At 31.8% G+C, this 57,671-nt stretch carries 44 protein-coding genes and 3 tRNA genes (2 of these 47 cut by a window edge); 11 read left to right on the top strand and 36 right to left on the bottom strand.

What is annotated here, in order from left to right; all coding sequences use genetic code 11:
- The 8 genes from ribB to pheT all read right to left on the bottom strand — a co-directional run.
- Nucleotides 1-568 carry the beginning of a 3,4-dihydroxy-2-butanone-4-phosphate synthase gene (ribB, locus tag K8Z87_RS06520; RefSeq protein ID WP_227476677.1) on the bottom strand. 581 nt of this gene lie to the left of the window's left edge, so only the first 568 of its 1,149 coding nucleotides appear in the window; the start codon lies at nucleotides 566-568; its stop codon lies beyond the left edge, outside the window.
- 30 nt (nucleotides 569-598) lie between these two features.
- On the bottom strand, nucleotides 599-2,578 hold the full coding sequence (locus K8Z87_RS06515; RefSeq protein WP_227476676.1) for an LptF/LptG family permease: 1,980 nt from the start codon (nucleotides 2,576-2,578) through the stop codon (nucleotides 599-601).
- A gap of 2 nt (nucleotides 2,579-2,580) precedes the next feature.
- On the bottom strand, nucleotides 2,581-3,216 hold the full coding sequence (locus K8Z87_RS06510) for a LolA family protein (RefSeq protein WP_227476675.1): 636 nt from the start codon (nucleotides 3,214-3,216) through the stop codon (nucleotides 2,581-2,583).
- Between the two features lie 17 nt (nucleotides 3,217-3,233).
- Nucleotides 3,234-5,648 (bottom strand): DNA translocase FtsK, encoded by a 2,415-nt coding sequence (locus tag K8Z87_RS06505; protein ID WP_227476674.1) that lies wholly within the window; start codon nucleotides 5,646-5,648, stop codon nucleotides 3,234-3,236.
- Between the two features lie 135 nt (nucleotides 5,649-5,783).
- Complete coding sequence (locus K8Z87_RS06500; RefSeq protein ID WP_227476673.1) at nucleotides 5,784-6,149, bottom strand: diacylglycerol kinase family protein; 366 nt, start codon at nucleotides 6,147-6,149, stop codon at nucleotides 5,784-5,786.
- Complete coding sequence (tpx, locus tag K8Z87_RS06495; RefSeq protein WP_227476672.1) at nucleotides 6,150-6,650, bottom strand: thiol peroxidase; 501 nt, start codon at nucleotides 6,648-6,650, stop codon at nucleotides 6,150-6,152.
- A 174-nt stretch (nucleotides 6,651-6,824) separates the two neighbouring features.
- Nucleotides 6,825-7,700 carry a phosphatase PAP2 family protein gene (locus K8Z87_RS06490; protein ID WP_227476671.1) on the bottom strand — a complete coding sequence of 292 codons (876 nt, stop codon included), beginning with the start codon at nucleotides 7,698-7,700 and terminating at the stop codon, nucleotides 6,825-6,827.
- A 10-nt stretch (nucleotides 7,701-7,710) separates the two neighbouring features.
- The gene (gene pheT / locus K8Z87_RS06485; RefSeq protein ID WP_227476670.1) at nucleotides 7,711-10,137 is read right to left on the bottom strand and encodes a phenylalanine--tRNA ligase subunit beta; all 2,427 of its coding nucleotides are present in this window, start codon (nucleotides 10,135-10,137) and stop codon (nucleotides 7,711-7,713) included.
- A gap of 120 nt (nucleotides 10,138-10,257) precedes the next feature.
- On the opposite strand from pheT, the gene K8Z87_RS06480 reads away from it, so the two are divergent.
- The 4 genes from K8Z87_RS06480 to K8Z87_RS06465 all read left to right on the top strand — a co-directional run bounded on the left by K8Z87_RS06480 (nucleotide 10,258) and on the right by K8Z87_RS06465 (nucleotide 17,427).
- Nucleotides 10,258-11,493 (top strand): peroxiredoxin family protein, encoded by a 1,236-nt coding sequence (locus K8Z87_RS06480; RefSeq protein WP_227476669.1) that lies wholly within the window; start codon nucleotides 10,258-10,260, stop codon nucleotides 11,491-11,493.
- Nucleotides 11,494-11,665: 172 nt separating this feature from the next.
- Nucleotides 11,666-12,775: a DUF2911 domain-containing protein gene (locus K8Z87_RS06475; protein WP_227476668.1), complete on the top strand. Its 1,110-nt coding sequence runs from the start codon at nucleotides 11,666-11,668 to the stop codon at nucleotides 12,773-12,775.
- A gap of 105 nt (nucleotides 12,776-12,880) precedes the next feature.
- Nucleotides 12,881-13,768, top strand: a complete 888-nt coding sequence (locus tag K8Z87_RS06470; RefSeq protein ID WP_227476667.1) for an ABC transporter ATP-binding protein — start codon at nucleotides 12,881-12,883, stop codon at nucleotides 13,766-13,768.
- A gap of 17 nt (nucleotides 13,769-13,785) precedes the next feature.
- Entirely contained in the window at nucleotides 13,786-17,427 is a 3,642-nt protein-coding gene (locus K8Z87_RS06465) for an ABC transporter permease/M1 family aminopeptidase (RefSeq protein ID WP_227476666.1), read from the top strand.
- 66 nt (nucleotides 17,428-17,493) lie between these two features.
- Here K8Z87_RS06465 and K8Z87_RS06460 read toward each other — a convergent pair whose 3' ends face one another.
- Entirely contained in the window at nucleotides 17,494-20,028 is a 2,535-nt protein-coding gene (locus K8Z87_RS06460) for a DUF559 domain-containing protein (RefSeq protein ID WP_227476665.1), read from the bottom strand.
- 103 nt (nucleotides 20,029-20,131) lie between these two features.
- On the opposite strand from K8Z87_RS06460, the gene K8Z87_RS06455 reads away from it, so the two are divergent.
- Nucleotides 20,132-22,150 (top strand): M1 family metallopeptidase, encoded by a 2,019-nt coding sequence (locus K8Z87_RS06455; protein WP_227476664.1) that lies wholly within the window; start codon nucleotides 20,132-20,134, stop codon nucleotides 22,148-22,150.
- Nucleotides 22,150-23,058, top strand: coding sequence for a patatin-like phospholipase family protein (locus K8Z87_RS06450; RefSeq protein ID WP_227476736.1), 909 nt, complete (start codon nucleotides 22,150-22,152; stop codon nucleotides 23,056-23,058). The genes K8Z87_RS06455 and K8Z87_RS06450 overlap by 1 nt, the downstream gene beginning before the upstream one ends.
- 75 nt (nucleotides 23,059-23,133) lie before the next feature.
- On the opposite strand, the gene K8Z87_RS06445 is transcribed toward K8Z87_RS06450, so the two are convergent.
- The 11 genes from K8Z87_RS06445 to uvrA all read right to left on the bottom strand — a co-directional run bounded on the left by K8Z87_RS06445 (nucleotide 23,134) and on the right by uvrA (nucleotide 38,754).
- Nucleotides 23,134-23,628 carry a DinB family protein gene (locus K8Z87_RS06445; RefSeq protein WP_227476735.1) on the bottom strand — a complete coding sequence of 165 codons (495 nt, stop codon included), beginning with the start codon at nucleotides 23,626-23,628 and terminating at the stop codon, nucleotides 23,134-23,136.
- A gap of 99 nt (nucleotides 23,629-23,727) precedes the next feature.
- The gene (locus K8Z87_RS06440; protein ID WP_227476663.1) at nucleotides 23,728-24,219 is read right to left on the bottom strand and encodes a hypothetical protein; all 492 of its coding nucleotides are present in this window, start codon (nucleotides 24,217-24,219) and stop codon (nucleotides 23,728-23,730) included.
- A 1-nt stretch (nucleotide 24,220) separates the two neighbouring features.
- Nucleotides 24,221-24,913: a LytR/AlgR family response regulator transcription factor gene (locus K8Z87_RS06435; protein ID WP_227476662.1), complete on the bottom strand. Its 693-nt coding sequence runs from the start codon at nucleotides 24,911-24,913 to the stop codon at nucleotides 24,221-24,223.
- Nucleotides 24,900-25,958: a sensor histidine kinase gene (locus tag K8Z87_RS06430; protein ID WP_227476661.1), complete on the bottom strand. Its 1,059-nt coding sequence runs from the start codon at nucleotides 25,956-25,958 to the stop codon at nucleotides 24,900-24,902. The genes K8Z87_RS06435 and K8Z87_RS06430 overlap by 14 nt, the downstream gene beginning before the upstream one ends.
- 15 nt (nucleotides 25,959-25,973) lie before the next feature.
- The gene (locus K8Z87_RS06425) at nucleotides 25,974-26,681 is read right to left on the bottom strand and encodes a hypothetical protein (RefSeq protein ID WP_227476660.1); all 708 of its coding nucleotides are present in this window, start codon (nucleotides 26,679-26,681) and stop codon (nucleotides 25,974-25,976) included.
- Nucleotides 26,682-26,798: 117 nt separating this feature from the next.
- The gene (locus tag K8Z87_RS06420) at nucleotides 26,799-28,409 is read right to left on the bottom strand and encodes a class I SAM-dependent methyltransferase (RefSeq protein WP_227476659.1); all 1,611 of its coding nucleotides are present in this window, start codon (nucleotides 28,407-28,409) and stop codon (nucleotides 26,799-26,801) included.
- 77 nt (nucleotides 28,410-28,486) lie between these two features.
- Complete coding sequence (locus K8Z87_RS06415; protein ID WP_227476658.1) at nucleotides 28,487-30,898, bottom strand: alpha-ketoacid dehydrogenase subunit alpha/beta; 2,412 nt, start codon at nucleotides 30,896-30,898, stop codon at nucleotides 28,487-28,489.
- 153 nt (nucleotides 30,899-31,051) lie between these two features.
- Nucleotides 31,052-33,892 carry a gluzincin family metallopeptidase gene (locus K8Z87_RS06410; RefSeq protein WP_251059567.1) on the bottom strand — a complete coding sequence of 947 codons (2,841 nt, stop codon included), beginning with the start codon at nucleotides 33,890-33,892 and terminating at the stop codon, nucleotides 31,052-31,054.
- Nucleotides 33,889-35,190, bottom strand: a complete 1,302-nt coding sequence (locus K8Z87_RS06405; RefSeq protein ID WP_227476657.1) for a T9SS type A sorting domain-containing protein — start codon at nucleotides 35,188-35,190, stop codon at nucleotides 33,889-33,891. The genes K8Z87_RS06410 and K8Z87_RS06405 overlap by 4 nt, the downstream gene beginning before the upstream one ends.
- 16 nt (nucleotides 35,191-35,206) lie before the next feature.
- The gene (locus K8Z87_RS06400; protein WP_227476656.1) at nucleotides 35,207-35,893 is read right to left on the bottom strand and encodes an LOG family protein; all 687 of its coding nucleotides are present in this window, start codon (nucleotides 35,891-35,893) and stop codon (nucleotides 35,207-35,209) included.
- Between the two features lie 32 nt (nucleotides 35,894-35,925).
- Entirely contained in the window at nucleotides 35,926-38,754 is a 2,829-nt protein-coding gene (gene uvrA / locus K8Z87_RS06395) for an excinuclease ABC subunit UvrA (protein ID WP_227476655.1), read from the bottom strand.
- 227 nt (nucleotides 38,755-38,981) lie between these two features.
- Between uvrA and K8Z87_RS06390 the strand changes: the two genes are divergently transcribed.
- On the top strand, nucleotides 38,982-39,509 hold the full coding sequence (locus tag K8Z87_RS06390; RefSeq protein WP_227476654.1) for a hypothetical protein: 528 nt from the start codon (nucleotides 38,982-38,984) through the stop codon (nucleotides 39,507-39,509).
- Nucleotides 39,510-39,547: 38 nt separating this feature from the next.
- Here the strand turns inward: K8Z87_RS06390 and K8Z87_RS06385 are convergent, their stop codons facing one another.
- The 4 genes from K8Z87_RS06385 to K8Z87_RS06370 all read right to left on the bottom strand — a co-directional run bounded on the left by K8Z87_RS06385 (nucleotide 39,548) and on the right by K8Z87_RS06370 (nucleotide 45,983).
- Nucleotides 39,548-40,297, bottom strand: coding sequence for a hypothetical protein (locus K8Z87_RS06385; protein ID WP_227476653.1), 750 nt, complete (start codon nucleotides 40,295-40,297; stop codon nucleotides 39,548-39,550).
- 53 nt (nucleotides 40,298-40,350) lie between these two features.
- Entirely contained in the window at nucleotides 40,351-43,578 is a 3,228-nt protein-coding gene (locus K8Z87_RS06380) for a S41 family peptidase (RefSeq protein ID WP_227476652.1), read from the bottom strand.
- Nucleotides 43,579-43,674: 96 nt separating this feature from the next.
- A complete protein-coding gene (gene ggt, locus K8Z87_RS06375; RefSeq protein ID WP_227476651.1) occupies nucleotides 43,675-45,384 on the bottom strand; it encodes a gamma-glutamyltransferase in 1,710 nt (569 codons plus the stop codon).
- Nucleotides 45,381-45,983, bottom strand: a complete 603-nt coding sequence (locus K8Z87_RS06370) for an acyl carrier protein phosphodiesterase (RefSeq protein WP_227476650.1) — start codon at nucleotides 45,981-45,983, stop codon at nucleotides 45,381-45,383. Before K8Z87_RS06370 ends, ggt begins: the two co-directional genes overlap by 4 nt.
- Nucleotides 45,984-46,051: 68 nt before the next feature.
- On the opposite strand from K8Z87_RS06370, the gene glmM reads away from it, so the two are divergent.
- Together glmM and K8Z87_RS06360 are read left to right on the top strand one after the other, a co-directional pair.
- Complete coding sequence (gene glmM, locus K8Z87_RS06365; RefSeq protein WP_227476649.1) at nucleotides 46,052-47,440, top strand: phosphoglucosamine mutase; 1,389 nt, start codon at nucleotides 46,052-46,054, stop codon at nucleotides 47,438-47,440.
- 30 nt (nucleotides 47,441-47,470) lie between these two features.
- On the top strand, nucleotides 47,471-48,970 hold the full coding sequence (locus K8Z87_RS06360; protein ID WP_227476648.1) for an aminotransferase class V-fold PLP-dependent enzyme: 1,500 nt from the start codon (nucleotides 47,471-47,473) through the stop codon (nucleotides 48,968-48,970).
- A 4-nt stretch (nucleotides 48,971-48,974) separates the two neighbouring features.
- Here the strand turns inward: K8Z87_RS06360 and K8Z87_RS06355 are convergent, their stop codons facing one another.
- Nucleotides 48,975-49,865, bottom strand: a complete 891-nt coding sequence (locus tag K8Z87_RS06355; protein WP_227476647.1) for a lysophospholipid acyltransferase family protein — start codon at nucleotides 49,863-49,865, stop codon at nucleotides 48,975-48,977.
- Nucleotides 49,866-49,926: 61 nt separating this feature from the next.
- On the opposite strand from K8Z87_RS06355, the gene K8Z87_RS06350 reads away from it, so the two are divergent.
- Nucleotides 49,927-50,580 carry a rhomboid family intramembrane serine protease gene (locus K8Z87_RS06350; protein ID WP_227476646.1) on the top strand — a complete coding sequence of 218 codons (654 nt, stop codon included), beginning with the start codon at nucleotides 49,927-49,929 and terminating at the stop codon, nucleotides 50,578-50,580.
- A 102-nt stretch (nucleotides 50,581-50,682) separates the two neighbouring features.
- On the opposite strand, the gene K8Z87_RS06345 is transcribed toward K8Z87_RS06350, so the two are convergent.
- From K8Z87_RS06345 to K8Z87_RS06305, 9 genes are all read right to left on the bottom strand, one after another.
- The gene (locus K8Z87_RS06345; RefSeq protein WP_227476645.1) at nucleotides 50,683-51,432 is read right to left on the bottom strand and encodes a hypothetical protein; all 750 of its coding nucleotides are present in this window, start codon (nucleotides 51,430-51,432) and stop codon (nucleotides 50,683-50,685) included.
- 163 nt (nucleotides 51,433-51,595) lie between these two features.
- Nucleotides 51,596-51,669, bottom strand: a tRNA-Arg gene (locus K8Z87_RS06340).
- Nucleotides 51,670-51,708: 39 nt separating this feature from the next.
- A tRNA-Pro gene (locus tag K8Z87_RS06335) sits at nucleotides 51,709-51,783 on the bottom strand.
- A gap of 79 nt (nucleotides 51,784-51,862) precedes the next feature.
- A tRNA-Ser gene (locus K8Z87_RS06330) sits at nucleotides 51,863-51,949 on the bottom strand.
- A 177-nt stretch (nucleotides 51,950-52,126) separates the two neighbouring features.
- Nucleotides 52,127-53,305 carry a class I SAM-dependent methyltransferase gene (locus K8Z87_RS06325; protein ID WP_227476644.1) on the bottom strand — a complete coding sequence of 393 codons (1,179 nt, stop codon included), beginning with the start codon at nucleotides 53,303-53,305 and terminating at the stop codon, nucleotides 52,127-52,129.
- A 7-nt stretch (nucleotides 53,306-53,312) separates the two neighbouring features.
- Nucleotides 53,313-54,401: an AI-2E family transporter gene (locus K8Z87_RS06320; RefSeq protein ID WP_227476643.1), complete on the bottom strand. Its 1,089-nt coding sequence runs from the start codon at nucleotides 54,399-54,401 to the stop codon at nucleotides 53,313-53,315.
- Nucleotides 54,402-54,441: 40 nt separating this feature from the next.
- Entirely contained in the window at nucleotides 54,442-54,948 is a 507-nt protein-coding gene (locus K8Z87_RS06315; RefSeq protein ID WP_227476642.1) for a TrmH family RNA methyltransferase, read from the bottom strand.
- 46 nt (nucleotides 54,949-54,994) lie between these two features.
- Nucleotides 54,995-55,327 carry a hypothetical protein gene (locus K8Z87_RS06310; RefSeq protein WP_227476641.1) on the bottom strand — a complete coding sequence of 111 codons (333 nt, stop codon included), beginning with the start codon at nucleotides 55,325-55,327 and terminating at the stop codon, nucleotides 54,995-54,997.
- 5 nt (nucleotides 55,328-55,332) lie between these two features.
- The gene (locus tag K8Z87_RS06305) at nucleotides 55,333-55,953 is read right to left on the bottom strand and encodes a DUF4159 domain-containing protein (RefSeq protein ID WP_227476733.1); all 621 of its coding nucleotides are present in this window, start codon (nucleotides 55,951-55,953) and stop codon (nucleotides 55,333-55,335) included.
- Between the two features lie 99 nt (nucleotides 55,954-56,052).
- On the opposite strand from K8Z87_RS06305, the gene K8Z87_RS06300 reads away from it, so the two are divergent.
- Entirely contained in the window at nucleotides 56,053-56,787 is a 735-nt protein-coding gene (locus K8Z87_RS06300) for a DUF1223 domain-containing protein (RefSeq protein ID WP_227476640.1), read from the top strand.
- On the opposite strand, the gene K8Z87_RS06295 is transcribed toward K8Z87_RS06300, so the two are convergent.
- Nucleotides 56,782-57,489, bottom strand: coding sequence for a 16S rRNA (uracil(1498)-N(3))-methyltransferase (locus tag K8Z87_RS06295; protein WP_227476639.1), 708 nt, complete (start codon nucleotides 57,487-57,489; stop codon nucleotides 56,782-56,784). The genes K8Z87_RS06300 and K8Z87_RS06295 overlap by 6 nt on opposite strands.
- A protein-coding gene (locus K8Z87_RS06290) for a peptidyl-prolyl cis-trans isomerase (RefSeq protein WP_227476638.1) crosses the window boundary here: on the bottom strand, nucleotides 57,489-57,671 show its 3' portion. The gene runs 438 nt beyond the window's last position; only the last 183 of its 621 coding nucleotides appear in the window; its start codon lies beyond the right edge, outside the window; the stop codon is at nucleotides 57,489-57,491. The genes K8Z87_RS06295 and K8Z87_RS06290 overlap by 1 nt, the downstream gene beginning before the upstream one ends.

The raw sequence follows: 57,671 nt of genomic DNA, 5'->3' as shown, positions 1-57,671 counted from the left end.
CTATTAGTTGTGGTAAACGTGCCATAGTACCATCGTCATTCATGATCTCCACAATAACACCAGCGGGTTTAAAACCTGCTAATCTTGCAAAATCTATAGCAGCTTCTGTATGTCCTGTACGTCTTAATACACCGCCTTCTTTGGCTACTAAAGGAAAAATATGTCCTGGTCTAGCTAATTCAAAAGGTTTTGTATCATTATCTATAAGTGCTTTTACTGTTTTAGCACGGTCGCTTGCAGAAATCCCAGTTGTAACTCCATTACCTCGTAAATCTACAGAAACCGTAAAAGCTGTTTCCATTGGATCTGTGTTATTACGAACCATCATATTAAGTTCTAGAGCTTTACAACGGTGTTCTGTAAGTGGAGCGCAAATAAGACCTCTACCATGAGTAGCCATAAAATTTATAGTTTCTGGAGTTACCATTGCGGCAGCAGCTAAAAAATCTCCTTCATTCTCTCTGTCTTCATCATCAACAACAATAATCACCTTACCTTGACGAATGTCTTCAATAGCTTCTTCAATAGTATTTAAAGCGATTTTTATTTGTGCAGTATTAGTGCTCATAACTATAAATTTATTACAACAAAGATAAGTTTATTTTATATTTTCTAAACAACTTAAATGGAAGTCTTCTTTGGTTTTGGCTTTAAATATAAAATACTTGATAGGATAAAAAGGAAGGCTAAATATAATAAGAATAGGGTTTATTCTTTTTTTAGATAAACCAATAGTTTTATAGAATCTAGAATAAAATATAGATGAAACAATAACATAAAGAATATAGATGCCAAATGCAATAAAACTTAAAGATTTTACAGTAATTGCAAGTTCTGGAAGTTTATTGTTATTAAATACAAAGTGTAAAACTAATAATACAGTACCAATGCTATATGTAACTAAACTGGTAGTAGAATAATCGATATAATCTTTTAGAATATTCTTAGCCTTATGTAAATAATTAGGTACATCTAAACCTTTAGTATTTAATTCTTCAAGAGTTTTATTTCGGTCAAATAAATGCTGTAAGGCTATCTGCTTTGGCTTTTTATCGATATCGTAATCATTATGATTTTTTACTACTGTTATAAGCTCGTCTATGCTATGTTTATTATAGTAACTATATGATTGTACTGACCGTATATCATTTAATTCAGATTTAGATCTAAATAATTTTTTAAGAGGAACTAAAATGACATCTAACTCAACCAAACCACGATCTTTAGTAGCTCTTGAGGTTAAATATATACTTAAAGGTAGCATTATTAAGGTAGATAGCCATGTGCCAAGAACAGGATTTAATGTACCATCTTTAGCACTGTTTATGGCAAATAAACCAATAAAGTGATAAGTTAAAAATAGTAAAACACCAAGAACCATAGGCAACCCTAAACCTCCTTTACGAATTAGAGCTCCTAGCGGTGCGCCTACAAAAAATAAAATAATACAAGCGATACCTAAAACGTATTTTTCATGTAAAGCTATAATATGTCTATTTCTCCACACCGTTCTACCTTGAATAGAAGTTTCATTTGTAGTTATAATTCCATTAGAGCTATTTGCTGTGTTAAGTGCTAGGTTAAGGATTTGAATTTTTTGATTATTTTCAAACAAATCCATGACATTACCATTAAATAGCGTATCCTTTCTAGGCTCTATACCAACTCTAAGTGCATCAAAAGTAGAGCGATTATAAAGTGTCGTGGATAAATCGCTGAATTTTTTTTCTCTTTCTTTATTTAAACTATCTATGGTATAGCTTAGTTCGTTAACATCGAGCATACTAAAACGATTGTCACTTTTCTTTTCATTTAAATCAACATTGTTAAGATTGGCTAAATCTATATTAACAATATAATCTACAAAAGTACTTTGTGCATGCGGTTTTTTTCTTACGTTATTACGGTCTTTACGATTTATTAACTCATCATAATAATTGCCATTATTAAGTTTTAATTGTAATATGTTAGAATCTGTACTACTTAATAACTCACCGGTTTCAGACACTATTATAGTATAGTTTCCAGAAGCGGATGATTTCTTTTTGTGAATTTTCACATCTTTAAGAAATTGTCCACGATCTCCACTTTTTTCTTCAACCCAAATATTAATATCTCCTATTTCGTTAAATTGACCTTCAGCTATAGCTAAAGCTGGTTTTACTTTAGCGATATTTCGTCTTAGATTGTAAAAATTGTATTCTCCCCACGGAATGACATTATTAGAGAATAAAAAACAGCCAAAACCTAAAGCAATAATAAAAATACTAAGACTCCGCATAGCACGCTGTAATGAGATACCAGTAGACTTCATTGCTGCAAACTCATAGTTTTCGGCAAAGCTTCCAAAAACCATAATTGAAGAAAGCAATACAGTTAACGGAACAACTAGAGGTATAAGTTTAGGCGAGTAGAACCCAATAAATTTCATGGTAGTTACCATGTCTAAATCTTTACCTGCTAAATCAGATATATATAGCCAAAATCCTTGTAAAACAAAAATGAACATGAATATAACAAATACACTCAAAAATGTTCTTAGGTAAGTAACAAGTATATATCGATCTAGTATTTTCAACCTTAATCTATTTTATTGATGTAGTAATTTGGATACTTACTTTCATCAAATGTAAATAAGGTTTCAGAGATAGGTTCATCGGTTTTAAATGCCGTCACAGTTAGTATTGTACGTGTGCCATTTTTACCTATTTCGGTTAAATTATAGATGTGCTTTGTAGTTGCATCTACACCTAAAAGGATCTGTTTTATTTCAGAATTAGTATCAATAGGATTTAATTTTACAAATTGTATGCGTCTTCCTTTTACGTTTTGAATGATATCCATTTTATAAGTATAACCATCTTCATAAAAAGATAGCATCTCACTAGGCGTAATGGTGCCTTCGTCATCACTATTTTCTGAAGAAATGGTAACCTCTTCATCTTCAGGACTAATAGTATATAATGTTTCTCCATCAAAAACACGAGTTATGCCAAGTACGTTGAGGATATATTTATCTCCTTCAATAGTAACATCTCCCTTGGTTTCTTGTTTAATATTTTCGCTAACATTGTTTAACTCATATTTAAAGCTTAAACTAATATTTTTATAAGCTTTAACTTTAGTACTTACTTCTTCTAAAAATGACTTAGCATCATTTTGCGCAAAAAGATTTCCTGTTGTTACTAATATTAAAAGTATTATTAATCGTTTCATTGTATTTAAGTGTCTTTCTAATTATTTTTTTCGTTTTCTAACAATTGATCTAGAGCTACTAAATCTGTTACTAAAACTTGTCTAGCTTTACTACCTTCAAAACCACCAACAATACCAGCAGCTTCTAATTGGTCTATTAATCGTCCGGCTCTATTATAACCCAACTTTAATTTTCTTTGTAATAAAGAGGCTGATCCTTGTTGCGCTGTAACAATGATTTCAGCAGCTTCCCTAAACAGTTTATCTCTATCTGAAATGTCTATATCAAGATTTGTGCCACCTTCTTCACCAATATATTCGGGAAGTAAATACGCGTCAGGATAGGCTTTTTGCGATCCAATAAATTCAGTGATTTTCTCTACTTCTGGTGTGTCTACAAAAGCACATTGTATACGTATTAAGTCATTACCTTGAGTATATAGCATATCTCCACGCCCAATAAGCTGATCGGCGCCAGAACCATCCAATATCGTACGCGAATCGATTTTTGATGTTACTCTAAATGCAATACGTGCAGGGAAATTGGCTTTAATAATACCTGTAATTACATTTACAGACGGACGTTGTGTAGCAATAATTAAATGAATACCTATAGCTCTAGCCAATTGAGCTAAACGCGCTATTGGAGTTTCAACTTCTTTACCAGCGGTCATTATTAAATCTGCAAACTCATCAACTACTAAAACGATGTATGGTAAAAATTGATGCCCATCATTTGGGTTTAATTTACGTGCTTTAAACTTAGTATTGTATTCCGCAATATTCCTGCAAAATGCATTTTTAAGCAATTCGTAACGATTGTCCATTTCAATACATAATGAATTTAATGTATTAATGACCTTAGTATTGTCTGTAATTATAGCATCTTCACTATCTGGAAGTTTGGCTAAATAATGACGTTCTATTTTATTAAATAAAGTTAATTCTACTTTTTTAGGATCTACTAAAACAAACTTTACTTCTGCCGGATGCTTTTTGTAGAGTAAAGATGTTAGTACAGCGTTAAGCCCTACGGATTTTCCTTGCCCTGTAGCACCAGCCATAAGTAAATGTGGCATTTTAGCTAAATCTACAACCATAGTTTCGTTACTAATGGTTTTTCCTAAAGCAATAGGAAGTGCCATTTTACTGTTTTGAAACTTTTGCGAAGCAATAGCAGAATGCATGGATACAATGGTAGAGTTTTTGTTTGGTACCTCAATACCAATTGTACCTTTACCAGGTATTGGTGCTATAATACGAATACCTAATGCAGATAAAGATAAAGCAATATCATCTTCTAAGTTTTTGATTTTTGAAATACGAATACCAGCATCTGGAACAATTTCGTATAAGGTTACCGTTGGACCAATGGTTGCTTTAATTGAAGAAATACCAATCTTATAATTGTTAAGTGTTTCGACAATTCGGTTTTTATTTTCTTCAAGTTCGTCTTGGTCAATAGAAATTCCTTCGTTATCGTATTTCTTTAATAAATCTAAAGGAGGAAATTGATAATTACCTAATTCTAGCGTTGGGTCAAACTGTCCAAAATCTTCTACTAGTTTATCTGCAAGATTATCAGTTTCTGATTTTTCTTCAACAGTCTTCTCAATTTCAATTGCTACTTCGGGTTCAGATTTTTCAATTACAATTTCTAATTCTTTTGCATTATCAGGCTCAGTGTTTTCTTTTTTCTTAGGCTCTAATTTTGAAGGGTTAGAATTGGTAGGTTCTACATTTTCTAATGGAATTTCAAAAGCAGATTTAATGGCTTCAGCTTCCTCAGACAGACTATTATCTATTGGAACAACAGTATCATCTTCATCTGTTATATCATTAAAATCTGAATGTATATCCTTTTTAGCTTTATTAAAAAGTGTTACAAATGTTTGACCATTAATTTTAAAACGTATAGCAGCGTATATAATTAAACCAAAAACTAGGAGTAGAGCAGTGCCAATTTTTCCAATATAATCTTGAAAGAAATGATTCATCTCATAACCAATAATTCCGCCCAAGACATTGTATTTATGAGTAAAAAAGCCAAGAAATATAGATAACCAAATAACAATTAGAGTTCCCCAAATCCAATGTTTGCGTAAACGCTCTAACTTTAAATTAAGCGTTATATAAACTCCTGATAAAAACAGCAATCCAGAAAAAATAAATGAAGCAATTCCAAATCCTTTAGTGATAAACAAATTACTTAATTGTGCACCTAAAAGCTTTGCCCAATTTTTTGCTTCAGCATCACGAGAAGGAAAATTAGACAAAATACTCTGATCTTCTTTCCCTGTAAACAAAAACGATAAAAACGAAATAAAAAGTAAAACACCAAGTATAATTAATAGACTTCCAAATATGAGTTTTTGTTGACTCGATAGTTGAAATGAAGGTCGTTTTAATTTTGGTTTTTTAGTGATTTTCTTTTTGGTTGTCTTTTTTGCCATATATGCTTTCTGAAGCAACAGAAATCCGATTAGTTATAATAAAATTAAGATGTAAAACAAAAATACAAATTACTAACGTTTATCCTAACGGTTTTGGTATTTATAGACGCAGTTTATTAACAAGGTTATGAGCTATTATAGCTTAGGAATATAAATAATACATGCCACTATAATGGCTATTATAGAAGCAATAAAAACAGCACCTGCACCTATGTCTTTTATAAGGCCAATTTTTGGATGATGTTCTGGGTGAATAAAATCTGCAATATATTCTATAGCTGTATTAACGCCTTCAATGCTCATAACTACAGCAATCATAATGAGTTGAATCATCCATTCGGTTGAAGAAATATTATAATAGAATCCAGCGGCAGTAACAATAGCAGCAATGATTAATTGTAATTGAATACTTTTTTCAGTTTTAACTAAAACCATCAACCCCTTAAAAGCATAACCTACACTTTTAAGACGGTTGACAGCAAAGGATTCTTTTTTAGACATTTATTTAAGCGCATTAAGTGCAGCTTCGTAATTTGGCTCATCTGCAATTTCATTAACCTGTTCGGTGTGTAAAACAGTGCCATCTGTGTCTATAACAACCACACAACGCGATAATAAGGTTTCAAAAGCACCAGTTGTAAATGTTACTCCATAAGTTGTGCCAAAATCACCAGTTTTATAATCGGTAAAACTCTCTACATTATTAAGGCCTTCAGCCCCACAAAAACGAGACATTGCAAATGGTAAATCTTTAGAAATGCAAAGCACTCTCGTATTTTCTAATTGACTTGCTTTTTCATTAAATGTTCTAGTAGATTGCGCACAAGTTCCGGTATCTATACTTGGGTAGATGTTTAGAACAAGACGACTACCTTTAAAATCATCATTGGTTTTATCTGTTAAATCCGTTCCGGTAAGTTTAAAATTTGGGGCCTTGCTGCCAATTTTTGGTAAATTTCCTATAGTTTCTACTGGAGTTCCTCCAAGTGTTACATTTGCCATGTGTTATAATTTTTTATAGGTTAAAAATAGAAAAAGCGTTTGGCTTAAATGTGAATAAAATGATAATGTTTTAGATTTAAGCTTTTAATTATCTTCGCTTTGAGAAACAGGATGATATACTGCTATAAGATCTTAGCACTACTAATTTGATAAATTATAAGTTAACGTATTTAGTTAAAACCTACCAACAAAACCTATTTTATCGCCACCAAAAGCAAAATTCCAAGAAATCTTCTTTTCTTTTTTTGGATAATGGTCAGGATAATCATAAGCATCGGTTTTAAATAAAAATTTATCTATTGCATCTACAACAGCAATACTTAATACAGCACCTATTCCGATATCAGTAAGCCAATGTGCACCAGCAAATAATCTTGATATAGGCGCTACTGCTCCAAGAGTGTAAATACTAGCTTTAGTCCAAGGGTTTCCAAATTGTTTCGCTATAGAATGCGCCATAGTAATAGATAATACGGTATGACCAGATGGAAATGAATGAAATGAAGCTCTATTATCCCAAAACCTAAAATCTCTACTATTTAAACCTTCTTGACCAGGACGCGCTCTACCAACCGCAGTTTTTGTAAAACTCTGTATAAGCCCAGTTGTAAAAGAGGACGAAATAATTAATACACTTGTTTTTCTTAACTTCTCGTTTTTAGTAAATAGACCAACACCATATAATGTGGCATTAGCAATAAAATAAACTTGCGGACTTCCAAATCGAGTACCTGCTTCTTGAAAAATATTAGGGACATGGCGTTCATTTCTAATAAAAAGAGCACTACCTTCATCATCTAATGTAGATAAGGCAAGAGAACTTGCTACAACAGTACCTAATGTTATAAAATCTTTTTTCTTCCAATGCAGCGGCCTAGTAAAAGAGTGTCCGACACTTTTAATGCCTTGTTTAAGATCGTATAAAGCAAGTTGGCCTATTGATGCTGAATCTGAAGGCTTATCAGTTTTAAAAAACTCTTTTACCTGAGCATTGCTTTGAAAGGTAAATACGATGATGAAAACTGAAAGAATTATTTTGCGTGCAGTCATAATTGGTTGGTTATCTTAATTCAGCTCCAAGTTTATTTTCAAAATTAGCTTGTAGCTTATTCATTATTTTATCAATTTGTTTATCTGTTAATGTTTTGTGTTCATCTTGAAATGTAAAACTCACCGCATAACTCTTTTTGTTAGCCGGCAAATTTTTGCCTTCATAAACATCAAAAAGGTTTACATTTTTAAGCAATTGTTTTTCGGTTTGCTTTGCAATGGTATGTATATCTTCAAACGTCACAGTATTGTCAATCAACAGAGCAAAATCTCGACGTACTTCAGGATATTTTGCAATAGTATTAAATTTAATACTATTATGCTGTGCCATATTTAAAACATTATCCCAATTAAAATCAGCATAAAGGACACGTTGAGAAATTCCAAAATGTTTTAATATCGAATTTTTAACCAAACCAAAATCTACCAATTTGTGTTTTCCTATAGATAAACTTAGACCTTCACTAAAAAGATCAGATTTTAGTGGAGATGATTTAATGCGGTTTAACCCTAAGCGTTGCAATACGGTTTCAACGGATCCTTTTAGATAAAAGAAATCACTAGGTGCTAATTGATTATTCCAACGTTCTTCAGTTTTATTTCCTGTTACAAATAAGGATAAATGTTTATGTTCTTCTCTGTTATCTGAATATTGATGATATGTTTTCCCGAATTCAAATAACTTTAAATCACTACGTCGGCGGTTGATATTATGAGCCACCGCTTCTAAACCAGAAAAAAGTAATGATTGACGCATAACACCTAAATCATTGCTTAATGGGTTTAACATCTCAACATTATGGTCTGCATTAAGTTGTTCACTTAACTCCGTATAAGCAGGTGTTGTTAACGAATTAGCCATAATCTCAAAGAAGCCTTGAGCAGCTAATTGATTACCAATGACATTTTGTACTTTAAAATCTTCAAACTTAGACGTATTAGAAATAGAAGCATTTAATTTTTCGGTAATTCCAATATTATTATAGCCGTAAACTCTCAGTATTTCTTCTATAATGTCAGCTTCGCGTTGTACATCGTTCCTGTAAGCAGGCACGGTTAAGCCTAAGCCAGTTTCTGTGACATTATTAACTTTTATGTCTAAAGACGATAAAATACTTTTAATGGTTTCTCTAGGAATTTCTTCGCCAATTAACTTTTTGGCATTATCGAAACTTAAACGTACTTGAAAATCTTCAATTTTATTTGGGTAAGCATCAAAAATATCGCTAGCAATTTCACCACCAGCAATATCGCATAGTAATAATGCAGCATGTCTTAGTGCATATGATGTAATGTTAGGATCTATACCACGTTCAAATCTAAACGAAGCATCTGTATTTAGTCCATGACGTTTAGCTGTTTTACGAACGCTTACAGGATTAAAATACGCACTTTCTAAAAAGATACTTATTGTTGCTTCTGTAACCCCAGAATTTTCACCTCCAAAAACACCTGCAATGCACATTGGTTTTTCAGCATCACAAATCATTAAATCATCTTTATGAAGTGTGCGTTCTACACCATCTAAAGTGGTAAACTTAGTACCGCTTTTCACTGTTTTTACTTCTATAGTATTGCCTGATATTTTATTTGCATCAAATGCATGTAGCGGTTGGCCAAGGTCATGCAATACATAATTAGTGACATCTACAACATTATTGATAGGCGTAAGGCCAATAGCTTTTAAACGGTTTTGCAACCATGTTGGAGAAGCTTCAACTTTTAAATTTACAATAGTAACACCACAATAACGCGGAGCTTTCTCTTTATCTAAAACATCGACATCTATTTTTAATGTTCTACTGTCTACGTGGTAGGCAATTACCGATGGAGTAATTAATTCTAAATTAATTTCTTTCTGTAGTAAACCCGCTTTTAAATCGCGAGCCACACCATAATGACTCATGGCATCTGCTCGATTAGGAGTTAGTCCAATTTCAAAAACAATATCATTTTCAATATTAAAAACTTTAGAGGCAGGAGTGCCCACTTTTAGTTTAGCATCTAATATCATTATGCCATCATGAGATTCGCCTAAACCAAGTTCGTCTTCAGCGCAAATCATTCCATGACTTTCTTCTCCTCTAATCTTTCCTTTTTTAATAGTCCAAGCGTCACCTTCAGCTGTATATAATTCTGTACCAATTGTAGCAATAGGCACTTTTTGCCCAGCCGCAACATTAGGAGCACCACAAACAATTTGCAGAGGTTTATCAGCTCCAATATCTACAGTGGTTAATTTTAAACGATCGGCATTTGGATGTTGCACACAAGTTAATACTTCACCAATAACGATGCCTTTTAATCCACCTTTTACAGACTCAAAAAGTTCAATACCTTCAATCTCTAAACCAAGATCTGTAAGTAGTTCTCCAGTCTTCTCTGCATCCCAATCTATATTGATAAACTGTTTTAACCAGTTGTATGAAATCTTCATAAATACAATACTATTTAAGTTGGCAAAGATAATAATAGTTAAGTCTTAATGAAATTGAGCAATGCTTTTTTATGTAAGGGAAATGTTGTTATTTCGAAGTTCATTAGAAAGTATCTTACCATGAAAAGAATAATAGGAATTTTATGCGTCGTTTTATTATGGTCTTGTGCAGAAGAAAAGAAAACACAAGTTTTAGAAAATGGGACATATCGCGCTGTTTTAATAGTGCAAGACCATAAAGAATTACCTTTTATTTTTCAAGTAGATTCGCCAACCTCATTTACAATGTTTAATGCAGAGGAGGCGATTAAAATTACTGATATTAGTTATAAAAACGATTCTATATATATTAAAAACCCTGTATTTGAAGGTTATATAGCTGCAGTATTTGACGGTAAAAACCTAAAAGGCGAATTTATAAAAGAAAGCTTGGATCGTTACGTACCATTTAATGCTGAGTTTGAAAATAATACACGTTTTACTAATACTTCTAAATCGACTAAAGATGTATCTGGAGTTTGGGAAATGGTTTTTAGCCAAGATATAGAAGGCGATGAATATATTGCTAAAGGTATTTTTAAACAGCATACTTCGGCAAGCTCAGAACAAGCAGATAAAGTCACGGGAACGATTAGAACCACCACAGGAGATTACAGATATCTTGAAGGAGTAGTAGATGGAGACGAATTAAAACTTTCAACGTTTGATGGTGCTCACGCCTTTTTATTTACGGCAAAAGTTACCGACTCTACTTTAGAAGGATCTTTTTATTCTGGCAATCATTGGAAAGAACCTTTTATTGCTAAACGAAATGAAGCTTATGAATTGCCCGATGCCAATACCTTAACTTTTTTAAAAGATGGTTACAAGCGTTTTGAGTTTTCGTTTCCAGATGCTTCTGGCAATATGGTGTCTTTAGACGACGAGCGTTTTAAAGATAAAGTGGTAGTTGTACAAATTATGGGAACATGGTGTCCTAATTGTTTAGAAGAAAGTAAGTATTATACACAGTTTTATGATGCTCATAAGAATGAAGCTATAGAGTTTGTAGCTTTAGCGTTTGAATATGCTAAAACTAAAGAAAAAGCCTTTGCAGGTATAGACCGTTTGCGTACACAATTAGATATTAAATATCCTATTTTATTAGCGCAATATGAAACTGAAGATAAGACTAAGGCTAATGAAAAGCTACCAATGCTAAATCACGTTCTATCTTACCCAACAACCATTTTTATAGATAAAAAAGGCGAAGTGCGTAGAATCCACACAGGATTTAATGGAGCAGCTACAGGTGAAAAGCATACTGAGTTTATGGCAGAATTTGAACGTTTTATAGCTGAGCTGTTAGCAGAATAATGACCTAATCTTCAACTATATTAACTTTTCTGTAATTATAATATAATCTTCTTTAGCATTGCTTATTGTATTATAAATTAAATTCTTCTATTTAAAGTTTAACGCTATTATAACATAGCAAAACATTAGCCATGCTTAAATTGCGTTTTTAAACTAAAAAAAATCAATTAAAATGAAACTTTTTACTAATAAAGCCATATGCGTATTAGCATTGACTGTGGCTTTTTTATTTACAACTGAAATTACGGCACAAGTAACATTACCGGCAACAAGTCAAGAAGCTGAGGTAACGCAACGTGTTGGTATTACTGACATTACAATCCATTATAACAGGCCAGCACAACGCGGAAGAACTATTTGGGGAGGTTTGGTACAATATGGATTTAATGACTTAGGGTTTGGAACATCTAAATCAGCACCATGGAGAGCAGGAGCAGACTACAATACCACTATTGAATTTACACATGATGTTAAACTTGAAGGGCAAGATGTAAAGGCAGGGAAATATGCTTTGTTTTTTGCACCTAATGAAGATGGTAGTGTTGTATTAGTATTATCATCTAATACGACATCTTGGGGAAGTTTTTACTATGACGAAGCAGAAGATGTTCTTAGAGCAACAGTTCAATCTAGAGATGTTGAACAAAGCAGAGAATTGTTAACCTATGAGTTTAATACAGTAGCACCGACAAGTACAACAGCAACTTTACATTGGGGTAAAAAAGAAATACCTTTTAAAATTGATGTTGCAGTTACGGATATTGTTATGGCTGGTATAGAAAATGATCTACGAAACCCTAAAGGCTTTCAACAAAGTACTTGGGACCAGGCCGCAGGATACGCATTTGCATCTGGTAATATGGAAAAGGCCTTAGAATGGACGAATACGTCTATTGAAGGACAGTTTTTTAGCAAGGAAAACTTTGCCAACTTATTACTTAAAGGAAGAATATTAATGCAACAAGGCAAGAAAGATGAAGCAGTAACCTCGTTTGAGAAAGCTGCTTCTTATGCAACAAATAATCAAACGTTTGGATTAGTTAATCAATTAATAGCTGCAGGAGAAAAAGATATAGCTTTATCAATAGCTAAAACGAATCTTAAAAATAATGATGGAGCTTGGCCTTCTAATTATATATTAACAAGAGCATATTCATCTAAAGGTGATTTTAAAAATGCTTTAAAATCTGCAGAAGCATCTTTAGCTGTTGCACCAGGAGGTTTTAAAAACCGTTTAAATGGAGAAATAGAAAAACTTAAAAAAGGAGAAGACATCAACTAGTAAGATTATTCTTAAATATTTTATAAGCCTATGAGATTCTCATAGGCTTTTTTGTATACTTGTGTATACAATATTGCTAATTATTTAACACACAATCAAAAAACAATGAAATTAACCATAAATAATCTAACAAAAACCTATAAAAATGGCGTAAAAGCTATTGATAATTTAAATATAGAAATTGGTACAGGAATGTTTGGTCTTCTTGGTCCTAATGGCGCAGGTAAATCCTCTTTAATGCGAACCATAGCAACATTACAGAGCCCAGATTCTGGTTCTATATTTTTTAATGACATTAATGTATTAGAGGATAAAATGGCTTTAAGAAAAGTGTTAGGCTATTTACCACAATCTTTTGGGGTGTATCCTAAAATGTCTGCAGAAAAATTATTAGATTATTTTGCCACTTTAAAAGGCGTAAAGTCTAAAGAAGATAGAAAGAAATTAATTGATGAAGTTTTAGAAATCACTAATCTTTATGAGGTTCGTAAGAAAAGTGTTTCTGGCTATTCAGGAGGAATGAAACAACGTTTTGGTATAGCACAACTATTGTTGAATAATCCTAAATTAATTATTGTAGATGAACCCACAGCGGGCTTAGATCCTGCAGAACGTCATCGTTTTTTAAATATATTACGAGAAGTAGGAACTAATTGTACAGTTATTTTTTCAACACATATTGTAGAAGATGTTAAAGAACTGTGTAATGAAATGGCCATTTTAAATGGTGGACGTATTTTAAAGCATACCACTCCTATGGATGCTACTAATGAGCTAGAAGGACAAATCTGGACTAAAACCATAGAACGTAGTGAGTTAGACGGTATAGAGGCTAACTATAACTTGTTGTCTTCTAACTATAATCAAGATAATTCTTTAAATGTTAGAGTGTATAGTGCAGAGCAACCATCTGATGACTTTATAACTACAGATCCACAATTAGATGATGTCTATTTCATCGCATTAAAAGAAGATCAAATCGAAACAGTCTAACCATAATCTAATTTTATATGTTTTTAACAATATTTAAATATGAAATGAGGTATTGGTTAAGACGGCCAATATTTTATATATATGCAGCAATATTTTTCATTTTTCCAATATTAATATCTTCTTCTAGTGCTGGATTATTTGATAATATAACAACGACGACAGGGTCAACTAGAATTGCGAATTCTGCAATTGAAATTTTTGAGATGTTCAATGCTATGCTTGTTATTATGCTTATATTATTTCCATCAATAATTGGCGTAGCAATCAATAGGGATTATAAAAGCGAAATGCATACCATTATGTATTCCTATCCATTTACGAAGACGAATTACTTATTTGCAAAATTTTTAAGTGCTTTAGTTATAGTTTCATTTATAATACTATTAATAGGTTTAGGCTTAATTATAGGCTTTCGTTTTCCAGGAACAAATACAGATATTGTTGGGCCATTGCATATTAAAACCTATTTCCATATATATTTTATTTACTTATTGCCTAATGCATTGCTTTTTGGATCTATAGTATTTGCTATGGTAACTTTTACAAGAAGCATTATTGCTGGGTTTTTTACAGTAATAGGGTTGCTGCTAATTTCGGGATTGCTTAATGATATTTTATCTGGCGACGATTATAGAATGTTAGACGCTATATTAAATCCATTTGGTGGCTCTGCTTCAAATTATTACACAAGGTATTGGACTCCCGCTGAACGAAATACATTTTTATTGCCTTTCGGAAAAGTTATACTATATAACCGTTTATTTTGGTTAAGCATTAGCGTAATAATATTCGGATTTGTCTATAAGTATTTTAGGTTCGATCAAAATGCAATTAGTTTTAGTTTCAAGAAGAAAAAAGGAGAACGTGTAACTAAAAACAACTTTGGTGGCTTAACAAAGATTGATTTACCTAAAGTAAGTTTCGATTTTTCATTTTTTCAGAATCTAAAAACAACTTGGAAATTATCTAATGTAGATTTTAAATACATCATTTTAAATCCCATTTTTATATTCATAGTTGTAATTGCAGTTTTCGCTTTATTTTCAGAATTAAGTTTTTCAGGATCATTTTTTGGTACAGATACTTTACCTATGACTTGGAAAATGCTTCAAAGCGAAGACGTTCTTGGGCTTTTTATAGTTATAAGCACATTTCTATATGCAGGTATGCTAGTGCATCGTTCACGTATAGCAAATATGTCACATATTGTAGATGGCACTGCGATACCTAACTGGACGTTGTTTGTGTCAAAATTAATAGCGCTAATAAAAATGCAATTTCTGCTATTAACATTAGTGATGCTCACAGGTGTTATCTATCAAATGTACAGTGGTTTTTATGACTTTGAAATTGGACATTATATGTTTGAGTTATATATTCTAAATTTTATAAACTATTTAATCTGGACATTATTAGCACTATTTATTCAAACCTTAGTCCGTAATGCATATCTAGGATTATTTATAATGTTGGCAATATTTATAGGTATAGATTTCTTAAGTGCTTTAGGTATTGAACAAAATATTTTTAAATATAATAGAGGACCTTTCTATAGCTATTCTGATATGAATGGATATGGACAATCGTTTGGATTGTATTTAATCTATAAATTTTATTGGTTGCTAAATGGCATATTATTTTTAATACTAACAAGGTTGTTATGGGTAAGAGGTATTCCTAGTTCATTTAAAGAACGTTTGCAGATTGCTAAATCTCGAATAACAAAAAATACAGTTTTAGGTTTTTCAGTAGTATTAATCGCTTTTATAGGCTTGGGATATAGAATTTATTATGAAAACAATATAGCTAACCCAAGGAGATCTGCTAAGGAGAATGAGCAATTACGTGTCGATTGGGAGAAAACATATAAAAAGTTTGAAAACGTAGCGCAACCGCGTATCGTAGCAGTTAATGCGAATATGAATATTTTTCCAAATGAATTAAGCTATAATGCAGATGGGAATTTTACTATGGTAAATAAAACTAATGAATCGATTGATAGTTTGTTTGTAAACTATAATACAGAACGAAGTACTATAGATTTTAATAGATCACATCAATTAGTGTCTAAGGATACCGTATTCAATTTTCATATCTACAAATTAGATCAAGAGTTATTACCAGGAGATAGTTTAATAATGTCTTTTACGGCAAAGAGCATGGAAAATACATTTTTTAGAAGATTTTCGCCAGTTGTAAGTAATGGAACATTTATTAATAATGGAGCCTTTCCTTCTTTTGGTTATGGACCAGGAAGAGAGTTAAGAGATAATAAAACAAGAGAAAAATATGATTTACCACCTAATAAATTGCGTCCACATCCATCAGATTCTACAGCTTTAGGAAATACATATATATCTAAAGATGCAGATTGGATAGATTTTGAAACGGTAGTAAGTACTTCTGAAGATCAAATAGCTATAGCTCCTGGCTATTTGCAAAAAGAATGGATTGAAGATGGTAGACGTTATTTTCATTACAAAATGGATAGTAAAATCTTAAACTTTTATGCTTATAACTCCGCAAGGTATGAGGTGAAACGAGAAGAATCAGATGGTATTAATTATGAAATTTACTATCACAAAGCACATGCTTATAATTTAGACCGTATGATGGCAGGCATGAAGGATGCTATAAAATACAGTGAAAATGCATTTAGCGATTATCAACATCGTCAAGCCAGAATTATTGAATTTCCTCGTACAGCAGGCTCTTTTGCACAGTCGTTTCCTAATACCATTCCATTTTCAGAAACTATTGGTTTTATTGCAGATGTGGATGATTCAGAAGAAGGAGGAGTAGACTATCCATATTCTGTAACAGCGCACGAAATTGCGCATCAATGGTGGGCGCATCAAGTCATTGGTGCTGATGTTTTAGGTGCGACAATGCTATCTGAAAGTTTATCAGAGTATGTATCTCTTAAAGTATTAGAAGCTAAACACGGTAGTAATAAAATGCGTGTTTTTTTAAAAGATGCGTTAGATCGTTATTTGCGCAGTAGAACTTTTGAACGTAAACGTGAAAATGCTTTAATGTATAACGATGGTCAAGGTTATATTCGCTACCAAAAAGGATCTTTAATCTTTTATGCATTAAGTGATTATATTGGTGAAGAAAGTTTAAATAATGCGTTGAGTAAATATGTAGAAAAAGTTAAGTTTCAAGAACCACCGTATACGACATCAATTGAAATGGTGGATTATTTAAGAGAAGCGACACCAGATTCATTGCAATATGTTATTAAAGATATGTTTGAAACCGTAACATTATATGATAATGAAGTGGTCAATACAAGCTTTGAAGAAACTGAAGATGGAAAGTATGAAGTTGAAATAGAGTTCTTAGTTAGTAAATATCGTAATAACGATCAAGGAAAGCGTTCTTATTTTGATGAACCTGATAGTTCATTATCATATAAAACCGACGAGATGGAAGAGGCTAAAGAATCATTGCCATTAGTGGATTATATAGATATAGGCGTTTTTTATGAAAATGAAGATGGTAAAAAAGATGTAGCATACCTTAAGAAACACAAAATCACTCAAATTAATAATACGATTAAAATTATTGTAGAAGAGAAGCCTGTTGAGGTTGGTGTCGATCCATTCAATAAGTTAATTGATATTAATTCCGAGGATAATAGAAAAGAACTATAGAGAAAAATAAAGCAAAAAACAGTCAAGAACTTCTTGACTGTTTTTTGTTTGTAACCAATACTCGACCTAGCTTATGTAATTCCATATGTTTTTGTACTTACTCATTTGCCTATAAGTGTCTAAAATAACTTTATGGTCAAGTGAAACAAGTGTAGGATCTAATTTAAGCACAGTTTTGGCATGGTGCCTTGCCAATTTCAAAATATCTTTGTCTTTTACGATATCCGCTATTTTAAGGTTTAAAACACCACTTTGTTGTGTGCCCATAATATCACCTGGCCCACGTAATCTTAAATCGACTTCAGCAATCTCAAAACCATCGTTAGTACGTACCATCGTTTCTAATCGTGTTTTACTATCATTACTCAATTTATGACTCGTCATAAGTATGCAATAACTCTGTTCAGCACCACGACCAACACGTCCGCGTAATTGGTGTAATTGAGATAATCCAAATCGTTCTGCACTTTCTATAATCATTACTGAGGCATTGGGCACATTAACACCAACTTCAATAACGGTTGTAGCGACCATAATTTGTGTTTCACCTTTTATAAAACGCTGCATCTCGTAATCTTTGTCAGCGGGTTTCATTTTTCCATGGACAATAGAAATTTGGTAATCTGGCATAGGAAAGTCTCTAACAATGCTTTCATAGCCATCCATAAGATCTTTATAATCCATAGATTCACTTTCTTGAATTAATGGGTAAACAACATATACTTGTCGACCTAATTTAATTTCATCCCTTATAAATTTAAAGACATTAAGACGATTATTATCATAGCGATGAACTGTTTTTATCGGTTTCCGACCAGCTGGTAATTCATCAATTACGGAGATATCTAAATCGCCATAAACAGACATGGCTAAGGTTCTTGGAATAGGAGTAGCTGTCATAACTAAGATGTGTGGAGGCGTAGCCCCACTAATCTCCCCAGAGGGGAGACTTTTTAATTGGCTCTCAATTTGATTTAATACATTATCAATATTTCCTATTACTTGACTATTTTTAAAACGTATGACATTAAACCCTATTTCATTTAAGATAATAGTTCTTAACTCATCGATTTGTTGTTGTTCTTTAGTATTATGATAATCTCCATCAACTTCTATGATTAGATTTTTCTCTAAACAAATAAAATCTACAATAAATTCATCAATTATATGTTGTCTTCTAAATTTGTAGCCTATTTTTTTAGCCCTTAATACCTCCCATAAAATGCGTTCTGACTCAGTGCTATTTTTTTTATTTTCATGCTGGAATTGTTTCATCAAATTATATGTAGATGGACGCGCTGTCATATATTTTCTGCGAACGGTTTTTGCATCCTCCCTTTGGGAGGATTGAGGTGGGCCTTTCTTCCAAAGTTTACTTCGTTGTGCGACTCCAAAACGGTGCTGCTCATCAATAATTGCAAGCCCTAAATTTTTGAATTTCACCTTATCTTCAAGTAAGGCATGTGTGCCAATTAAGAGTTGTAATTCGCCATTTTCAAGATTTTTATGAATTTCTTTTCGTTCTGAAGCTTTACTTGACCCTGTTAATATTGATATATTGATATTTAGTAATTTACATAACTCATATAATCCATTATAATGTTGAACTGACAAAATTTCAGTTGGCGCCATTAAGCATGCTTGAAAACCGTTGTCAAGCGCCATGAGCATTGACATAAAGGCTACTATGGTCTTTCCTGAACCTACATCTCCTTGTAAAAGGCGATTCATCTGGGCATTACTTCCTAAATCTGTTCTAATTTCTTTTAAAACACGTTTCTGTGCCTTGGTTAATTCAAACGGTAAATGCTCTGAAAAAAAGGTGTTAAAATAGGTGCTTACTTTTTCAAAAGGAAAGCCTTTAATTTTAGATTTATGGATTAAATTTTTCAGAATTAATTGTAATTGTATGTAGAATAATTCTTCAAATTTTAATCGAAATTGTGCGCGTGCTAATAGTTCTGGAGTTTTAGGAAAATGAACATTAAATAACGCTTCAGATTTAGAAATTAGCTTTAATTCGTTTTTTATATTTTCAGAAAGTGTTTCTGTATAGTTGCCCTTAGTTTCAATAAAGAGTTGTTGCATTATTTTAGTAACAACTCGGTTGGTAATTCCTTTATTGTTTAGTTTTTCTGTAGACGGATATATGGCTTGCATTGCAGAACGAAGATTGTTTTCATGTTCACTTTGCAACTCTAATTCTGGATGAGGCATATTGTATTTGCCATTAAACCAGTTGGCACGACCAAAAATAACATACGGTATATTGGTTTTTAGACTTTCTCTAATCCATTTTTGACCTCTAAACCAAACCAGTTCCATAGTGCCTGTATCATCTTTAAATGTTGCAACTAAGCGCTTGCCACGTTTTTGTGCTACTTCTTTAAAACCTGTGATGACACCGATAACTTGAATTTCAGCGTTATTACGTTGTAACTCAGAAATCTTGTAGTATTTAGTTCGGTCTATATAGCGATTTGGAAACAAGTTGATAAGATCTTGGTAGGTGTGGATACCAAGTTCTGAGCGCAACAAATCAGCACGGTTAGGGCCGACACCTTTTAAATAGTCAATAGGAGTTTGTAGGTTTACGCTCATAAAGCGAATTTAATTAATTCCTTTGAAAACAGGAATCTCATTTTGCCATCTATTTTATATTAAGAAGTCGTATTTTGGCGTTATTCTTGTTTTAGTGTAGTTTATGAAATATATCCTTTTCTTTCTAATGTCAGCTTTTGCCTGTTCTGTAAACGGTCAACAGACGGAATTTGTTGATTTTTTAAAGTTGGAAGCAGAAATTAAGTTTTCTACTGATTCGTCTTTAGTTAAAGGGAATTATGCTGTAGATTTTTATGTTAAGACAAAGGTTGACACTATATTTATTGATGCAAAAAATATTACTATAATTACAAACCCTTCTATTTCCTATACTGCTGTCGAACTTAAAAATAAAAAATTAAAAGATATTGATAATAGATGGGATTCCGATATAGAAGTAGGTTTTGAAGATGATAGAATATTTGTAATTTATGATTTTGTTGAAAATCAAGGATACAAAGTTAAGTTTGATTATGTGTCGAATCCTAAAAAAGCACTTTATTTTTTAAAACGAGATAACGATTGGAGTATCTGGACGCAAGGTCAAGGAAAATACACAAGCAATTGGCTGCCAAGTATTGATGATGTTAATGAAAAAATGGAATTTAATATATCGATTACTTACGATATTGATTATGAAGTTATAGCAAATGGAAAGCTTATAGATAAACAAATAAACGATTCAACAATAACATGGCGTTACGATATGGAAAAACCGATGCCTAGTTATTTGGTAGCTTTGGCAATTGGTAAATACAATAAGAGAGTTGAAACTTCAAAAAGTGGTATTCCGCTAGAATTATATTATTACCCAGAAGATTCCTTAAAAGTAGAATCGACATATCGTTACTCAAAACGAATGTTCGATTTTTTAGAAACAGAAATCGGATTTGAGTATCCTTGGCAAAACTACAAACAAGTGCCAGTGCATGATTTTTTGTATGCAGGTATGGAAAACACAAGTCTCACTATTTTTTCTGATGCCTTTGTCGTCGATTCTACAGGTTTTAATGATAAAAACTATGTTAATGTTAATGCACACGAGTTAGCACATCAATGGTTTGGTGATTTGGTAACTGCTAAATCTGGTGAACACCATTGGCTGCAAGAAGGCTTTGCTACCTATTATGCGCTGCTGGCAGAAGGTAATATTTTTGGAGGCGATTATTACTTTTTTGAATTATACAAATCCGCACAAGATTTAGCACGTCAAGATTTGGCAGGGCAAGGCACATCTTTATTGAACCCTAAATCAAGCAGTCTTACGTTTTACCAACGTGGCGCATGGGTTTTGCATGCATTACGAGAAAAGGTTGGAGCAGATATTTATCGGCAAGCAGTAAAGAATTATTTAGAGAAATATCAATTTTCTAATGCAGAGACTAATGATTTTATAAATGAAGTTGCAGTGCTATTTGAAGGCAATTTAGAGAGTTTTGTCAATAAATGGATCATAGCTAAAGAATTTCCGTTTGATGACGCTATTATGCTTTTAAAACAACAATCCGTGTTTATAAATGAATATATTATTATTGATTGCGAAGCAAAAACATCAAAATGCACAGATTATTTGAAGTACTATGCTTCGGATGAAGCTAAAATTAAAGTAATCTCTCAAGCTCCGCAATTAGTAACTAACAACACGTTTAAAAGCACTTTAAAAGTACGCCAAGCCATTGCTCAATATGTTGTTGATATTCCTTTAGATTTAAAGCCTAATTACGAAAGTTTGATTAAGGATGATTCTTATTTAACCAAAGAATATGCGCTCTATAATCTATGGGTTAATTTTCCTGAAGAACGCTCTAAATACCTTAATACATTGAAAGAAGTGTATGGCTTCAGCGACTATAACATAAGATTACTTTGGTTGGTCTTAAATTTAAACACATTAGAGTACCAATCTGATAAAAATGAAGCACTTTATAACGAATTGCTAAGTTATACAGACAAAAAGTATAATGCAGAATTACGTATGAATGCATTTAGGTATTTAAACCTCATAAAGGCATGTAATACAGAATGTCAAAATAATCTCGAAGATGCCAAAACACATCATAATTGGCAATTGGTAAAGTTTTCAAAAGAAATGTTAGAACAACTAAAGGCAAATCAACAATAATGCGAGCATTAGTCATTTCAGGAGGTGGAAGTAAGGGAGCTTTTGCAGGTGGAGTAGCACAATACCTTATGCAAGAAGAAGGTCGTGAATACGATATGTTTTTAGGAACCTCTACAGGAAGTTTATTAGTACCACATTTAGCGGTTAACGATATTTCTAAGCTTTATAATATATTCACCAATGTGCAACAACACGATATTTTTAGTATCAGCCCTTTTGTACAACGCAAAAAAGGTGATCGCGAATATGTCTCTATAGATTTTGTGAATTCACTCTGGCAGTTTATTAGAAAAAAACGAACATTTGGAGAGAGTAAAGCTTTAAAACGTAAGATATGTAAAGACTTTACACGAGAAGAATACGAAAAAATAAAACGAGAAAAACACGATGTAGTTGTTACAGTATCTAACTTGTCGATGAATCGGGTAGAGTATAAGTCTATCAACGATTGCACTTTTGAAGAGTTTTGCGATTGGATTTGGATATCTTGTAATTATATACCATTTATGTCTTTGGCAGAACGCAATGGACATGAGTATGCTGATGGAGGTTTGGGCTGTGTTGTCCCTATTAGAGAAGCTATACAGCGTGGAGCAACAGAAGTAGATGCTATTGTTTTAGAAGCAGAAACAATGGATAAACAACGCATACTGGGTAAGAATCCATTTTCTTTAATGATTAATTTATTTGGACATTTATTAAATCAAGTAGAGAAAAGTGATGTTACTATTGGTAAGCTTGCGGCTAAAACCAAAGATGCAAAATTGAATTTATATTATACACCGACAAGTCTTACAGAAAACTCATTAATATTTAGCAAAAAATTAATGACAAAATGGTGGCAAGATGGTTTTGAATATGCTGCCGAAAAATATAAAAGTCAACTCCCTATGAATGATTTAAAGTAAGGTATTGAGCTTAACTTTTTTTTCTCCCTTCAATTCATCTGTTAATTTGTGATTTATGCAATGATTGTATTAAGATTATTGATACAAAACATATCTCGGTGGTTTTAACCCATTCAATCGCATATAAACAAGCATTTGTCCTCTATGATGAGTAATGTGGTCTGCAAGCAATAACAAAACTTGTCTTTTTGTTCTATTAGATCCAAAATAATCTAGTCTTTCTTCAAGCTTATTTATATCAAAACTTGAAATAAACTCTATGGTTTTGTGAAAAGTCTCATCAATTTTGGCAATCATTTCTTTTTTTGATTTGTTGTCCACTTTGAGTTCTTTGTCAGTATTCCAATCTCTTGCATCACGTCCTCCCATTAAAGATTGACTATGCCAATCCATTGCCCAACCAATATGCATTAAGTTTTCTGCAAAACTCATTGATTCAGAGGTTGCTTTAAAACCATATTTATCTTCTGGCATTGTTTCCGCTACAAGGATTAGATATTTTTTTGAGTTTTCCAATCGTTCTATATATTCCTCGATAAACTTATCCTGTTGTGCATAAAGAGTTGACATAAACAAAGATACTAGGAACATCAAGGCCTGGGTCAATATTCTTTTCATAATATTTATAAAGATTTTAATTTAAACTTATTTTGGGAGCATTTAATACTACTAGAAATATGTTTCAAAATTTTTTAACTCTTCTAAATGCATATTGTAGTCGTATTGTAAATCTTCGTGTAGTAGACTTACTTTCTTTTTAATAGAAGTAATTTGACGCTGGTAAAGATTACTCAAGGCTGTATTTCTATGTATATTAGGTTTTAAATCATTGAGACGTTCGCAAAAATAGAGTAGTAATTCAACTTCGGTTGTTTTTTTAAGAGAATAGCGAGTGTAAACCTTTATTTGACGAAGAATTTTACGTATGGTCTTTTTCATGTAGAAATAACTATCCGTATTCATGCTTTTAAAATCTTCATCTAGCGTGTTTCTAATGCTTTCTATATAGCTATCTTCATCATGTGCTTCAAATAGTAAGTAGGTAAGTAGTGCTTTGTTTTCTTTTTTAAAACGCCCTAAACGTAGGCATAAAGCTAAAAGATCTTCTTTTGAATGATGCTGTAATTCTTTTTTTATAGTAACAATAGATTCAATTTTCATGTTACAAATTTAAGGCTTTTAAAACAGTAGCTTTATAGGTTTGACCAATGGGTATAATATGCAAACCTATATGTATTTGATTTCCTGAAACTTGATGCATTTTGTTTAGGTTAATACTAAACGATTTATGCGTGCGTATAAAATAGTTGGGTAATTGCGTTGTGAATTTTAAAAACGTAGAATGCGTAATAATGGTTTTGTCTTTAAGATGCACTTTTACATAATCTCCAAACGCTTCAGCAAATTGTATATCGGCAAAGAAGACTTTGTGTAGTGTTTTATTTTCTTTTAAGATAATGAAATCTTCTGGTTTTTCAATGGAAGAAGTTTTGTCTAGTACTTTTCTAACTGCGATTAGAAAACGCTCATAAGAGATTGGTTTTAATAGATAATCTATAGCATTAACCTCAAATCCATCTACGGCATATTGCGGATATGCTGTGGTAAAAATAACTTTAGGCGCATTTTGTAATGTTTTGTAAAACTCTAGTCCAGTTTGTTGAGGCATATTAATGTCTAAAAAGAGCAAATCAATAGTGTCGTTTAATTGCAAATATTTGAAGGCTTCTGTGGTGTTACTACACGTTTGTTTTAACTCTAAAACCTCCGTTTCAGCAATAAAATGCTGTAAAACACGCTGAGAAGATAACTCGTCATCAATAATGAGGCAACGTATAGTTTTACTGGTTTTCATATATTTCTATTGAAACTTTAAACGTGTCTTTGGTGTTTTCAATATTAAACAGATGTTGTTTAGGATAGACTAAAGTTAAATTATTTTGTAGATTTTCCAACCCAATACCAGAATAGCTATCATCTAAATTAGTGTTTTTATTCTTGTTAGCATTGCTAATAATAAATGTAAATTTTGAAGCTTTTTGTGTCAGTTGAATTTGAATAGCATTAGAAGCTTTGTCTGTATCAACTCCGTATTTGTAGGCATTCTCTAATAAAGGCAACAACAGCATTGGATAAATTTTGAAGGTTTCGTTTTTAACATCAATTTTTAAATCTACCACATCAGATGCTTGTACCCGATAGTCTTGAAAGGCAATATAATTTTTAAGTAATTGTATTTCGTCTTTAAGTGTTACACGTTCAGTATCGGAGTCGTAAATAACATATCGCAATACATCAGAAAGTTCTACAATAGCTTTAGTAATATGTTCTTTTTTATCTAATGCCATAGCATAAATGACATTTAGAGAATTGAATAAAAAGTGTGGGTTTATTTGTGCTCTTAAAGAAGATAGTTGTGTTTGTATGTGTTGATTTTTAAGTTTTAAAACCCGATTTTCATTTCTATTAAAATAGAACCAATCTTCCGCTAATTTAAAGAGTGTAGTTGCTACTAAAAAAATAATATATATGATATAGGTATTAGTATTGGATAAGTAGGAAATAAAAAAGTAATTAGGAAACAGTATATCTAAAAGTTTATCAAAGAATAGATTGTAGAGTAAAGCAAATCCGACTAAATTTATAATAAATAATAGCGCATAAATAAAATAACGTTCTTGGCTTAAAAACCGAGGCATTAAGAGATAAAAATTAATGCTCACAGGTATTGCCATCACTACCAAAAAGGCTATAGTATAGATATAATCTATGATAATTGGTGTTTCACCTTTAGCAAAAATAAAAAGTAAAATTATAAATGCGGCTAACCACAGTATTGTATTAAAAACAATAGGTCTGTGGTTAGAATTTAATTTTTGTAAATAAGTATTTAGAATCATTACTTACCTATACATTTAATTAGATTTAGTTTGCCATACTTTAAAGGTATTACCAGTATCTCCAGTTTTATCTAAAGTATACTCTGTATCAGAAGAACTCCATTCGTCTTTAAAATCTGAAGCCAAATATTTTTCTAAAAATTTATAGATCTCTTCAGAAGATGCTGTTAGTATAGGATCTTCTTCAACACCAACAATTTCACGTTTTAATTTAACTTTACCTTGCTGATACAAATCACTTAAATAGCTTTGATCTAGAAAACTTAATTTCACCTGCTTTTTATTGGTAATTTCTAATTTAGCCACAGAATGTGTTTTTAATAAATGTTGTTGAGGGAAACTATTGTCTATAGATTCTATATAAAAAGGAATAAAATCAATTAAAATTTCATTTTTCACTTTAAAGGGCATGGCTATAAAATGATTTTCTATAGTATCTTTTTTCTTTTCTTTTATGTATGACAAATAATAACCTTCTTTATACCTATTAAATTGCTTTATGTCATCTTCTGTAATTTTATTGGTTGTATCTGCTTTTTCAGCTTCAAAATATTCTTTGATAGACGAGACTTCCCATCGGGCATTATTTTTACCTTTCCAAGCACCAACAAACACATCTTGAAACTCTAACGCTTCTTGGATGTAAAATGGTTGTAATGATTTTACAATGCAAGAGCTAAATAATAATAGACCTAATAGTAGTAGAGCAATTCTTGATTTCATAATGTATGGTTTAAAATTATCAGCTAAACTCATCATCTTTAAATCACTACACAACAAATTTCGACCAACAAGGATCTACTCCTGCCAAACAATTAATTTGTGAGCCAGAATAACGTTTTAATTAGTTCCTCTTAATAAGTTGATACTTACTGTAGCTAAGTCTGTATTAGGGAATCTTGCAAAATGCGCATCTACAGGTTTTAATCCTGCTTTCTCGGCAACAGTTTTAAAAACATCTACTTCTAAAATATACTGATCGCTATATCCATGTGTAGCATCATAAGCTGTAGCGGCAGTTTTGCCAATATTAGTGGCTACTAATTTTGGATTTATAGTGTGTAATTCAATAATAAGTAAACCAAACTTTTCTACAAAAGGCTTCCATTTTTGTAGGTGCTCTAAAAGCGATGCTTCCACATCATTATTACTTAAACGTTCTCCTTTATAAGTATACGCTCCAGAAGATTTACTAATAGTATTGCTTTTTAGTTTAGGTGCTTCCCATATACGATTATGGTCTAAAAAAGTGCGTACATTCAATAAATCTATCAATTCAATATTATAATCGTCTTTTAAATCCTTGGCCAATAAATCGGGTCTACCAATATCTCCCCAAATCACTTTAGCCCAAATATCTGCTTTAATTAAATTAGCTCTAGTAACCTTTAATGCGGCTTTATTAAAATCTGCTCCAACTAGTAGTAATGGATGCTCATCTAAAATTTTACCACGTAAAGTTTGTTTATCGATAACATCAAAAATATGTTCAATAAAAGCTCCATTACCACAACCCATATCTAAAATACCTTTGGGTTGTTCTTCTATTGGTCGGTTAAATAAATCTATAATAACCTCGTCAATGACTTTAAAATATGTAGCATGTGCACCTCCGCTTCCCCAAACATTCATTTCTCTATGTACATGCTTTTCTGTAGCTTCAGGATTATCCTCTTTTAATACCAAAGGATTTCCAAATAGAAGATTATCAAGTTGTAAAAACGTAGGAATATAAGATACAGTTACACCATAAGCACTAGCACGTTTCGCATAAAATAAACCGTTGTCTGTAAATTGATACGTGTTTTTCTTTTTTGTAAACCAACCCAAGTGAGTCAGAAAATCTAATACTTTTTTAAAACTTTCGGGGTCTTTATGATATTCTTCAGCAGTAAATGAAGCTTCCATAAAGTATTTGTGAAATAAACCATTTACCCCAAGTAAAACAATAATAGGACCAGCAATAACGCCTTCAATATGTTTTATGATTTGATATTCTATAGAATCCTCGTTAGAAATATCTAAACCATAGGTAGTTTCAAACTTTTTAAAAATACGTTCTAAAACAATAAACGCATCAGCACCAATGGATTTCTCTTTTGCAAAACGATCCGTATAATTTAACAACTTTACAGCATCCTTATAGAGAGGCATCAAATCAAAGGCAACTTTACTATTAGAATTTATGGTGTAACTAATACTATTATCTGTATTATTTAAATTTTGTTCTAGCCAACCTTGAGAGCATAATGCACGTAAAGCAACATTTAGATAGCCTTCGTTAGCCTTAAATGCCTTTGTAAGGTTAGAAATTGTAGACGATTGATTAGTTATTAAATAATCTAAAACTCCTTTTTTGTGTAATGCGTATGCTGAAGTTGCAGTAGCAATACCATCTAAGTGTCTAAAAATTGTTTCTCTTAATAGGGCTTTATCTGATTTAGTAAGCATAAAATAGCGTTAAGTTATAAATATAAATAAACCATCAATTTTATGATGGTTTTAAATAAAAAATATAATTTATTATATCATCGTAATTTCGGAAAATCAATAGGATTTGCCTCATGCATCACATCATATACTGCTTCAAAAATATCTTCTACAGATGGTTTTGAAAAATAATCTCCATCAGATCCATAAGCTGGTCGATGAGGTTTAGCAGCTAATGTTTTAGGCTGACTATCTAAATGCTGATAGGCATTTTGCGTATTTAAAACTTCATTCAAAATATATGCAGAAGCACCGCCTTGCACATCTTCATCAATAATCATTAAACGATTAGTTTTTGCTACGCTCTTTACAATGTCATGATTTAAATCGAATGGTAATAATGACTGAACATCAATAATTTCTGCATCTATTCCAAGCGCTTGTAATTCTTTAGCGGCTTGTTCTACCAAACGAAGCGTAGATCCATAAGATACTAATGTAATATCGTTTCCTTCTTTAACAGTTTCAACAACACCTATAGGTGTTTTAAATTCACCAATATTATTTGGCATTTTTTCCTTTAAACGATAACCGTTAAGACATTCTATAACCAAAGCAGGTTCATCACTTTCTAAAAGAGTATTGTAGAAACCAGCAGCTTTTGTCATATTTCTCGGAACTAAGACATGTATACCTCTTACAAGATTTAATATGCCACCCATTTGCGACCCCGAATGCCATATACCTTCTAATCGGTGACCACGCGTTCTTACAATTAGCGGAGCTTTTTGACGACCTCTAGTTCTATACTGAACGGTAGCCAAATCATCACTCATAATTTGCAGCGCATATAGAATGTAATCTAAATATTGAATTTCAGCAATTGGACGTAGGCCTCGCATAGCTAAACCAATACCTTGACCTAAAATAGTAGCTTCTCTAATTCCTGTATCAGAAACTCTAAGCTCTCCATATTTCTCTTGAAGCCCTTCTAATCCTTGGTTAACATCACCAATATGACCTGCATCTTCACCAAAAATCATTGCTTCTGGATAAGTGTTGAAAATAGCATCAAAATTGTCTCTTAAAACAACTCTGCCATCAACATCTTCTGCATTAGCATTATACGTTGGTAATACTTCGTTTTGGTTTAAAGCATTTTTTGATGAACTACTGTGTAAATGCGAACTGTATTTAGGTTGAATAGTTTCAATATAGGTGTTAATCCAATTCTGAAGTGCTAATTTTTCATTCGTTGTTTCAGAAATTGTATAACGTAAAGTTTTACGTGCTGCAATTAATAAATCTTTACGTAGAGGCTCATCAATTGCATCAATATCATTTTTTAATTTGGATATAAAAACACCATTAGCGCTAGAATTAGAGAGTTGTTCTAAAACAGAAAGTAATTCTTGTTTTTCAGCTTTTATAGGATTTATAAATGCAGACCACGCTGCTTTTTTACCATCTCTAACAGCTTTTTTTATGTCTTTTTCTAAAACAGATAATTCTTCATCAGTAGCAATATTATTAGCAATTACCCATTGACGCATTTGTGCATTACAATCATATTCTGTTTCCCATGCTAATCGTTCTTTGCTTTTGTAGCGTTCATGAGATCCCGATGTAGAATGTCCTTGAGGTTGCGTAAGCTCTTTTACATGTATCATTACTGGCACATGTTCTTTACGAGCTATTTGTGCAGCACGTTGATATGTATCAATTAATTCAGGATAATTCCATCCGTCAACTCTAAAGATTTCATAACCATTGTTATCGTTATCGCGTTGAAACCCTTTTAATATTTCAGAAATGTTTTCTTTAGTGGTTTGGTGTTTGGCATGTACTGAAATACCATATTCATCATCCCAGATGTTTATTACCATTGGAACTTGTAAAACACCAGCAGCATTTATAGTTTCAAAAAACAAACCTTCACTAGTACTTGCATTACCAATAGTGCCCCAAGCAATTTCATTACCTTCTTTAGAGAACTTAGTAGTATCAATCCCTTTTACATTTCTATATATTTTAGAAGCTTGTGCTAGACCTAACAAACGAGGCATTTGTCCGCCAGTGGGTGAGATGTCTGCACTTGAATTTTTTTGTTCTGTTAAATTTTTCCAATCTCCATTGTCGTCTAAACTATGCGTTGCAAAATGGCCACCCATTTGACGACCTGCAGACATTGGTTCTTCTTTTAAATCGGTATTAGCATATAAGCCTGCGAAAAATTGTTCAATAGACAATTGGCCTATAGCCATCATAAAGGTTTGATCTCTGTAATAACCAGATCTAAAATCACCATTTTGAAAAGCTTTTGCCCATGCTATTTGCGGAACTTCTTTGCCATCACCAAAGATGCCAAACTTTGCTTTACCTGTTAAAACTTCTCGACGACCTAATAAACTGCACTCACGACTTGTAACTACTGTTTTATAATCATTTAAAACCTCAGTTTTAAAATCTTCAAAAGTAATTTCAGTTTTAGTGTTTGTATTAGATTTCATCTATAGTAATTTTAAGTGTTACAAAAGTACGTAAAACGAAAGACTTTAACAATGGCTATAAGTGTTATATATTTAAGATATTCGCAATAAAAAAAGAATAAATTAACGATTATCTAATTAAAATGATATTTTTAACGTTTTTGTAAGAATATGTTAATACCATTTTCGCCTAAATAGACCTAGCAATACTTGAGGATCTACTGTGATGATAAATCGAATTTTTTGATCGTAGTTTGGTTGTGCAATTTCCCAACCATTATTAGAGTAGACAGGAAAAAATAATTCAAAAAAATCTTGAACTAAATTTAAGCGTATACCAGAGTCGTATACAAATTTTGGATCAGCAAATCTGTTTTTCACTAAACCAATATCTCCATAGGCCTGAACATACCTCCAAATCGATGTGGTAACATTGGCTGTAGTTAACCATTGATTTGCAAAAGGTGTATCTAATTGCGATTTAAAACCTCCTTCGGCAATAATAATTTGTTGGCTAACAAGACCTTCATCTCCATCTTCAGAACGTCCTAAATAATTAAAATCAAATAAATAATCTGTTGGTCGATCTAAGGCAAAACTGAAAAAATCAGAATCTGGATCTGTATTGTTTTTTAAAAAAGTACCTGCGTAAAACCTGAAATTTAAATTCCTATTATTTTTAAACAGTTTGCGGTACTCATAATTAATAGATAGTTTACTAAAGTTATCTGCAATTTGAAAATCTGCAAAGAATCTTGAAAAATTAATTATTCCAGGACTAGATTTAACATATCTTAAATTTAAAACTCCGTAATCTGGTTCATTTAGTTCTATTACAGCATCTTCACCTATGTTTCTGCTTATATCTACATAACGTAAGGATAGCGTTTGTCTTTTATCGGATCTAAAATCATCATCATTTCTAAAACTGAAGGATATATTAGGGATAAACCGTGTAAAAAATGCATCTTCTGCAAAAGAACGATAAGCAACAGAAACACCATAAGAAATATTAAAAAGATTACTGTTTTCAATATTATGTGTGTAAAATAAAGATGAAGAACCTGTTAGAGATTTAGAGTTTGTGGCATACTGTGGTGCAAATCTGTAATTGAATCGTTTTCTTAAAATGGTTTTATTGTATATTCTAGTACCTAATGTAAGCCCATCATATATGTTTCTAAATTCTACTAAAGGTGTTAAAAACACTTGGTTATAATAAGGGTCTTCTACATCTTTAAACAAGCGAAATTGCAATGGTTTTCTTGTTAAAAAAGTTCCTTTAGTAGATTTGTAATTATCCCTTTGATTAAACTCAGGAATAATGTTATCATTATCTAATACTAATTTGTCAGCACCTTTATTTGGTATAGTGATTGTTTTAAACTCTCCAATATCATCAACCCATGTTTTACTTAGAATAGAATCATTTTTGAGACTAAAAAGTGAAATAGGCATAGTGTTATCTCGCTTATTCTTTATGGTTACTTGTATAGAGTCTTCTTGAGTTTTGACATTTGTAATTTTAAAATCGATTTTTTTACGTGTATTGAGATAATCTGTAAAAAACCAATTTATATTTTTGTCCGTTTTACTTTTTATAAAGTTTTCAAAGTCCTTAGAAGAAGTTTGTTTTAATTTATTAGTATTTAAGTAGTCTTTTATTAAGGTTCTAAAATTAATATCCTCAGCATATTCATCTAAATAATTAAGACCAACACCGGCTTTGTATTTACTTGCAATATTGGCGTTAAATTTAATAAGCGAGTCTTTTGAAGTTGTTAAAGGTTGATCGTTATTTTTTCTAGCAATTTCCATAGAGTATAGAAAGTACTGAAAATTATAATCTACTTCAGCCAAATGAAAAGTCCTTACTAACCATATTTTAGAGACTGTACCCAAAAACTTTGTGTCTGGATAGTAATCTTCTACATACTTCATTAAAAAGTAAATTTGTAAACCTTCGCTTAACCAATAGTCTTTTCTGGGATTAGTTAGCAAAATATTATCGATATATTTTTTAAGCGCAGTTTTAAGTAATTTTAATTCGTATTGAAAATCGCTAGGAAAAGGCCTAATGATATCAGGCAATTGATTTAATCCATATAAAGGGTTTTTATTGTATTCTAAGGCAGTTACTAAAAGACGTTTATGTGGGTATTCTCCAAGGTTGTTCACTAAAAAACGTGTTACTTTATCTGTAATAATTGCTTTGTCTTGTGGGATTAATCCTTTTTCATAAATGTCAGATATTATTGTAAAATCATCAGTTTTTACTTGAGAAAAGTTATTAGATTGATTTAAAGACAGAAATGTATTTGTTCTGTTTTTTCCTTCTATTACGGTCGTCATTAGGTCGCCAACAGTTTCTTGAGCAGTAATATCTAACTCCGAAAATACATTGTGCGTTTTAGGGTGATTAAGCGTAATATGTACATCTGCTTTAGGGATATAAAGATCATCTAAATCTTTATTGCTATAATAGTTCCATTTGTCATTGTAAACGGTTGGAGTAATGTACCAATATTTTAAATTAAAATCTTTGTCTTTAGTAAAACCATAGTTGGTAAATCCATCATCTGGTAAAACAAGTGTATACGATAAATTTATAGTATAAGATTGTTCGGAAAGTAAAGGGTTCTTTAAGTCTACTTTTATAACATCTGGATGCTCTTTTAAGCGTATATGTTTTAATTCAGAATTGTTTTCATCTGTTATATTGCTTATAGTAGTGTAACCACGATCTTTATTTTTCGCTAGATGAAATTTAGTATTAAACTCTTCTTCAAAACGTTTGGCAAGAGGTGTTGTTTTAGATGAATAGCTATGATTCCAATCGTTTAAATAAATTTCAGTTAACTGAGTATTGGATGTGTTTTTATAGACAATAGTCTGCTTAATTGTTATTGATTTTGTGTCAATATCAACATCTCCTTTTAGAGTTATTTTATTTTGAGCACCACTTTGCGTAACACTGCTTAAAACGAATAGAAATATAAATAGTTTTTTAATCAATGAGCAATTACAAATTTAGTAGGTTTTAGATCCGAATTAGGGATTGACATATAGTATAACCCATTAGCAAATTGCGAAACATTAACATTTGATGTTTCATTTGCTAGTTTTGAGATATAAATTCTTTGACCTAGATTATTATAAATAACAAACTCTTTATTAAAAAGAAGATTAGAATTTATAGAAATCTCTAATTCGGTATCAATAATATTTTTCTTTAACAGCAATACGTTAGCAATAGTTTCATTAGTTGTACTTAATGTTTGCGAGTCTATCTCTAACTCTATTGTAACGGGCAAATGGTCACTAAAATTGTGCAAAGCATTTCTAATTGCTAAAGAAAAACCAGCATTATTATCTGGAGAGTTATTATCGGCACCTTTTGCACAGTCTGAAGAATTTATACGACGATTAAAACAAGAACTTTCTTTATTATTTCCGTATGCTGAGTATGAGTCTGTTACATAACGAATATTATTTGAAGAATTCAAAAAATTTTCGGAAGTTAAAATAAAATCGAAACGATCATCAAAACCACCTGCAGCTCCACCTAAACCAGACTGTGTACGTGTAGATTGTGTAAAAACATCTACAAAGGCATTGCCAGTATCACTCCAATTACCAATACGGTTTACAGGGTCTGAAAATGTAATATTATTAGATCCATCTAATAGTTCTTGAAAAGCAGATTCTGTAGCTCTATATAGGTTAAGGTCACCTCCTAAAAGTACATTGGTATTAGCAGGTAAGGTATTTAAATAAGCGTCTAACTCCTGAACCATTCTAAAACGTCTTAGTGCATCGCTATCGTTATCCGAAGCTTTTAAATGCGCAACTACAGCGTATATCTCAATAGGGTTAGTTTCTTTATCTATGGTGTTAATTGTTAAACGATAGACATTAAAATCACGTAAATCTGTTGGTACAATAATTTCTTCTTCAAGAGTAAATTTGTTACTGTCATAGAACAATAAATTTTGAAGTTCATTAGAATCACTAGACGCATCATCAGAAGTATTATTTACAAATGTTGCCATTTGATAAGATGACCTAATTATAGTTTGCGTAATTCCTAAAATGGTATTTGCGCCAGCGCTATTGTTTAATTCGCAGACCAAGAATAAATCTGGTTGATAATCTCCTAGTATGAGACTTAAATTGCTTTCTCTTCCTGAAGTAGCCGTTTCATTAGGATAATTTAGAAGATTATAAAACATAACTCTAAAGTTCTCTTGAGCATTTAGGCAAGACAACCATAAAGAAATAAATAAAGTAAATACAATAAATTTTTTATTCATTTTACAAATAAACAATTTAGAAATTAGGACTTAAACCAGATTCTTTATAGAAGCTATTTAATATTTCTAAAACCTCGTCTCCAGAATCTACTAAATGTATAAGGTCTAAATCTTTTGGACTAATATTACCTGCATTTAACAATGTTGTTTTTATCCATTCAAATAAACCTCCCCAAAATTCTGTACCGACTAATATAATTGGAAACGTTTCAATCTTATGCGTTTGTATTAAAGTAATAGCTTCAAAAAGTTCGTCTAAAGTTCCAAATCCACCAGGCATTACCACAAAACCTTGCGAATATTTTACAAACATAACCTTACGGACAAAGAAATAATCAAAATCTAAGCTTTTATCGCTATCTATATAAGGATTATCGTGTTGCTCAAAAGGTAATTCTATATTTAAACCTACAGAAGTACCGCCGCCGAGATGTGCTCCTTTGTTACCAGCTTCCATAATACCTGGGCCACCACCAGTAATAACTCCATAACCGTTTTCTACAATTTTAGTAGCTACTTCTACAGCAAGTTTATAGTATTTATGATCTGGTTTTGTACGTGCAGATCCGAAAATAGACACACAAGGACCAATTTTACTCATACGTTCAAATCCCGTAACAAATTCCCCCATGATTTTAAAAATAGCCCAAGAATCATTGGTTTTTATTTCATTCCAGCCTTTTGGTTTATGTTCTGTTCTCATATGTTTTAGTGTTCAGTGTTTTCGATACCTAGCTAATTTAACTCTTTTATTAAGAATTTGGCGGTATGGCTCTTTTTATCTTTAATAATTTTTTCGGGTGTGCCTTTGGCAACAATTTCTCCACCTCCTTTTCCTCCTTCGTAACCAATATCTATAATATAATCTACAGTTTTAATCACATCAAGATTATGTTCAATAATTAGTACTGTGTTACCCTTATCGGCTAATTTATTGAGTACTTTCATAAGGACATTAATATCTTCAAAATGTAAACCAGTTGTTGGCTCATCTAAAATATAGAAGGTATTGCCTGTATCTCTTTTACTTAATTCGGTTGCCAGTTTAATGCGTTGGGCTTCACCACCAGAAAGTGTAGTGCTTTGTTGTCCTAATGTTATGTAGCCTAGACCTACATCTTTAATGGTTTTTAGCTTTCTATGAATTTTAGGAATATGTTCAAAAAAGGTTACAGCTTCTTCAATAGTCATATTTAAAACATCACTAATGGATTTTCCTTTATACCTAATCTCTAAAGTTTCGCGGTTAAAGCGTTTGCCTTGGCATGTTTCGCATTCTACATATACATCTGGTAAGAAATTCATCTCAATAACACGTAGTCCACCACCTTGACAAGTTTCACAACGACCACCTTTTACATTAAAACTAAAACGTCCAGGTTTATAACCACGAATCATAGCTTCTGGAATTTTTGAAAACAAACTTCGTATTTCACTAAATGTACCTGTATAGGTTGCTGGATTGCTTCGAGGAGTTCTACCTATTGGCGATTGATTGATGTCGATGACTTTATCAATATGTTCTAAACCTTTAATGCTTTTATATGGCATTGGTTTTTTTACTCCATTAAAATAATGGGCATTAAGAATAGGGTAGAGCGTTTCGTTAATTAAAGTCGATTTTCCGCTACCAGATACTCCAGTAACTCCAATCATTTTTCCTAAAGGAAATTCAACATCTACATTCTTAAGGTTATTCCCAGTACAGCCTTTTAATACTAATTTTTTGCCATTGCCTTTTCTACGTTGTTTTGGGACCTCTATTTCTTTTTCGCCGTTAAGATATGCCGCGGTAAGTGTATGCTCTTTTAATAAATCTGTTGGCGTGCATTGACTAATAATAGCACCTCCATGTTTACCAGCAAACGGCCCAATATCAATAACATGATCTGCACGCTCTATCATATCTTTGTCATGCTCTACAACAATAACAGAGTTACCGACATCTCTAAGTGAAATTAAGGAATTGATTAATTTTTCATTATCACGTTGATGTAAGCCAATACTTGGCTCATCTAAAATGTAGAGTACACCAACAAGTTGAGAACCTATTTGCGTGGCTAAACGAATACGCTGTGCTTCTCCGCCCGATAAAGATTTGGAGCTTCTATTTAACGATAAATATGTTAAACCAACATCTAATAAAAATTGTACTCGACTTCTAATTTCTTTGATGATCTCTTCAGAGATTTTTAACTGTTTATCCGATAAACGTTTATGGATATCTTTAAGCCATTCGCTCAATTCAACAATATCCATATTTACAAGATCAGCAATACTTTTTCCGTCGACTTTAAAATATAATGACTCTTTTTTTAATCGAGACCCATTACATTCAGGACACTTTACCTTATCCATATATTCTTTAGCCCAACGGACTAAAGATGTAGAATTTGATTTGTATTGGTTTTCTATAAAATTAGCAACACCTTCAAAATCGATATCATAATTACGTGCTACGCCAAGTAACTTACTTTCTACGGTAAACTTATCTTTTCCTCCGTATAATATAACATGCTTAGCTTCATCAGGAATAGATTTATACGGATCATCTAAAGAAAAATTAAAACGTTTGGCAATAGTATCAAACTGTTTAAAAATCCAACTTTTTTTGGCAGGTCCATGAGGCGATAAGGCACCGCTATTGATAGATAAATTGTCATCTGGTACTAATTTGTTTTCATTAACCACATACAACTCTCCAATACCATTACATTTTTGACATGCTCCTTTTGGGGAATTAAATGAGAAATTATTAGGCTCTGGGTTTGGATATGAAATGCCAGATGATGGACACATTAAATTACGGCTAAAATAGCGAGGTTCATTACTGTCTTGGTCAATAATCATTAACACATTATCGCCATGGTACATTGCCGTATTTATCGATTCCATCAAGCGTTTATTATTATCTTGAGAATTGTCTATTTTTAACCGATCGATAACAATTTCTATGTCGTGTGTTTTATAACGATCGAGTTTCATGCCTTTTTCAATATCTACAATTTCCCCATCGGTACGCACTTTTACAAAACCTTGTTTAGCTATTTGTTCAAACAACTCACGATAATGTCCTTTACGAGATCGGATTATTGGAGATAAAATATTGATGCGTTTTCCATCAAAAGATTCAAGAATTAAATCTTTGATTTGCTCATCACTGTAGCTTACCATTTTATCACCAGTATTGTAACTATAAGCATCAGCAGCTCTTGCAAATAAAAGGCGTAAAAAATCATAAATCTCGGTAATAGTACCAACAGTTGAACGTGGAGATTTACTGGTGGTTTTTTGTTCAATAGCAATTACAGGAGACAATCCATCAATTTTATCGACATCTGGGCGTTCTAAATTCCCTAGAAATTGACGTGCATAAGCTGAAAATGTTTCAATATAGCGACGCTGTCCTTCTGCATAAATAGTATCGAAAGCCAAAGAGGATTTACCACTACCAGATAAGCCAGTAATAACGACTAATTTTTCTCTAGGAATTGTAACATCAATATTTTTAAGATTGTGAACACGGGCTCCTTTTACTTCAATAAAATCTTCGAAATTCGTCATAGTGTATAGTCTGCAAAATGAAAATTTGCCAAGTGGCGAAGATACTCATTTTAAGACTAAAACGAAAGTTGGTTGAGTCTATTTGTTAACTAATATCTGTATCTAATTAAGATCGTTTTCAAGATATTATTTTGTAAAAATTAGGTTAAAATAAATATAAGGATTTGAAGCTTTTAAATTATGAATAATTGTTATACTTGTAACAACAAATTTAATACAACCGTTTTATGAAATTACTAGGAATAAGCTCAAGAATTGACCATCCAGATTATGGAAAAGGTGTAATTACTAATGTAACTTCGAAACACTATTGGGTTACATTTATCGATAGTGGTCTAGAAACTATAGATATCGATTCTGACTTTGAAGTTATAGAAGCGGCAGAAGATGATGTGGATACGGTGAGCTTGTATGAGGTTGAACGAAGTTTAAAATCTATTTTAAAGAAGTGGTCAGATGTGTCTGAGGTTGTTTCAATAGGTGACAGGTGGAAAGGAGGTAAATTGATTATGCAACCAGAAGATAGTAATTTAAAATCTAGCGAATTACCTATAGATACGTTTTTTCATAAAATTACAATGGTTAGAGACCGTCTTAGAGTTATGGAACAAAAAATTAACTCTAGTAAAAATTTAGATGAACAAGAAAAAATAGACTTACAACAATACATAACACGTAGTTATGGGAGTTTAACTAGTTTTAATGTGTTATTTAAATTAAAATCGCAACAATTTGTGGGGCAGCGTTCTAAATAGTGTCCAGTCTCAGTATTCAGTAGCAGTAATTGTATTAATTAATTTTTTGTAAACTGCGACTGAATACTGCCAACTATATCGTCAATTTCTAAACCTAGAACAAGTAACTTATGAAACGTTGGTAATTGCGCACCACTTTTAGTAGTTGTCCAATCAGTCCAACTTGCAGATAAACCATTTATGGGTAGGATGGAAGTCCACATTTGAAAACGTACGGGTCTTTTATAAGCATCTAAATGCCATAAATAGGAATCTCCAGGCGTAGAACCTCCAGAAGTGTAAGTAACTAATAAAGCTTCCGTATTGCCTTTAGTTTTAACTAAACGTCGTTCTACACCTTTATCAAAAACTTTATATGGAGCTACTAACCAAAACGAATCGTTATTAAAATAACGTTCTGCCTTATTAATATAATCTTCCTTCTCAATGCCGTTATATTCTAGATTTAAAACATAGACTTTTGAGTTATGACGATTATTTAAATTCAAATCTACTTTAAAATCATCCCAATAGACTTCACATCGATTTTCAGATTTATACCATTTGTAATGCTGTCTGCCTTTAAAAGTCCATTCTAAATAATCGGTATTTAGATAAGCTTCTTCATTTAAAGCTTGTAACATTTGCGTGGCGAGTTGGTCTGCTTTTTCACCTTGTTGTCCTATTGGTAAATCTTCATTGTATTTTAAATACATAAAACTATAGAGTAGGAGTGTTGGTAAGGTGAAGAATATAATTAATCCTCCTATAATTTTTAAAACACGTTTTGTTTTAGATTTTTTAGCCAAATTTAATGAGAGTTTATATGCGCTCGAAGAAACATTAATCGTTAGAAATACTATTAATTATCAGACTTATAATCTTTAGGACGTTTCCAACGTATTGGAGCTTTAGGTTCAGGTTTTAATTTAAACTCTTGTGTTTCTAATAATTTTAAAGCTTCTTTTACACCACGTTCTAATTGCGGATCAATACCTTTAGATGTATATTTAGGTTCTTGTATCACTTCAATATTAGGCGCAATACCTTCTCCTTCAACTGCCCATTCTCCATTAACATCAAAGAAACCACCACGAGGAGCTACCATACGACCGCCATCTATAAATCTTGGTGTATCCCAAGTGCCAACAAGGCCTCCCCAAGTACGAGTGCCAATTAGTGGTCCAATTTTTTTTGCTTTAAACATATATGGAAGTAGATCTCCACCAGAGCCAGCACGTTCGTTAATCAACATTACTTTTGGTCCCCAAATACCAGCCATGGGTGTTGTCCAAGGTCTATTATCATTAGCTTTACTATTAAAATAACCGAACAATTCTCTAGACATAATATCTATCATATAATCAGCAGCAGATCCGCCGCCATTGTTACGCTCATCTATAACAACACCCTTTTTGTCTTGTTGAGAAAAATAATAGCGGTTAAACGATGTAAAACCTGCAGGACTTGTATTAGGAACGTAAACATATGCAAGTTTACCATTAGAGAGTTCATCTACCTTTCTACGATTATTTTCAACCCAATCTATAGTTCTCAAACCACGTTCACTACCAACAGGCTGAATTAATACTGTTCTTGCACCTGTTTTTGAAGGTGTTGAGTTGACTGTAATTGTAATTTCACGACCAGCAGTTTGTTCTAATAACTGATAAGGGTTTGTATTAGCATCTAAAGATTTTCCATTAATTGCTAATAGATAATCACCTTCGTTAACATTGATACCTGGTTTACCTAAAGGAGAATTAATATTAGGATTCCAACGTTCTCCATTAAATATTTTTGCAATTTGATAGTTTCCATTATTCAATACTAAATCTGTTCCTAGTAACCCGACAGGAACAAAATCTAAGTCAGGCAAATCACCACCAGAGACATAAGAATGTCCAATAGCAACTTCACCACTCATAATATCTACAACATAATTAAGATCTGTTCTATGACGAACATGATTTACCCATGGAGAGTACCATTTGTAAATATCATCCCAAGGCGCACCATGAACATTATCCACATATAAAAAATCACGCATGTAACGCCAACCTTCTTTAAAAATTTGATGCGCTTCTGCTTTAGGGTCTAGTTTAATTTTCATGTTGGTATTTAAACCACCAGATCCTGGTTTTGGAGGTGATTTAGAACTTACTAAATTCCAACTTTGTCCTTGATTCAATAAAATAGAGTTACGATCGTTAGAGGCTACCATTTGAAATACACCTTTAGCATAATCTGTAGCTTTCTGTTTCGTTACATCGTATGAATGTACTTTAAAACCTGGTTGATTAGGTATAGCCTCTGCTATAAACACTTTATGTTTAGGGCCTTTTAAAAGTGAAGTATAATTACGTGCTGGTAAACGAAGTGCTACAGCACGATCGTAAATACCGTTTTCATCAATAGTTACAGTTACAGCTTCTTTTTTATCTTCCTTTTTATCTGATTCAATTTCTTCTTCATCCGTTTTAGGCAGATTTGGTGCTTTATCTTTAGAGTTTAAAACGACAGCATATAGACTACGTGTAGTTTGCGGGTCATAAGAACTCATATCTAACCATCCTGAAGCTAACCCATAATCAGTACTTGCTAGAGTATATAAGTATTTTCCGTTAGCATCCCAAACAGGAGTTATAGCATCTGCAATAGGATCTGTAAGCTGAATGGTTTTCTTTGTCTCTATATTGTATGCAAAAATAGCTTTAAAATGACTTTTTTGTTGCTTAGCATATGCTATCCATTTACTATCTGGTGACCATACAGGATTCATAGAACGGTTTGGATGTGCATAACTATCTGTAGCAACTTTAGTAACTTTTTTTGTTTCGAGATTAGCAATCCAAATATTAAAGTGCGTATCTGTATAAGCAATATGTTTACCGTCGGAAGACCAATCAGGAACAAAATAAAATGTTGGATTTGGTAGTTTTATAGATTGTAGATTAGATCCATCTTGATTGGCAATAACCAATTGATATTCGCCACTCTTATCTGAAAACCAAGCTATTTTATCGCCTTTTGGAGACCAAATAGGATTACGATCTGCAACCCCTGGGGAGTTGGTTAAATTCCTCCATGTCCCATTTTCTTTAGGTACCGTAAAGATTTCACCACGATGTTCAAAAACAGCACGTTTTCCTTTAGGAGATACATTTGGGTTAGATAAATTTCTACCAGAAATATTTTCCCAACGTACTCTAGAGAAATTTAAATCGCCTTTTACTGTAATATTTAGCTGTTTTGTGTCTCCTGTATTTGGCTTGTATACATGCAAATAACCACCTTGCTCATATGCAATGGCATCTTTACTAGCATCTAAACTTTTAACATCAAACTTTTTATGAAACGTAATCTGTTTTTCTTCTTTAGTATTTGGGTTGAAAGACCAAATGTTGGCCGTGTAATCACGTTCAGAAATAAAATAAACAATACCGTTTAACCAAATAGGGTCTAAATGACGTTCTTTAGTCGGTTGCGTTGTACGTGTTAATTCTTTAGTTTTAAGATCAACAATCCATATTGGCATAGCTTGTCCTCCTCGATAATTTCTCCATTCAGCATCCCAACCTGTAATTGGAGTATATGCAATATGCTTACCGTCTGCAGATATTTCTCCATACGCAGCTCTAGGAATATCTAATGCAACAGGAAGGCCACCTTTTGCAGAAACCGTAAAAAACTTACTAGTCATCGTAGGTTGACTTTCTCTACCAGAGCGAAATAATATTTCTCCATCAGGCGTCCAACCTTGTACAAAGTCACCACCAGGATGATAAGTTAATCGCTTAGGTTCTCCTCCTTCAGAAGGAATGGTATACACATCTACATTTCCATCATACTGTGCAGTAAATGCAATCGTTTTTCCGTCGTTTGAAAAATGCGGACTAGATTCATAACCATCATCACTAGTTAACCGTATAGCAGTACCACCATTTATGGATGCTTTCCATAAATCATTGGCATAAACAAAGACAATATCGTTTCCATGAATAGTTGGTTGTCTTAATAATTGCGTGCCTTGAGAAAAGCCACATAAGGTATAGCATAGTGCTAGCGTAACAATAAATTGTCGTTTCATTTTGGTTGATTTTTAAAATAAGTTAATCTAAGAATAGATGCGGATGATAAAGATACAATTTAGACAATATGGAATATTAAAAAAGATGTTAAAAGCTTAAAAGCCTACCGCAGTATCATCACCTCTGTGATCTGCTCCACCTTCAAGTTCTCCATTGCTTAATATTAATATGCCATCTACAATACCAATGACTCGTGATCTTGATTCGTTAATTGTATACCCTTTATCTTTTAATTGTTGGATGACTTCTTTATTAAAACGGCCAGGCTCCATTCTAATTTCATCGGGTAACCATTGATTGTGAAAACGAGGAGCATCTACAGCTTCTTGCATGGTTAAACCAAATTCTTCGACATTTAAAATCGTTTGAAGTACAGAAGTAATAATTGTAGATCCGCCTGGTGTACCAACAGACATTAATAACTCTCCATCCTTTTCAACAATAGTAGGAGTCATAGAACTTAACATGCGTTTTTCTGGAGCAATACTATTAGCTTCGGCACCTATAAGACCGTATACATTTGGCACTCCTGGTTTACTGCTAAAATCATCCATTTCGTTATTTAAAAAGAAACCAAGTTCATCGGCATATAATTTAGACCCGTATCCTCCATTTAGCGTTGTAGTTACTGATATAGCGTTACCGTATTGATCGATGATTGAATAGTGCGTAGTTTCATCACTTTCATAGCCTACAATATTTCCATGAGATATAGAATCTATTGGAGTAGGTGCATCAAAAGAAAAATTATGCATTCGTTCTTGCAAATACACATCACTAGTTAACGTTTCTGTTGGAATATCTATAAAATCGGGATCACCTAAATAATAACTACGATCTGCATAAGCGCGCTTTTCAGCTTCTACAATAACTTGAATCGTTTTTAAAGCGTTATGGCCATAATCTTTTAAATCAAAAGGTTCAATCATTTTCATAATTTGATTTAAGCATATTCCACCAGATGAAGGAGGAGACATGGAAATGATTTTTAAATCATCATAATTAAAAACAACAGGTTCTCTCCATTTAGCTTCGTAACGGTTTAAATCTTCTAAAGTGATAATACTACCTTTAGCATTTAAAAACGCAACTAATTTTTTAGCAGTTTCACCTTTATAAAATTCATCAACTCCATTATTAGCTATGCGTTCTAAAGTTTCTGCTAGAGCTATATTTTTAATATTATCGCCAGCATTAGTTTTATCTCCAAAAAGAATGTCTTTACCATTTACTTTTGTAAATATGTCATTATTGCTAGAAAAACGCTGTTGTTGATTTTCTGTAATAATAAATCCATTTCTAGCTAAATCTATAACAGGTTGTAGTACGTCTTTAATATCTAATTTCCCAAATCGTTCTTGTGCTTTAAATACACCAGATACCGTACCAGGTACACCAATAGCCATTCCTCCAACAGTACTTTTATTGGGTATTACGTCTCCATTTTCATCTAAATACATGTCTTTTGTAGCTGCAAGCGGTGCTTTTTCTCTATAATCTAATCCTCCTATAGACCCATCTTCTAAACGATATACCATAAAACCGCCACCACCAAGATTGCCTGCATAAGGATAGGCAACTGCTAAAGCCATTTCTGTAGCCATCATTGCATCAAAAGCATTTCCTCCTTTTTTTAAAATATCAGAACCAATTTTAGAAGCTTCTTCTCTAGCACTTACTACCATAGCCTTTTTTGCAATAAAACCACGATTTTGTTGACTAACATTATTATTTTTTGATTCGTTTTTACAACTACTAAAAACTAAAAATTGTATTGTAATTAAAAGGAAAAGTGTTTTCTTCATAAATTAAATTCTTTTTCTATTTCTATTCGTTTTTGGTTTGAAAAGACAATTAGTTCTTTGAAAAACTGGGTAAATTCTTTTTCAAAGTCATCGTAATATACTACTAATTCATGAATTGCCTCATTCATTTTAGAGCGTCCTTTGGTTCTTTTATTCATTCCGTTTAATACCCGTTCAATTCCATCAATTGATGCATAACTTAGAAGCCAATTTCCTTCAATCATTACAGGAGTTAATTTTTTAAAACGTTCAGGTAGTACAAGGAAATTGTCTGTCAGACTTTTATAAAAATTAGAGATGTATACCGATAAATTAATATCGGAGTAATCTTCCCAATTTTTAGCTAAAAAATGATCATAAAAAATATCAACAATTACTCCACTATAATGGCTATAATTTTTGTGTAATCGTTTTGTACTTTGTTTAGTTATTGGATGTGCATCAGTAAAGGTGTCAATATGTCGATGTAATATTATACCTGCCTGAATTGATTTAGGAAACTCTTTGTATTTATTGCCACGAACTCCATCTGCCGAAAAGTTACCAATGGTTAATAATTCGTTATCACCAGAAAGATATATATGTGCTAAAAAATTCATTGCTCGAATTTACAAATTCATAATAACAAAATCCTACTAACTATTTATATTTGCGTAAAATTTAATTTATGACTTTAATAAAATCAATTTCAGGAATTCGCGGAACAATTGGAGGAGCAGTAGATGATAATTTAACACCTATAGATGCTGTGAAATTTGCAGCGGCCTATGGTGCTTGGGTTAAACAACAACGTAATAAAGAAAATTATAGAGTTGTTGTAGGTAGAGATGCTAGGATTTCTGGAGAGATGATTCAAAGTTTAGTAATGAATACTCTAGTAGGTATGGGAATTCATGTTATAGATTTAGGTTTATCTACTACACCAACTGTGGAAATAGCTGTGCCTATGGAACATGCAGATGGTGGAATTATTTTAACAGCTAGCCATAACCCAAAACAATGGAATGCGTTAAAACTATTAAATGCTAAAGGAGAATTTTTAAACGGAGTAGAAGGTGAAAAGATTTTAAAAATAGCAGAGACTAATAGTATGAATTTTTCAGAAGTTGATGACCTTGGTAAAATCACTAAAAATGAAGCTTATATCGATTTACATATTGACGAGGTTTTAGAATTGCCATTAGTTAACAAAAAAGCTATTGAAGCTGCGAATTTTAAAGTGGTAGTAGATGGTGTAAATTCTACAGGTGGTATTGCTATACCGCTATTATTAGAGCGTTTAGGTGTGCATCCAGTAAAATTGTACTGTGAGCCTAATGGCCATTTTCCACATAACCCAGAACCTTTAAAAGAACATTTAACCGATTTATCAGAAGCTGTTGTAAAAGAACGTGCAGATTTTGGTATTGTAGTTGACCCAGATGTAGACCGTTTAGCATTTATGGATGAAACGGGAGAAATGTTTGGAGAAGAATATACATTGGTAGCTTGTGCGGATTATGTGTTAAGTAAAATTCCAGGAAATACAGTTAGTAATATGAGTTCTACAAGAGCATTAAGAGATGTTACCGAAAAGCATGGAGGTGTATATGAAGCTAGTGCTGTTGGAGAGGTTAATGTTGTAGAACTTATGAAAAAAAACAATGCCATTATTGGTGGAGAAGGCAATGGCGGTATTATTTACCCAGCTTCACATTATGGAAGAGATGCTTTGGTAGGAGTGGCTTTATTTCTATCACTTTTGGCAGAAAAGAAAATGAAAGTGAGTGAGTTAAGAGCATCATATCCTAATTACTATATGAGTAAGAAAAAAATTCAATTAACACCTGAATTAGATGTTGATGCAATATTGAAGACTATGGAAGAAAAATACAGTCATGAGAATTTAACGACTATCGATGGTGTAAAAATTGATTTTTCTAATAGCTGGGCGCATCTTAGGAAAAGTAATACTGAACCAATAATTAGAATATATACTGAAGCTCCTTCTCAAAAAGAAGCTAGTGATTTAGCAGATAGAATTATATCGGATATAAATACTATTGCTGATATTTAATATATTAGCATATATATACTATAAATCATTATGATTGACACAAATACTACTAGGGCTCGTTATTCTGAATTGGAAAAATATTTTTCACAGTTTAGAAAACATATTATTGGTATAGATCAAGAATTTGAATCTCCTTATGGTAAACAGAAAATTGTTTACACTGATTGGACAGCTTCTGGTCGTTTGTACCGACCAATAGAAGAAAAAATAGTTACCCAATTTGGCCCTTTTGTAGCGAATACACATACAGAGACTACAGTTTCAGGCACAGCAATGACTAATGCTTACCATAAAGCAAGACATATTATTAAAGGTCATGTCAATAGCAATGCTGATGATGTTTTAATTGTAGCTGGTAATGGTATGACTAGTGTTGTAAACAAGTTTCAACGTATTCTTGGTTTAAAAATGCCAGAGAATATGGCTAAATATGCTAAAATCCCTGATGCGTTACGACCAGTAGTTTTTGTTACTCATATGGAGCATCATTCTAATCATACATCTTGGTTAGAAACTATAGCGAAAGTAGAAGTTATTCCTGCTGGAGATGATGGTCTATTTTGTATGGATAATTTAGAAATTCTATTAAATAAATATAAAGATTGTACGCTTAAAATCGCTTCTGTTATAGCAGGAAGCAATGTTACTGGTATAGAAACCCCATACCATAAAATAGCTAAAATGATGCATAAGCATGGTGGAGTTTGTTTTGTAGACTTTGCATGTTCTGCACCTTATGTAAATATAAATATGCATCCGAAAAATGAAGATGAATCTTTAGATGCTATTTTCTTTTCTCCACATAAATTTTTAGGTGGGCCAGGAACTTCAGGCGTTTTAGTTTTTAATAAAAAACTATATAAGAATATGATTCCTGATTGCCCAGGTGGCGGTACGGTATCATGGACAAATCCTTGGGGAGAACATAAGTATATAGATAATATTGAAGATAGAGAAGATGGAGGTACACCAGGTTTTTTACAAACTATTAAAACAGCTTTAGCTATTAAGTTAAAGGATAAAATGGGAGTAAAAAATATGTTAGATCGTGAGCATGAATTGTTACATCAAGTGTTTTCTAATTTAAGCCATGTTACCAATATTAAAATCTTAGCTGAAGATCAAAAAGAACGACTAGGTGTTGTTTCCTTTTATATAGAAGATCTACACTTTAATCTTGGGGTTAAGCTGTTAAATGACCGCTTTGGTATACAAACTCGTGGTGGTTGTAGTTGTGCTGGAACCTATGGGCATTACTTATTACATGTAGATAAGGAACAATCTAGTAATTTAGTACAAGAAATTACTTTAGGAGATTTAATTCGTAAACCAGGTTGGATACGGATGTCTATACATCCAACAACGACATGTAATGAAATCGATTATGTTTGTAATAGTATAATAGCCTTAGCAGAGAATCACAAAGAATGGGCAAAAGATTATGAATACAATAAATCTAATAATGAGTTTATTCATAAGACTTTTATCCCTAAAGGAGATACACGTGTTGACGATTGGTTTAATGTATAACTAATTACAAGAATTTTTCAGGGACTTTGTCTCGATGTTTCCATCGTTTGTGGGTCCATAAATAATACTGCGGAGCCTTATAAATTTGCTCTTCTACTAATTTAAAAAAAGCATCTGTAATTTTAAAATCTTCAAAACTTTTTGAGTCCTCAGTTATTGTATGAAATGTGGCTTGATAATAACCTCGTTTAATACGTTTAACACTAAAAAAAACAACAGCCATATCCATACGTTTAGCAATAATTTCTGCTCCAGTGTACATGGGAACTTTTATACCCATAAAATTAGACCAATACGAAGCTTTCTTTGCTTTAGGAGATTGATCTGCAGCAAAACCATTAATAGTCAATTCACCATTTCTTTTAGCTTTGCTTAAAACACGATAAGTTTCTTTTGTAGTAATTAGGGTGCTATTATGTTTTGCCCTAATTCGTTTTATTAAGCGATCAAAATATTTATTTTTTAAACGTTTATAAACGGCATAGCCTTTATGATTTATATGATTTTGGAGTACAAACAACCATTCCCAACTTCCATAATGAGCGCCCATTAGCATAATGCTTTTATTTTTTTTTTCTAGATCAAGTATTAAATCTGAATTAGAGAAAGTGTACCGCTTTATTATTTGAGATTTAGAAATTGTCATAGATTTTATAGCTTCTAACATCATATCACATAGATGATGATAAAATTTAGATGTAATATCTATAATTTCTTTTTCAGTTTTTTCAGGAAACACTAATCTCAAATTCGACTTTACAGTTGATTTTCTATACCCAAATACCTTATACAAAAAGAAATATAAAACATCTGAAAACATATACAATAGTCTAAACGGCAAAATAGAGATTAACCATAAAAAAGGGTAGATAATTATATAGGCAATAAGTTGCATCAAATACTGTTAATTTTGAAACACAAATATATATTATATTTGAAGCATAAGTATTCTCTTTATGGACAAATTAAGTTTAGTAACTATAATCATTATCGCAGCTAATGTCATTTTTTCAATGAAAGGATTTGATGATCGTTCTTTCTTTGAGCGGTTTAAATTTAATGTCGGGAGTATACGAAGAGGTGAACAAGTAAGAATGTTTAGCTCTGGTTTTTTACATGCAGATACTACGCATTTGTTATTTAATATGTTTACGCTTTACTTTTTTGCTGAGACTGTAATTGTAGGATTAGGGAATTTTAATTTTATAGTAATATACATTTTAAGTTTAATTTTTGGAAACCTATTATCGTTATATTTTCATAAAGAAGAGTATTGGTATAGCGCAATAGGTGCTAGTGGAGCTGTGACAGGTGTACTTTACGCAGCAATATTGTTGCACCCAGAAATGCGTTTATACATGTTTTTTATTCCTATACCAATTCCAGGTTATGTTTTCGGAATAGGTTATTTATTATATTCCATTTATGGGATGAAAAACAAAATTGGTAACATAGGGCATGATGCACATTTTGGAGGAGCTATTGGTGGCTATGTATTAACTTTATTTTTAAAACCAGAATTATTTAAAACCGAATTATTGCATGTCGGTTTATTAGCAATACCTATAATTATACTATTTGTAATGTATAAAACAGGAAAACTATCTTGAGGTTAAATTTTTAAGTCGCTAATTTCTAATATGTACTAATAAAAACAAAAAAACTCCACTTGTTAAAGTGAAGCTTTTTTGTTTTAAATATAATTACCGTTACTATTTTTCTAAAGTACTCATGTAATTAGCTAATTTTAATAAATCAGATTCATTTTTATTATCGATTTTGTTTTCTTTAATAAAAGCTAATACATTTTTTGAATTACTACCAAATTGTTTTGCTATGCTCTTTTTGTTTTCAGCTAAATCGATAAGCGAATTATTTTTTGTTTTGTAAAAATAACTGTATGATTGCTCAAAATAAGCGGGTCTATCTTTTTCGTAAGAAGTACTAGATAATTTTGCTTTGATATATTTAAAATCTGCTTTTTTCAATAAGTTTTGATTAACAGCATCTTTTTCATATAAAAAATAATCGACTACCTTATTTCCTTTTTTGTTTACATAAGCAACAGTTCTATATCGATCTCTTGAATCTATAAAAGATAGACTAATACCTTCTTCCTTCTTTAGTTCAAAAATCTGACCTTCAGGATTTTTAATTTCTATATTGTTAGATAATATATTAATACGCGTTGGCATTATTATAGACTCACCCTTAGAAACAATTCTAGCAGGGGTAAACTCCCTAGTATCAACTGCTTCAGATGCAACGCCATTAATAATAACATTTAAACCAGGTTGAGTTAAAATAGTATTCAACCTAGTAATAGTAGATTGATCTAAAGGTGATCCAGGAGCACCACCAGAAAAAGGAGAAGGATCTGGATCTCCACCACCTACAAGTTGTGCTTGAGCAAATGTAAGACTCAAACAGATAGAGAATAAAGTTATAGCTAATTTTTTCATAATTTAATATTTAAAAGTTAAAAAGAAATAATTTTAAATTTACAAAAAAAAGATATTAAAATTATCTATAGATATAAGATTTAACTTTTATTTATTAGTAGGTAAAGGATTTAGAGATAAATTGAAAACAAAAAAGCTCCACTTGTTAAAGTGAAGCTTTTTGTGATGGCACTAGGATTCGAACCTAGGACCGCCTGCTTAGAAGGCAGGTGCTCTATCCAGCTGAGCTATGCCACCATTTAAGAATTAAAAATACAATTAATTCTAAAAAAAAAGTCGGGGTGGCAGGATTCGAACCTGCGACCTCCGCGTCCCAAACGCGGCGCGATAACCGGGCTACGCTACACCCCGAACTGAGCGTATCAAAAATGTCTACTAGACATTTTTAGCGAAAGTGCCAGCCGGCGGATTGACCTTTCTATACTCACTCTGGCGGAGAGACCGGGACTCGAACCCGGGCGACACTTGCGCGTCGACAGATTAGCAATCTGCTCCATTACCACTCTGGCACCTCTCCAATACAATTATAAAAGAACGTTTTCCTGAAATTGCGGATGCAAATGTAACTTTTCATATTAAAGAACGCAACAATTTTTATTAGTTTTTTGTGTTAATAATCTACTGTATTAAGAGTAAGCTAATTAATTTAAGCTTTTAAGTTTTTATTATAAAAGAAAATATATTTTCTATTTATTTAAAGCTTTGAACATTTTAAAATCACTCTTTTATTCTCATTATTTGTAGTAAAGAATAGATAGATGTCACCTCCATCTTTAATTTTAAGTTTTTTGCGAATATCATTCACAGAAAGTGGAAAGTTACGTATTGTAATATTTGCTTTAGTTACTTTTAATTTTAAGAATTCTTTTTTGTTATATGGTATAATAGTGTCAATACTAAAGCGTCTTCCAGGGAATTCAATTAATGCATCAGAAGTGTATAAGTGTGAGTGTTTATGAAGTTTATATATATTTAATTTGTTAGATAAGATATTAAACGCACCAGATTTTAATATGGCTGAATTGGGCTCATAAATATAATTAGAAGCTTTACTGTGAAAAGCTTCTTTCAATCCTTCTTCTTTACATAGAAAGTTGAAAGTTTGCGAGCTGTTTTTTTGAATATTTATGGTTTTAACCTCTATAGCTTCATTATAATCTTTTTGTAAAACCCATAACAATTCTTTCATTTCATTATTTACCGCGATACAATGAATCTCTTTAACGTATTTTAAATCTTTTAATGTTGCAGAAATATCTAATAAAGGAGATGTTTTAAGCATTACATTTTTAGAATATATAAAAAGTAATCCTAAAATGTTCTTAATGTTAGGTTGGCAATCAGTTAATAAAAAAACTTTGTTTTTTATATCATCTCGACGAGATGGGTCTATATAAATCCAATCAAAAGATTGATTTAAAGCTTCTAAAGTTTCAAGACCATCATTGGCTATAGACTTTATATTATTAGCATTTAATGTTTTATAGTTATGCTTAACAATTTTAGAAAGTTTGGTATTGATTTCACAATGCGTTACGGTATCTATCTGTTTCGAAAAGTAATAGCAGTCTACACCAAACCCGCCAGTAATATCTATTAAGGTTTTGCCACTAACCAAATTAGCTTTATAACTAGCTGTAAGTTCTGAAGAGGTTTGTTCAATATTTAGTTTATTAGGATAATAAATATTTTTGTTAGAAAACCAAGTGGGTAATTTTTTTTTGCAACGTTTTTTTGCTTCAATTTGTTCTATAATTAGCTTATGATCTACACCTTCAAAATCACTACCTTTTAAAATCAATTTTGAAACATCTACATTTAGATTTTCAGTAATATAAGTTTGGATATCGGTATTTAGAAGTTTTAAATTCAAACTAAAACTACAGGCCTTTAGTAAGTTTTTTTACCACTTTGTATTCAGATAAAAATTCTTTTAATATTACTTTGAGTGCAGTGTAAGTAGGAATAGCTATAACCATACCTATAACTCCAAATAAAATACCTGCAATAATTATAATTAAAAAAATCTCTAACGGATGCGATTTAACGCTCTTTGAAAAAATATACGGCTGACTAAAAAAGTTGTCTACCAATTGTGCAAAAACAAAACCAATCATTACATACGTGGTTTTGGGTAGAATAACGTCACTAAAACTCTGACCTAAGTTACTAGACATACTTAACATTAACATTAAAAATGCACTGACTAAAGGACCGACATATGGCACTAGATTTAATAAAGCACAGAGAAAAGCGATAACAATGGCATTTTTTATTCCGAATATTAACAGAATAATAGTATAGATTATAAACAGAATTAATATCTGAAAAATAAGACCTACAAAATACCTAGAGAGTAAATCTTTTATTTTATTAAAAGAACTTTTAGAGCGTGTTTCATTTCCTTTTGGCACAAATATCATTATACCATCTTCAAATAATTTACTGTCTTTTAAAAAGAAAAAAGAAATAAAAAACACAGAAAATAATCCAATGCTAAAACTGCCTAAACCACTAATAATGTTGTTTAAAAACTCAGGAATTAAAGCAAAATCTAGCTTTGATAATAGGTTAGAATCTTTTATAGACTGCTCTACATCAATATTATTAAATTCAAAATAAGTGAGAATTTCATTATAGAGACGTTCTATATTACCTTGGAGTTGTTCTATATTAAGTAAAGATAGATTTTGACCTTGCTCTACAATTAAAGGAATAAACATAACGACTAAACCTATTAATATACCTACAAGAAATAGCATAGTAACAACAACAGCAACAATATTATTGAATTTTAGCTTACGTCTTAAAAACAGAACAATAGGTCTACCAATTAATGATATAACAGCAGCTAAAGCAATATAAACTATTACAGATTGTATTTTATATAGAAAAAAGAGTAGGAGTGTAATGGATAGAAGAATTCCTAAAGCTCTTAAAATACCGTTAGCTATAATCTTTGAGTTCATAGGTTAAATATAACTATAGATTTATAAGTACAACAAAAAATTATAATTTTTGTAATTGTTTAGTGATTTCATAAAGTACAATACTAGCAGCTTGAGTTACATTCATACTACTATTATTACCATACATATTTATATGTAAAATAGAATCTGCTAGTTTTAAAACGTCATCTGTAACCCCATAATTTTCATCGCCCATAACTAAAACTATGGGTTCTTGGTTATTAAATATATGCATATTAAGTGCATTACTGTTTTCTGTTATTTCAATAGCTATAATTTTATGATTTGCTTTTTTTAGAGTAGTAATGGTATCTAATATGTTAGATTTAATACTATAATTAATATATTTTTCAGTCGCTCTAGAGGTTTTTGCCATTTTACGACCTATAGTAATATGCTCGCCACACAGTATTAACTTTTCTATTCCAAAAGCATCAGCGATACGAAATAAACTTCCAATATTAGGCGCATTTGTAACATTATCACAAACTAAAGTAATAGGAAATTTCTGTTTTTTAAAAGGAGAAGTATAATGGTTGAGTTGCATTTTTTAGTAGTTAGTAGTTAGTAGTCAGTAGTCAGTGATTCTGTAATCACTTTACTAAAGACTGATTGAAAGTACTAGATTTCTTTTTCATTTCCGTCCAAAACCAAATAGGAATAGTTCCTGTTAATGTAGAAATATAACCTAAATCCCATAAAAAGCATGTCCCAATTATAGCAATAGCTATACCAATTAAAACTAGTGTGTAATCATCATCTGCATATAATCTATTTATATGCTTTTTTGTAAAATTACCGCAATATTTACATCGTTCATTAAATTCATTATTGCCTCTTTCCATTAATAGACCATGCCTATCAGTTGCTCTGGTTTTAATAGTATTATCTCTTTTACAAGAATTACAGCGATAACTTAATTTCATAACTATTAATTTTCAAACGCATATTTAATAATATTTGCTCCCATTTTAAGTGCACGTTCTCTAACCTCTTGCGGATCATTGTGCACTTCAGTATCTTCCCAGCCATCACCTAAGTCACTCTCAAAAGTAAATAAAAGTACTAAACGCGATTCGTGAAAAATTCCGAAAGCTTGTGGAGCTTTACCATCATGCTCATGGATTTTTGGTAAACCATTAGGAAAATCGTAAACCGAATTAAAAATAGGATGATCTTTAGAAATCTCTATAAGCTCATTATTAGGAAAAACTTTCTTTAATTCTTTTCGAACATAAGGCTCCATGCCATAATTGTCATCAATATGAATGAATCCACCAGAAACGAGATAATTTTTTAAATTTTCGGCATCTTCTTCATTAAAAAATACATTGCCGTGACCAGTCATGTGTAATAACGGAAATTGAAAAATATCAATACTATTAGTTTCTACGGTTTGTATGTTTTCGTTGATATTAGTATTAATATTATCATTACAAAATTTCACCAAATTAGGTAATGCTGTTGGGTTAGAATACCAATCTCCACCACCTTTATATTTTAAAATAGCAACATCTTGGGCAAATGAAAATGTTGATGTTAAACATATCATAATCAGTGTAACGACTGTAAGTATTCGGTTTTGAGACGTACTAAATATCATATTTATACTAAAAATTAGAGGTATTCTCAAAAGTAAAAATTATAATCTATGAAATCACTATTCTTAACATTATTTATAATTCCTTTTTTATTAGGAACAGTTTCTTATACTGAAACAGAGGATATAGAAAACACTAATCCGGTTGTATTAGAATTATTTACATCTCAAGGATGCTCTAGTTGTCCTCCTGCAGATCGATTGTTAAAGAAGGTTAAATCAGATAATGTTATTACATTATCGTACCATGTTGATTATTGGAATTATATAGGTTGGAAAGACCCATTTAGTAAAGCTGATTTTACAGCTAAACAAGAACGTTATGCACAAAAATTTTATAGCAGCTCAATATATACACCACAAGTAGTTGTAAATGGAAGAGAGCATTTTGTAGGTTCTAACAGTTCAAAATTAAATAATAAAATTGCATTTTATTCTAAAAATCCTTCAAGTCAGAATATAGTTGTTTCTAATGTAAAGAAAACCGATGAAGATTATGTAAATTTTAACTATGGTATTGAAGGTAATCTTACCGATAGAAATTTGCGTGTTGTTTTAGTAATTGATGAGCGTACAACAGATATAAAGCGTGGTGAAAATAGAAATTTAGTATTAACTAATAGTAATATTGTTGTAGCAGAACAAGAATTCTCGGTAAATAAAACAGAAGGAAAAGGTTCTATACGTATCCCAGAAATTGTAACTGAAAAAGATAAACTTTCATTAGTTTTAATTGTAGAAACAGATGAGTTAGATATTACAGCAGCTACTCAAACAGCTTTATAATTCATTTGTAAAAACATAAGAATGACAAGCAGTTACTGCTGCAGTTTCAGTACGTAAACGTGTATCTCCAAGTGTAACAGGAGTAAAATGATGCTGTAATGCTAGTTCAATTTCTTTAGTACTAAAATCTCCTTCAGGTCCAATAAGGATTGTACAATCTGTATTTGCCTTCAGTTCCGATTTTAGAGATTTACGATTTGTATCTTCACAATGCGCAATGAATTGTTGTCCAGAAAATTCTTGATTTAAGTATTCTTTAAAGGTAGTACTAGGCTTTAATTCGGGTAAATAAAATTGTAAAGATTGTTTCATTGCAGACTGAATAATTTTTTCAAAGCGTTCAGTCTTTATAATTTTACGCTCACTATTATCACATATTATTGGCGTGATAGAACTTACTCCAATCTCAGTGGCTTTTTCTAAAAACCATTCATAACGATCATTCATTTTAGTGGGCGCCACAGCTAAATGTAATTGATGTGTTTTAGGCGCTTGAAATGTTTTAGAAACTATAGAAGCTGTGCATTTTTTTTGATCAACATTAATTAACTCAGCAGTAAATAGCCATCCTTTTCCGTTAGTTATATTAAGTTGGTTACCAGTTTTTTTACGGAGTACTTTAGATATATGGCGGCTTTCTTCTTTATTAAAATGAAAAACTGAATCTTCTTTAGTAATATGTGCGTTGTAAAAAAGCTGCATTATTTAATAGGTTCAGTGACTTTAAGAAGCGTTATTTCATCAATTAATAGTTCTGCCTTAGTTTTTAAAACGACGTAGTGTATATTCTTATCATCTAGTATAAAAATATCACCAACGTTATGACGGTCAATTACGGTTTCAAAATTATCAGAACGTTCACCTTTTTTTATCCAACCTAAATC

The organism is Winogradskyella immobilis, assembly GCF_021887715.1.
GTDB lineage: Bacteria > Bacteroidota > Bacteroidia > Flavobacteriales > Flavobacteriaceae > Winogradskyella > Winogradskyella immobilis.
The sequence above is the reverse complement of the archived record's forward strand: the minus strand, read 5'-3'. Positions and strand labels throughout refer to the sequence as shown.

Excerpts from the sequence above, each read along its gene's own strand:
- K8Z87_RS06510 (WP_227476675.1), bottom strand. The coding sequence starts at position 3,216 with ATGAAACGATTAATAATACTTTTAATATTAGTAACAACAGGAAATCTT.
- K8Z87_RS06505 (WP_227476674.1), bottom strand. The coding sequence starts at position 5,648 with ATGGCAAAAAAGACAACCAAAAAGAAAATCACTAAAAAACCAAAATTA.
- K8Z87_RS06500 (WP_227476673.1), bottom strand. The coding sequence starts at position 6,149 with ATGTCTAAAAAAGAATCCTTTGCTGTCAACCGTCTTAAAAGTGTAGGT.
- tpx (WP_227476672.1), bottom strand. The coding sequence starts at position 6,650 with ATGGCAAATGTAACACTTGGAGGAACTCCAGTAGAAACTATAGGAAAT.
- K8Z87_RS06490 (WP_227476671.1), bottom strand. The coding sequence starts at position 7,700 with ATGACTGCACGCAAAATAATTCTTTCAGTTTTCATCATCGTATTTACC.
- pheT (WP_227476670.1), bottom strand. The coding sequence starts at position 10,137 with ATGAAGATTTCATACAACTGGTTAAAACAGTTTATCAATATAGATTGG.
- K8Z87_RS06480 (WP_227476669.1), top strand. The coding sequence starts at position 10,258 with ATGAAAAGAATAATAGGAATTTTATGCGTCGTTTTATTATGGTCTTGT.
- K8Z87_RS06475 (WP_227476668.1), top strand. The coding sequence starts at position 11,666 with ATGAAACTTTTTACTAATAAAGCCATATGCGTATTAGCATTGACTGTG.
- K8Z87_RS06470 (WP_227476667.1), top strand. The coding sequence starts at position 12,881 with ATGAAATTAACCATAAATAATCTAACAAAAACCTATAAAAATGGCGTA.
- K8Z87_RS06465 (WP_227476666.1), top strand. The coding sequence starts at position 13,786 with ATGTTTTTAACAATATTTAAATATGAAATGAGGTATTGGTTAAGACGG.
- K8Z87_RS06460 (WP_227476665.1), bottom strand. The coding sequence starts at position 20,028 with ATGAGCGTAAACCTACAAACTCCTATTGACTATTTAAAAGGTGTCGGC.
- K8Z87_RS06455 (WP_227476664.1), top strand. The coding sequence starts at position 20,132 with ATGAAATATATCCTTTTCTTTCTAATGTCAGCTTTTGCCTGTTCTGTA.
- K8Z87_RS06450 (WP_227476736.1), top strand. The coding sequence starts at position 22,150 with ATGCGAGCATTAGTCATTTCAGGAGGTGGAAGTAAGGGAGCTTTTGCA.
- K8Z87_RS06445 (WP_227476735.1), bottom strand. The coding sequence starts at position 23,628 with ATGTCAACTCTTTATGCACAACAGGATAAGTTTATCGAGGAATATATA.
- K8Z87_RS06440 (WP_227476663.1), bottom strand. The coding sequence starts at position 24,219 with ATGAAAATTGAATCTATTGTTACTATAAAAAAAGAATTACAGCATCAT.
- K8Z87_RS06435 (WP_227476662.1), bottom strand. The coding sequence starts at position 24,913 with ATGAAAACCAGTAAAACTATACGTTGCCTCATTATTGATGACGAGTTA.
- K8Z87_RS06430 (WP_227476661.1), bottom strand. The coding sequence starts at position 25,958 with ATGATTCTAAATACTTATTTACAAAAATTAAATTCTAACCACAGACCT.
- K8Z87_RS06425 (WP_227476660.1), bottom strand. The coding sequence starts at position 26,681 with ATGAAATCAAGAATTGCTCTACTACTATTAGGTCTATTATTATTTAGC.
- K8Z87_RS06420 (WP_227476659.1), bottom strand. The coding sequence starts at position 28,409 with ATGCTTACTAAATCAGATAAAGCCCTATTAAGAGAAACAATTTTTAGA.
- K8Z87_RS06415 (WP_227476658.1), bottom strand. The coding sequence starts at position 30,898 with ATGAAATCTAATACAAACACTAAAACTGAAATTACTTTTGAAGATTTT.
- K8Z87_RS06405 (WP_227476657.1), bottom strand. The coding sequence starts at position 35,190 with ATGAATAAAAAATTTATTGTATTTACTTTATTTATTTCTTTATGGTTG.
- K8Z87_RS06400 (WP_227476656.1), bottom strand. The coding sequence starts at position 35,893 with ATGAGAACAGAACATAAACCAAAAGGCTGGAATGAAATAAAAACCAAT.
- uvrA (WP_227476655.1), bottom strand. The coding sequence starts at position 38,754 with ATGACGAATTTCGAAGATTTTATTGAAGTAAAAGGAGCCCGTGTTCAC.
- K8Z87_RS06390 (WP_227476654.1), top strand. The coding sequence starts at position 38,982 with ATGAAATTACTAGGAATAAGCTCAAGAATTGACCATCCAGATTATGGA.
- K8Z87_RS06380 (WP_227476652.1), bottom strand. The coding sequence starts at position 43,578 with ATGAAACGACAATTTATTGTTACGCTAGCACTATGCTATACCTTATGT.
- ggt (WP_227476651.1), bottom strand. The coding sequence starts at position 45,384 with ATGAAGAAAACACTTTTCCTTTTAATTACAATACAATTTTTAGTTTTT.
- K8Z87_RS06370 (WP_227476650.1), bottom strand. The coding sequence starts at position 45,983 with ATGAATTTTTTAGCACATATATATCTTTCTGGTGATAACGAATTATTA.
- glmM (WP_227476649.1), top strand. The coding sequence starts at position 46,052 with ATGACTTTAATAAAATCAATTTCAGGAATTCGCGGAACAATTGGAGGA.
- K8Z87_RS06360 (WP_227476648.1), top strand. The coding sequence starts at position 47,471 with ATGATTGACACAAATACTACTAGGGCTCGTTATTCTGAATTGGAAAAA.
- K8Z87_RS06355 (WP_227476647.1), bottom strand. The coding sequence starts at position 49,865 with ATGCAACTTATTGCCTATATAATTATCTACCCTTTTTTATGGTTAATC.
- K8Z87_RS06350 (WP_227476646.1), top strand. The coding sequence starts at position 49,927 with ATGGACAAATTAAGTTTAGTAACTATAATCATTATCGCAGCTAATGTC.
- K8Z87_RS06345 (WP_227476645.1), bottom strand. The coding sequence starts at position 51,432 with ATGAAAAAATTAGCTATAACTTTATTCTCTATCTGTTTGAGTCTTACA.
- K8Z87_RS06320 (WP_227476643.1), bottom strand. The coding sequence starts at position 54,401 with ATGAACTCAAAGATTATAGCTAACGGTATTTTAAGAGCTTTAGGAATT.
- K8Z87_RS06315 (WP_227476642.1), bottom strand. The coding sequence starts at position 54,948 with ATGCAACTCAACCATTATACTTCTCCTTTTAAAAAACAGAAATTTCCT.
- K8Z87_RS06310 (WP_227476641.1), bottom strand. The coding sequence starts at position 55,327 with ATGAAATTAAGTTATCGCTGTAATTCTTGTAAAAGAGATAATACTATT.
- K8Z87_RS06305 (WP_227476733.1), bottom strand. The coding sequence starts at position 55,953 with ATGATATGTTTAACATCAACATTTTCATTTGCCCAAGATGTTGCTATT.
- K8Z87_RS06300 (WP_227476640.1), top strand. The coding sequence starts at position 56,053 with ATGAAATCACTATTCTTAACATTATTTATAATTCCTTTTTTATTAGGA.
- K8Z87_RS06295 (WP_227476639.1), bottom strand. The coding sequence starts at position 57,489 with ATGCAGCTTTTTTACAACGCACATATTACTAAAGAAGATTCAGTTTTT.